This window comes from Bacteroides sp., from assembly GCF_030151085.1.
Taxonomy (GTDB): Bacteria; Bacteroidota; Bacteroidia; order Bacteroidales; family Bacteroidaceae; genus Bacteroides.
Genome location: NZ_JASLER010000008.1, coordinates 1 through 57,671, shown reverse-complemented (window position 1 = coordinate 57,671; position 57,671 = coordinate 1). Strand labels below are relative to the sequence as shown.

Annotated in this window: 40 protein-coding genes and 1 pseudogene (1 of these 41 running past the window's edge); 21 read left to right on the top strand and 20 right to left on the bottom strand. The window is 40.2% G+C overall.

Annotation, left to right across the window (positions count from 1 at the left end):
* Both dxs and Q1W14_RS02330 read right to left on the bottom strand, forming a co-directional pair.
* A protein-coding gene (gene dxs, locus Q1W14_RS02335; protein WP_300698925.1) for a 1-deoxy-D-xylulose-5-phosphate synthase crosses the window boundary here: on the bottom strand, positions 1–213 show its 5' portion. 1,692 nt of this gene lie to the left of the window's left edge; only the first 213 of its 1,905 coding nucleotides appear in the window; the start codon lies at positions 211–213; its stop codon lies beyond the left edge, outside the window.
* Between the two features lie 178 nt (positions 214–391).
* On the bottom strand, positions 392–2,593 hold the full coding sequence (locus tag Q1W14_RS02330; RefSeq protein ID WP_300698923.1) for a DUF4842 domain-containing protein: 2,202 nt from the start codon (positions 2,591–2,593) through the stop codon (positions 392–394).
* Between the two features lie 1,197 nt (positions 2,594–3,790).
* Here Q1W14_RS02330 and Q1W14_RS02325 point away from each other — a divergent pair.
* From Q1W14_RS02325 to Q1W14_RS02305, 5 genes are all read left to right on the top strand, one after another.
* Positions 3,791–4,780, top strand: a complete 990-nt coding sequence (locus tag Q1W14_RS02325) for a GSCFA domain-containing protein (protein WP_300698922.1) — start codon at positions 3,791–3,793, stop codon at positions 4,778–4,780.
* On the top strand, positions 4,756–7,236 hold the full coding sequence (locus tag Q1W14_RS02320; RefSeq protein ID WP_300698920.1) for a bifunctional UDP-N-acetylmuramoyl-tripeptide:D-alanyl-D-alanine ligase/alanine racemase: 2,481 nt from the start codon (positions 4,756–4,758) through the stop codon (positions 7,234–7,236). The genes Q1W14_RS02325 and Q1W14_RS02320 overlap by 25 nt, the downstream gene beginning before the upstream one ends.
* Before the next feature lie 109 nt (positions 7,237–7,345).
* Positions 7,346–7,564, top strand: a complete 219-nt coding sequence (gene tatA, locus Q1W14_RS02315; RefSeq protein ID WP_300698918.1) for a twin-arginine translocase TatA/TatE family subunit — start codon at positions 7,346–7,348, stop codon at positions 7,562–7,564.
* A gap of 48 nt (positions 7,565–7,612) precedes the next feature.
* Entirely contained in the window at positions 7,613–8,431 is an 819-nt protein-coding gene (tatC, locus tag Q1W14_RS02310; RefSeq protein WP_300698916.1) for a twin-arginine translocase subunit TatC, read from the top strand.
* Positions 8,431–11,838: an AAA domain-containing protein gene (locus Q1W14_RS02305; protein WP_300698963.1), complete on the top strand. Its 3,408-nt coding sequence runs from the start codon at positions 8,431–8,433 to the stop codon at positions 11,836–11,838. Before tatC ends, Q1W14_RS02305 begins: the two co-directional genes overlap by 1 nt.
* A gap of 265 nt (positions 11,839–12,103) precedes the next feature.
* On the opposite strand, the gene Q1W14_RS02300 is transcribed toward Q1W14_RS02305, so the two are convergent.
* From Q1W14_RS02300 to Q1W14_RS02290, 3 genes are all read right to left on the bottom strand, one after another.
* Positions 12,104–13,570 carry an MFS transporter gene (locus Q1W14_RS02300; protein WP_300698914.1) on the bottom strand — a complete coding sequence of 489 codons (1,467 nt, stop codon included), beginning with the start codon at positions 13,568–13,570 and terminating at the stop codon, positions 12,104–12,106.
* Between the two features lie 72 nt (positions 13,571–13,642).
* Positions 13,643–14,563 carry a 5-dehydro-4-deoxy-D-glucuronate isomerase gene (gene kduI, locus Q1W14_RS02295; protein WP_300698912.1) on the bottom strand — a complete coding sequence of 307 codons (921 nt, stop codon included), beginning with the start codon at positions 14,561–14,563 and terminating at the stop codon, positions 13,643–13,645.
* Between the two features lie 25 nt (positions 14,564–14,588).
* Positions 14,589–15,992 (bottom strand): PTS transporter subunit IIC, encoded by a 1,404-nt coding sequence (locus Q1W14_RS02290; protein WP_300698910.1) that lies wholly within the window; start codon positions 15,990–15,992, stop codon positions 14,589–14,591.
* 346 nt (positions 15,993–16,338) lie between these two features.
* On the opposite strand from Q1W14_RS02290, the gene Q1W14_RS02285 reads away from it, so the two are divergent.
* Positions 16,339–16,461, top strand: a complete 123-nt coding sequence (locus tag Q1W14_RS02285; RefSeq protein WP_300698908.1) for a hypothetical protein — start codon at positions 16,339–16,341, stop codon at positions 16,459–16,461.
* A 16-nt stretch (positions 16,462–16,477) separates the two neighbouring features.
* Here the strand turns inward: Q1W14_RS02285 and Q1W14_RS02280 are convergent, their stop codons facing one another.
* Complete coding sequence (locus tag Q1W14_RS02280) at positions 16,478–17,131, bottom strand: HAD family hydrolase (RefSeq protein WP_300698906.1); 654 nt, start codon at positions 17,129–17,131, stop codon at positions 16,478–16,480.
* Positions 17,132–17,291: 160 nt separating this feature from the next.
* Here Q1W14_RS02280 and Q1W14_RS02275 point away from each other — a divergent pair, with 160 nt between their 5' ends.
* Complete coding sequence (locus Q1W14_RS02275; protein WP_300698904.1) at positions 17,292–18,149, top strand: enoyl-ACP reductase; 858 nt, start codon at positions 17,292–17,294, stop codon at positions 18,147–18,149.
* A 130-nt stretch (positions 18,150–18,279) separates the two neighbouring features.
* The gene (locus tag Q1W14_RS02270; RefSeq protein ID WP_300698902.1) at positions 18,280–18,984 is read left to right on the top strand and encodes an SAM-dependent methyltransferase; all 705 of its coding nucleotides are present in this window, start codon (positions 18,280–18,282) and stop codon (positions 18,982–18,984) included.
* 105 nt (positions 18,985–19,089) lie between these two features.
* Here Q1W14_RS02270 and Q1W14_RS02265 read toward each other — a convergent pair whose 3' ends face one another.
* From Q1W14_RS02265 to Q1W14_RS02200, 14 genes are all read right to left on the bottom strand, one after another.
* Positions 19,090–22,947 (bottom strand): TIM-barrel domain-containing protein, encoded by a 3,858-nt coding sequence (locus Q1W14_RS02265; RefSeq protein WP_300698900.1) that lies wholly within the window; start codon positions 22,945–22,947, stop codon positions 19,090–19,092.
* A 26-nt stretch (positions 22,948–22,973) separates the two neighbouring features.
* The gene (locus Q1W14_RS02260; RefSeq protein WP_300698898.1) at positions 22,974–23,255 is read right to left on the bottom strand and encodes a hypothetical protein; all 282 of its coding nucleotides are present in this window, start codon (positions 23,253–23,255) and stop codon (positions 22,974–22,976) included.
* Entirely contained in the window at positions 23,234–23,728 is a 495-nt protein-coding gene (locus tag Q1W14_RS02255; RefSeq protein ID WP_300698896.1) for a BACON domain-containing protein, read from the bottom strand. Before Q1W14_RS02255 ends, Q1W14_RS02260 begins: the two co-directional genes overlap by 22 nt.
* A 389-nt stretch (positions 23,729–24,117) precedes the next feature.
* The gene (locus Q1W14_RS02250) at positions 24,118–24,945 is read right to left on the bottom strand and encodes a discoidin domain-containing protein (RefSeq protein ID WP_300698894.1); all 828 of its coding nucleotides are present in this window, start codon (positions 24,943–24,945) and stop codon (positions 24,118–24,120) included.
* A 38-nt stretch (positions 24,946–24,983) separates the two neighbouring features.
* The gene (locus Q1W14_RS02245) at positions 24,984–26,768 is read right to left on the bottom strand and encodes a RagB/SusD family nutrient uptake outer membrane protein (RefSeq protein ID WP_300698893.1); all 1,785 of its coding nucleotides are present in this window, start codon (positions 26,766–26,768) and stop codon (positions 24,984–24,986) included.
* A gap of 24 nt (positions 26,769–26,792) precedes the next feature.
* Complete coding sequence (locus Q1W14_RS02240) at positions 26,793–30,116, bottom strand: TonB-dependent receptor (protein ID WP_300698891.1); 3,324 nt, start codon at positions 30,114–30,116, stop codon at positions 26,793–26,795.
* A gap of 153 nt (positions 30,117–30,269) precedes the next feature.
* Positions 30,270–31,454, bottom strand: a complete 1,185-nt coding sequence (locus Q1W14_RS02235) for a FecR family protein (protein WP_300698889.1) — start codon at positions 31,452–31,454, stop codon at positions 30,270–30,272.
* A 71-nt stretch (positions 31,455–31,525) separates the two neighbouring features.
* Positions 31,526–32,056: an RNA polymerase sigma-70 factor gene (locus tag Q1W14_RS02230; protein WP_300698888.1), complete on the bottom strand. Its 531-nt coding sequence runs from the start codon at positions 32,054–32,056 to the stop codon at positions 31,526–31,528.
* A gap of 164 nt (positions 32,057–32,220) precedes the next feature.
* The gene (locus Q1W14_RS02225; RefSeq protein WP_300698885.1) at positions 32,221–33,339 is read right to left on the bottom strand and encodes a hypothetical protein; all 1,119 of its coding nucleotides are present in this window, start codon (positions 33,337–33,339) and stop codon (positions 32,221–32,223) included.
* A gap of 53 nt (positions 33,340–33,392) precedes the next feature.
* On the bottom strand, positions 33,393–34,265 hold the full coding sequence (gene lipA / locus Q1W14_RS02220) for a lipoyl synthase (protein WP_300698883.1): 873 nt from the start codon (positions 34,263–34,265) through the stop codon (positions 33,393–33,395).
* A gap of 2 nt (positions 34,266–34,267) precedes the next feature.
* The gene (locus tag Q1W14_RS02215; protein WP_300698880.1) at positions 34,268–36,481 is read right to left on the bottom strand and encodes a S9 family peptidase; all 2,214 of its coding nucleotides are present in this window, start codon (positions 36,479–36,481) and stop codon (positions 34,268–34,270) included.
* A 202-nt stretch (positions 36,482–36,683) separates the two neighbouring features.
* Positions 36,684–37,445 carry a sugar isomerase domain-containing protein gene (locus tag Q1W14_RS02210; protein ID WP_300698877.1) on the bottom strand — a complete coding sequence of 254 codons (762 nt, stop codon included), beginning with the start codon at positions 37,443–37,445 and terminating at the stop codon, positions 36,684–36,686.
* Positions 37,446–37,472: 27 nt separating this feature from the next.
* Complete coding sequence (locus tag Q1W14_RS02205; RefSeq protein ID WP_300698874.1) at positions 37,473–38,618, bottom strand: sugar MFS transporter; 1,146 nt, start codon at positions 38,616–38,618, stop codon at positions 37,473–37,475.
* A 2-nt stretch (positions 38,619–38,620) separates the two neighbouring features.
* The gene (locus tag Q1W14_RS02200) at positions 38,621–39,583 is read right to left on the bottom strand and encodes an ROK family protein (RefSeq protein WP_300698872.1); all 963 of its coding nucleotides are present in this window, start codon (positions 39,581–39,583) and stop codon (positions 38,621–38,623) included.
* Between the two features lie 803 nt (positions 39,584–40,386).
* On the opposite strand from Q1W14_RS02200, the gene Q1W14_RS02195 reads away from it, so the two are divergent.
* The 13 genes and pseudogenes from Q1W14_RS02195 (at position 40,387) to Q1W14_RS02135 (ending at position 57,665) form a co-directional block, all read left to right on the top strand.
* Positions 40,387–41,838: a hypothetical protein gene (locus tag Q1W14_RS02195; protein WP_300698869.1), complete on the top strand. Its 1,452-nt coding sequence runs from the start codon at positions 40,387–40,389 to the stop codon at positions 41,836–41,838.
* A gap of 488 nt (positions 41,839–42,326) precedes the next feature.
* Positions 42,327–43,796, top strand: coding sequence for a hypothetical protein (locus Q1W14_RS02190; protein ID WP_300698866.1), 1,470 nt, complete (start codon positions 42,327–42,329; stop codon positions 43,794–43,796).
* Between the two features lie 3 nt (positions 43,797–43,799).
* Positions 43,800–46,844 carry a TonB-dependent receptor gene (locus tag Q1W14_RS02185; RefSeq protein WP_300698863.1) on the top strand — a complete coding sequence of 1,015 codons (3,045 nt, stop codon included), beginning with the start codon at positions 43,800–43,802 and terminating at the stop codon, positions 46,842–46,844.
* A gap of 12 nt (positions 46,845–46,856) precedes the next feature.
* Complete coding sequence (locus tag Q1W14_RS02180) at positions 46,857–48,662, top strand: RagB/SusD family nutrient uptake outer membrane protein (RefSeq protein WP_300698861.1); 1,806 nt, start codon at positions 46,857–46,859, stop codon at positions 48,660–48,662.
* 13 nt (positions 48,663–48,675) lie between these two features.
* The gene (locus Q1W14_RS02175) at positions 48,676–49,035 is read left to right on the top strand and encodes a hypothetical protein (RefSeq protein WP_300698858.1); all 360 of its coding nucleotides are present in this window, start codon (positions 48,676–48,678) and stop codon (positions 49,033–49,035) included.
* 12 nt (positions 49,036–49,047) lie between these two features.
* The gene (locus tag Q1W14_RS02170; protein WP_300698855.1) at positions 49,048–49,920 is read left to right on the top strand and encodes a hypothetical protein; all 873 of its coding nucleotides are present in this window, start codon (positions 49,048–49,050) and stop codon (positions 49,918–49,920) included.
* 426 nt (positions 49,921–50,346) lie between these two features.
* Complete coding sequence (locus tag Q1W14_RS02165; RefSeq protein WP_300698850.1) at positions 50,347–51,273, top strand: TIGR01212 family radical SAM protein; 927 nt, start codon at positions 50,347–50,349, stop codon at positions 51,271–51,273.
* A 60-nt stretch (positions 51,274–51,333) separates the two neighbouring features.
* Positions 51,334–52,542 carry an FprA family A-type flavoprotein gene (locus tag Q1W14_RS02160; RefSeq protein ID WP_300698848.1) on the top strand — a complete coding sequence of 403 codons (1,209 nt, stop codon included), beginning with the start codon at positions 51,334–51,336 and terminating at the stop codon, positions 52,540–52,542.
* A gap of 27 nt (positions 52,543–52,569) precedes the next feature.
* Positions 52,570–53,382, top strand: coding sequence for a glucosamine-6-phosphate deaminase (nagB, locus tag Q1W14_RS02155; protein ID WP_300698845.1), 813 nt, complete (start codon positions 52,570–52,572; stop codon positions 53,380–53,382).
* Positions 53,383–53,513: 131 nt separating this feature from the next.
* Positions 53,514–53,957, top strand: coding sequence for a DUF6078 family protein (locus Q1W14_RS02150; RefSeq protein ID WP_300698843.1), 444 nt, complete (start codon positions 53,514–53,516; stop codon positions 53,955–53,957).
* Positions 53,958–54,349: 392 nt separating this feature from the next.
* A pseudogene (locus Q1W14_RS02145) lies at positions 54,350–54,533 on the top strand (hypothetical protein); the annotation flags it as partial.
* Positions 54,534–54,731: 198 nt separating this feature from the next.
* The gene (locus tag Q1W14_RS02140; RefSeq protein ID WP_300698840.1) at positions 54,732–55,382 is read left to right on the top strand and encodes a hypothetical protein; all 651 of its coding nucleotides are present in this window, start codon (positions 54,732–54,734) and stop codon (positions 55,380–55,382) included.
* Between the two features lie 594 nt (positions 55,383–55,976).
* A complete protein-coding gene (locus Q1W14_RS02135) occupies positions 55,977–57,665 on the top strand; it encodes a hypothetical protein (protein WP_300698837.1) in 1,689 nt (562 codons plus the stop codon).
* Positions 57,666–57,671 lie beyond the last annotated feature (6 nt).

Sequence of the window (57,671 nt, the reverse complement as noted above, 5' to 3'; positions counted from 1 at the left end):
GTAAGGGGTATTGAAGACATAATGCAAAGCAACGGTCAATTCTACTGTGCCAAGACTAGCAGCAAAATGTCCGGGGTTGCACGATACTTCTTTAATAATGTCTTGCCTCAATTCATTACAAACCTCAGGAAGTTGATCTACGCTAAGCTGGCGTAGGTCTTCGGGAGTAGAAATTGAATTTAACAAGTTATATGTTGTTGGTTCTGTTTTCATCTCTGTTCTGAAGATTACAAAATGCAAAAATAGCAAAAGAAAACGGATGGTAGGATGTTTTTAGAGAGAAAAAATGTAGAAGAGGTGTTAAGGTGCATTTTAATGGTGTATGGGCATCAAAAAGTCAGGCTGCAAAACACTTATTTTGCAGCCTGACTTTTATTATGCGGGATATTTGTTATTCTATTCCTATGACTTTATCGCTGTTGAAGTTGTTATACCAATTCGGTGCTTCCATTGCATTCTTTGCCCAATCGGCAAAATCGGGATAAGCTTCTGTTATCAGATTTCTTTCTTTCGGCCATTTCCAACTTGCGTATGCTATGCGAAGGGCGTATGGAGCATCTCCAACTTTAAAACCGGGTGTGAAGTTCGGGATATGTACATCTCTTTTTCCATCAGAAATATAGAGGTCTCCATTGTTTGTAAGATTGAAATTGTCTCCTACTTTGATGGCTACTGTGCTGGGAGTTCCTGTTGTTCCACCTGTGTTTACAATGGTTCCTTCAGCAACTTTTAATGCAGTGTGTACATTTTCAAACAAAGTGGTCGTTGTTGTTCCGTCATTGAATATAACTGCCAGCTTTTTGGTTGCCCCGGCTGCTTTAAGGGTTACATCTATTACCCGCTCGCCGCCTTCATTAATAAAAGGAGCAGTGACATAAAGCACTACATCGTTAAAGTCATAGTCGCCTGCCTCTAACATCATATCCTCAAAGGCGTATGCATACTCTATAACCTTATCATTTTTACCGCCTTCATCCGGAGTTGAGTTATAACCGGGGTTACAAGTAGAAGACGGAATCTTGATGTCGGCATTGTCGGCGCCGGTCATTTGTGCATCATCATCTACGATTATATAAGGCACACCACCTGTTGATCCGTTTTCAAAATGATTTTTACAAGCAATATACAACTTTCCATGATAGCCGATAGAATTAGCATGTCCTATAGCAATTGATGCCTGAACAGCTTTACCTATTTTCAATAATGCAAAATCATTGGTTATGCTATAAAAGCCTCTTGTATTATATTCGTATGTGGCAGTACCCAAAACATTAAAGAAAGATTTTCCTCCCATGTTCACTGTTGCATTATTTAAATACAGGCTTCCGCACTCTACATAAGCTCCTCCATCTACATTAAAGTTATTTTCAGGAGCAGCCTGAGATACGCTTATTTTGAATTCTTCTTCAACATATAATTTGCAGGCATTTAGTAGGTAGGGGCTTGAAGCCTTAATTTCCATATTATTGGTATTGAAGTATCCTTGGTTTTCCCATTTCTGACTGCCACTACTTAAAAAGGTTTTGCCTGAAATTGTAACTTCTCCACTGTTATAGAAAGAACTACTGCCTTTGGTCTCTAATGAAGATGCTTTTATAACCCCCTCGTTCACTAAAAGAGCATTATCATTGGAAGTGTTTATTTCGTTTTCAATATCGAGAGTACCACTGTTATAAATATATCCGGAGCCTGCTATATCTATAGCTTTTGCATTTATTGTACCTAAATTATAAATAGTGGCAATAGAGGCTTGTAAATATTTACTGTTTACATTAAAAGTAGCACCGGAACCTACACTAATAATGGAACCACTTTGTGATAATGAAAATTCTTTATTATCTGTAAGAGTCAAAGTTACTCCGGGAAGTATATATAACTTAGAATTTCCTGCGATATATAAACTGCTCAATGTAGTATTCTCAGTAACATACATTTTGGCGTTACTACCCCAATTATTTATACTCTTTACCGATGAATCTATTCTGTAATTAGCTGCATTTGCAATCTGTCCGTCCGTTTTGGTTAAACTTAATTGCTGAATGGATTCTTTTGTAGGAAATATACTGACGTCATTAACATCGGGTGTTGTAAAATTGACAATAGAAGATACTGCTCTTGTTTTCGCTGCCATAGCAACAGTATTTGCTCCGCCAAAAGAGACATCTATCTTTTTGTCTGTCACAAAAACAGTTTTCGTTGAACTATATCCTTCGCTATTCACCTTCATCACATATACATACTGTAATGCCAAAGGTATATCGAACTTAAAGTTCACAGTCTGCCCGTCTGTTACGCTTGTTTTGGCGAGCAGAAAAGCGTTTCCGTTTGTATTATAGGGATTTTCAGTATAGACTTTAATCGTATATGCTCCTCCTGTCTTTTCATTTACAGAAACAGATGCATTGCAAATAGAACTCATTTCCCAAGTTTGGTTTGGGTCAATGTCTTTTACAGGAAAAGCTTTTTTGGCTTCCTCTTGAATGTGGTTCGGGTTGTAGACATCATTTCCTTTGTCACAACTCGTCAATACGAATACTCCTCCGAGCAAAAATGCCAGGAAGAGATAGCAAAGACTAGTTTTTTTACGGTTCATTACTTTTATGCGTTAATATTGTTTGTTGTTCTAAATGACTACTTTATTTGTTTGTTGGCTAGATAATTCAACAAAGTTAGACACAATATTGTTTCAATCAAAATAATAATATGTATTTTTTGATTAGGAATGGCGTTGTATATCGAACTGTATATTCATTTTTGTGGGTTATGAATTAATTCTGAAAGGAACACAAATTACGCAAATTACACAGATATTGCCTTTCTGCATATCTCACTGTACACAGCGCAGCTATTTATTTGTGTAATTCGCGTAATTTGTGTTCTTAACTTTAGCTCACTATTAAAACCGTTTTGAACTAAATGACAATTTGTATTTGAACACGGAGACACAGAGTTCTTTTTATATTGAGAGAATCATTTTAGTTTTGCATACATATTTGCTCTCATGCCCTCATAGATGCTTTGTATCCCCCTATTTATCGGTGTTTGAGTCATGAGAGCAACTATGAGAGCAAGTATGAGAGTAAGTATTTGCCCTCATAGTGTATCGTCCTGAATATCTATTTATTTGTCTACTAATCAATAGAATACCAAACACAATACAAAGAACGTATTTCGTGTCAACATGATATAAATATCGTGTCAACACGGAGTTAATATCGTGCAAACACATTATTAACTTCCTGCATGCTCAGTGTTGAGCGCCCGAAACTACTGTTGTTGATACGACTTTCCCCTATATTTGTTGTGTAAAAGCTATGTACTTGTGTTGTTTATCTCTATTGTTTGTTATCTGTTTACATTTGTCAGCCTTTCACTTTACATTAGTCAGCTTATCAGTCTACAATTGTAATCTTATAAGCTTACTAATGCTAGCCCCTAATAAATGGCTGTATCTAATCGTTCAAACGTATGTATAGAAGCTAAGAAACCCCTATCTATTCACAAACAAACAAGCGTTTGTACCCTATGAAATGCACGTGCTATCTAATGTGAAGTATATATGTAGCCAGTTTACATTTAGTGGAAGCAAATTTTGCCTCCACCTTTTTAATTTGCTTCCACCACATCTGTAATGCCTATGAATAGCGAGATATAGGAAATGGGTGGAAGCATGGAAGCTGAATGAATATTATTTTCAATACCAAAGTTTCATAAAACATAGCTTTTTCTATCATGGCAATAAAGAATAAGTTCTATTTTTGCATAGAGATAGATATAACTTCGAGCACCTATGAATTTCTTTACTCCCGTTGAATTATCCACTGACATGCCACGACTGACGCATGCAGACCGTTTGATGTGTCTTGGCTCCTGCTTTGCTAGTAATATGGGCATTAAACTGACTGATGCAAAGTTCTGCTGCGATGTCAACCCATACGGAGTTCTTTATAATCCACTCTCAATATCTGCCGCATTGCGTGAAATAAGTATAGGGAAGAAATATAATTCTGGTCAATTGTTTTTCTTTCGTGAGTGTTGGCATAGTCCGATGCATCATGGAGACTTTTCTTCGGCAGATGCTGAAGTGGTTTTGCAGTGCATCAATGAGCGATTGCAGGAAGCACATAATAATTTAGCTAAGGTCGATTATCTTCTACTGACATTTGGTACGGCTTGGGTATACGAGTCTAAAGATACAGGAGAAATAGTTGCTAACTGTCATAAACAACCGGAAGCGAACTTTACTCGTCGTAAGCTTTCAATAGAAGAAATAGTGCTTGATTACCAAACTCTACTTACCGATTTGTTCATGCAAAATCCAAAGCTGAAAGTCTTGTTTACCGTCAGTCCCATCCGTCATGTTCGTGATGGAATGCATGCCAATAACTTGAGTAAAGCTACTTTGCTTTTGGCAATAGAACAATTGCAGGTTGCTTTTCCGGAGCAAGTTTTCTACTTCCCTGCATACGAGTTACTAATAGATGAGTTGCGCGATTACCGCTTTTATGCGGAAGATATGGTTCATCCCTCCGAAGTTGCTGCCCGGTATGTGTGGGAACGATTTGTGCAAACTTGTATCTCTACGGCTGCGTTACAGATTATGGAAGAAAGTGAAAATATACGTAAAGCGCTCTCACATAAACCCTTTCATCCTGAGTCTGACGAGTATAAGCGTTTTTTAGGACAAATTGTGTTAAAAATAGACCGACTTAACGGAAAATACCCGTACTTAGATTTCAAAAAAGAGAAAGATATATGTCGTATTCGATTGAAAGCATAACCGAAACTATTGGTGCCCGGCGTGTAGGGAATGTGCCGGCTACTATTGATTGGCTACTTACTGATAGTCGTTCCCTGAGTTTCCCCGAAGAAACATTATTCTTCGCATTAGCTACCAGACGAAGTGACGGTACTCGTTATATACCTGATTTATACGCTCGTGGTGTACGCAATTTCGTTGTAAGTGAAGATGGTGCGCGACTTGTTACTAACTATCAACTTTCAGCCATCAATTTGTTGGTAGTTACCAATCCTCTGAAAGCTTTACAGAAGTTGGCCGAACAACATCGCGGACAATTCCAGATCCCTGTTATCGGCATCACGGGTAGCAATGGAAAAACGATTGTAAAAGAATGGTTACACCAATTACTGAGTCCTGAGCGTGCCATTGTACGTTCACCCCGCAGTTATAATTCGCAGATTGGCGTTCCTTTGTCGGTATGGCAAATGAACGAGGATTCCGGATTGGCTATCTTCGAAGCTGGTATTTCGGAACCGGGCGAGATGCGCTCTTTGCAGAATATCATCAAGCCTACCATCGGTATATTAACCAATATCGGTGGCGCACACCAGGAGAACTTTTTCTCTTTGCAGGAAAAGTGTATGGAGAAGCTTGCCCTGTTCAAAGGCTGTGATGTGGTAATTTACAATGGCGACGATGAGTTTATCAGTAATTGTGTGGCGAAGTCCATGCTTTCGGCCCGTGAAATAGCGTGGAGCCGGAAAGATATGGAACGCCCTCTATTTATAAGTAAGGTAGAGAAGAAAGACGATTGCACTGTTATTTCCTATCGTTACCTGGATATGGACAATACGTTTACCCTTCCTTTTATAGACGATGCTTCCATTGAGAACTCATTGAATTGTTTGGCAGCCTGCTTATATCTGATGCTCCCCGCCGAAAAGATAACGGAACGCATGACAAAGCTGGAACCGGTAGCCATGCGATTGGAAGTGAAAGAAGGCAAAAATGGTTGCTTATTGGTAAATGACAGTTATAACTCAGATCTTGGCTCACTGGATATAGCACTTAACTTCTTGTACCGCCGCTCGCAGTCCAAAGGCTTGAAGCGCACCTTGATACTTTCTGATATTCTTGAAACCGGGCAAAATACTCCTACTCTCTACCGTCAGGTAGCGCAATTGGTAAACAGTCGTGGTATAGAGAGAATTATCGGTGTAGGTAGCGAAATCACCAGTTGTGCTTCACGTTTTGATATCGACAAGTCATTCTATGTCAATACCGATGCTCTCATTCGTGCCATCGAAAGGGGAGAACTCCGTTTGGAGAACGAGATTATTTTGATAAAAGGTGCCCGCAAATTCGGTTTCGATGCATTGACGGAAGTGTTGGAGAAGAAAGTACACGAAACAATACTTGAAGTCAACCTCGGTGCGATGATAGCCAACCTGAACTACTACCGTAGCAAACTGAAACCCGAAACCAAGATGGTATGTATGGTTAAAGCTTCTGCATACGGCGCAGGTTCGTACGAAATAGCCAAGACTCTGCAAGAGCATCATGTAGACTATCTTGCCGTAGCCGTAGCCGACGAAGGTTCTGAATTGCGCAAAGCCGGAATTACGGCGAGCATTATCATCATGAATCCTGAGATGACCGCATTCAAGACGATGTTCGATTATAAACTGGAACCCGAAGTCTATAGTTTCCATCTGCTGGATGCTCTTATTAAAGAAGCCGAAAAGGAAGGTATCACGAACTTCCCTATCCATATAAAATTAGATACCGGTATGCATCGTTTGGGATTTGCTCCCGAAGATATGCCCCGCCTTATTGAACGTCTGAAATCGCAGAATGCTGTTATTGCCCGTTCGGTATTCTCTCATTTTGTGGGTAGTGATGCGTCGCAGTTCGATGCCTTCACACGTCAACAAATAGAGATGTTCGAAGGAGCGTCTTTGGAATTGCAGGAAGCATTTCCACATAAGATACTTCGCCATATCTGCAATTCTGCGGGTATAGAGCGTTTCCCCGGCGCACAATTCGATATGGTTCGTTTGGGACTGGGACTGTATGGCGTCAGTCCTATAGATAATTCTATTATGAATAATGTCAGTACATTGAAGACTACCATTCTTCAGATACGCGATGTGCCTCAGGAAGATACTGTAGGATATAGCCGTAAAGGACATTTGGTTCGTCCATCCCGTATTGCCGCCTTGCCTATCGGTTATGCCGACGGTTTGAACCGGCATTTGGGTAATGGACATGCTTACTGTCTGGTAAATGGTCAGAAAGCACCATACGTGGGCAATATCTGCATGGATGTTTGTATGATCGATGTTACAGACATTGATTGCAAAGAAGGGGATTCCGTGGAAATATTCGGCGATCATCTACCTATTACCGTTTTATCCGATGTACTCGACACGATACCATACGAGGTATTAACCAGTATTTCTACCCGAGTGAAGCGGGTTTATTATCAAGACTGAAAAATAGTGATTAGTGATTAATAAATAGCACTCTTATAAACAAATCACTAATCATTAATCACTAATCACTATTTTTTCCTATCTTTGTGCGAAATAAATACATTATACTATGACAAATTTACTTTTATTAGGTTTCCTGCCCAGCGGCTCTGAATGGATTATCATAGCCCTTGTTATCTTATTGTTGTTTGGCGGCAAGAAAATTCCCGAGTTAATGCGTGGACTAGGCAAAGGGGTGAAGAGTTTCAAAGACGGTGTCAATGAAGCTAAAGAAGAAATTAATAAGGCTAAGGACGATATTGATACTCCCGCTTCAAAAGATAAATGATAACTTTACGGAGTTATTGGTTTTATCTATAACTCCTTCTCTTATTTTATGGCAGAAAAAGAACTGACTTTCTGGGATCATCTGGATGAATTGCGTCGTGTACTCTTTCGGGTACTTGGTGTGTGGTTTGTATTGGCTGTAGGCTATTTTATTGCTATGCCTTATCTGTTCGACCAAGTTATTTTGGCTCCTTGCCATAATGATTTTATTTTTTATGATCTACTGCGTTACATCGGGCAGGTGTTCAATCTTGATGATGAGTTCTTTACACAGGAATTTGATATTAAGCTGATTAATATTAATCTGGCTGCACCATTCTTCATTCACATATCTACGGCTTTCTGGATGTCCGTGGTTACAGCTGCTCCTTACATATTCTATGAAATCTGGCGGTTTGTCAGTCCGGCACTCTATCCGAATGAACAAACAGGGGTAAAGAAGGCGTTGGGCATTGGCACGGTCATGTTTTTCGTAGGTGTACTGCTGGGGTATTTTATGGTATACCCGTTGACTTTACGTTTCCTTTCCACTTACCAGTTGAGTTCGACCATAGAGAATCAAATTTCATTAAATTCGTATATCGATAACTTCATGATGTTGGTACTCTGCATGGGGCTGGCATTTGAGTTGCCATTGGTGACTTGGTTACTTTCTTTGCTGGGACTGGTCAATAAAACCTTCTTGCGTAAATACCGCCGGCATGCTGTAGTAATTATAGTTATTGCTGCCGCTATTATTACGCCTACTGGCGATCCGTTCACATTGACAGTTGTGGCTGTTCCGCTTTATTTGCTCTATGAGTTGAGTATCCTGATGATAAAGGATAAGAAGACTGATGAAGTGGAAGAAGTGGAGTCGGAAGAATGATGGAGAATGAAGTAAAAGAATACTTTGATATACTTTTAGGAGCCTGTCGCAAAGACGGCATTCCTTTAGATACTGCCTATCGCCAGTTGCGTGAATTGTTAGAGCGTCTGTGCCGTACACAAATGACTGACGGTAGTTTGCAGATGACCGATCTCTCCGCCCGTATTAGTTTTGTTGCTTCCAAAGTCGGTCTGTCTATTGTAGAACAGAATCGACTGCATACTTTTCGTTTAACATCGAATGCTATATTGAACCGTCAGGCTGAACCGTCTTACGAACAACTGCTGCGTGACTCCAAGACTTTGGCTTTTTTTGTAAAGCGATTGACAGGGCAGGATATTCCCGATGTACTCTACCGGTTGCTGCCTCGTGCCGACGCTACATACGTGGTAGCTCCTCCGGCCAAAGAACGAGTGAAGCGCATGCGTGTCTGTTTTCAGTATGCTGATGATACCTATTTATATGTATTGCCTATAGATACGGTGGCAGATGAACTGCTTCGTGTTCGTTACAATGTACCGCAAATCAATGAAGAGTTTGCCGAAACCTGCCGTATTTTGTGGCGCCATGCACAAGTGAACTTTCTCGATGTATCTGTGGATGAGGCAGGCATACTCACTCCCTCTTTTATAATTCTTGAACCGGACTATCTACTGGATATTAGTTCGCTGGCAGAATGTTTCAAGGATTACGGGCACCATCCTGCCAATTATATACTTGCCCGACTACAATCGCCCGATAATACCCGACCCCTTTTACTGGGTAATATCGCCAATCTTTTTTTGGATGAATGGATTCACGCCAAGGAAGCACCCGATTATCTGACGTGTATGCAGAAAGCCTTTCGTACTTATCCTATTGAATTGGCTGCATGTGCCGATCTACGTGACCGGGAGAAGGAAGTGGAATTCTTTGCCGATTGCAAGCGCCACTTTGAGAATATCCGGCAGACGGTAACAGAAACTTTCCGTGCTTCGGGATATGAATTGGATAAGACTGATGCAGTGCTCGAACCTACCTATATATGCGAAGCCTTGGGTTTGCAAGGACGTTTGGACTATATGCAGCGTGATATGACTTCTTTCATCGAAATGAAGTCGGGTAAGGCGGACGAATACTCTATTCGTGGCAAGGTAGAGCCCAAGGAGAATAATAAAGTGCAGATGTTACTTTATCAAGCTGTATTGGAGTTCTCGATGGGTATGGAACATCGAAAGGTAAAGGCCTATCTATTATATACACGTTATCCGTTGCTTTATCCGGCGCGTCCTTCGTGGGCGATGGTACGAAGGGTAATGGATCTCAGAAACCGGATTGTGGCGAATGAATACAGTATTCAGCTAAGGAATAGCCCCCAATATACGGCAGAACGGTTGAAAGATATCAATCCGGATACATTAAATCAACGTTGCCTGGACAATACCTTGTGGAAGCGATTTCTTTATCCTTCCATTGATACGGTGACGCAACGCATCCGTTCATTATCTTCTTTGGAGCAGAGTTATTTCTATACTCTTTATAACTTTATAACCAAAGAACTCTATACTTCTAAATCCGGTGACATTGATTATGAAGGACGGGCAGGTGCTGCGGCTCTTTGGCTCTCTACTTTGGCAGAAAAATGTGAAGCAGGGGAGATATTATATGACTTGGCTATCCGTGAGAATCATGCAGCCGATGCTCATAAGCCTTATTTGCTGTTAGGCATAAAAGAACAAACCTCCTCTGTTCTTCCGAATTTTCGTCAAGGAGATGCTGTAGTCCTCTATGAGCGGAATGTTGATACGGACAACGTCACTAATAAAATGGTATTCAAAGGGAACATCGAACGTATATCTGATGAAAAAATATGTATTCGTCTTCGTGCCGCCCAACAGAATGCAGGAGTACTTCCTGCCAAGAGTTTATATGCAGTGGAGCACGATTATATGGATACCTCTTTCCGAGGTATGTATTTAGGTCTTTCCGCTTTCCTTTCTGCCACGAAAAGCCGTCGTGACTTGTTATTAGGTCAGCGTCCGCCTGCGTTCGACGCTTCTCTGAATGACCGTATCGAATCGGCAACGAATGATTTCACCCGAATCACTCTGAAAGCGAAAGCAGCCCAGGATTATTTCCTTTTAATAGGTCCTCCGGGTACTGGAAAAACCTCTCGTGCATTACGCTCTATGGTAGAAACTTTCTATCAGGAAGGAAAACAGATATTGCTGCTTTCTTATACCAATCGTGCTATAGATGAGATCAGTAAAACGCTCGCTGCTATAACCCCTGAAATAGACTTTATTCGTATCGGCAGCGAATTGTCTTGTGATGAGGTATACCGGTCGCATCTGATAGAAAATGTGCTGGAAACTTGCTCTACTCGTCGTGAGGTGCAGGAACGTATTGCCCGCTGCCGGGTATTTGTGGGCACAGTCGCCACACTCTCCGCAAAAACGGAATTATTCCGTTTAAAAACTTTTGATGTTGCTATTGTGGATGAGGCTACTCAAATTCTTGAACCTCAGCTTCTAGGATTGCTCTGTACCCGGAACCCGGCAGGTACCGATGCTATTGGCAAATTTATATTGATTGGCGATCATAAGCAACTCCCCGCTGTAGTATTACAGTCTTCCGAACAATCTGAAGTATGCGATGAAGCCTTGCGGTCTATTGGTTTGTATAATTTGAAAGACTCCCTATTCGAGCGTCTGTATCGTAACCTCAAGCATACTTTGCCCGCAACGAATCACTTATCACTAACTACTAATCACTATTTCGACATGTTGTGTCGTCAAGGGCGGATGAATGTAGAAGTAGCTTCTTTTCCCAATCATGCTTTTTATGGTGGATTGTTGCAATCGGTTGGTTTGCCGCATCAAAGTGGAACTTTGGAACTCTCTCCGGAACTGGTAGACTGCGAATTTGCCGATTTACTGACACGTCGTGTCGCATTCTTGCCTTCTGTACCCGAGCCGCCAGCGCAATCGGCAAAGATGAATCACTCGGAGGCACAGATTGTGGCTCGTTTATCGGAAGCAGTATATCGCCAATATTCGTCCGGTTCCGGCTTTGATCCTTCATCAACTCTAGGTATCATTACTCCTTATCGTAGCCAGATAGCTTTGATTAAAAAAACGATTTCCCAGTTAGGAATTCCTGCCTTAAACGACATACTGATTGATACAGTGGAGCGTTTCCAAGGTAGTGAACGGGATGTGATTATCTACTCTTTCTCTGTAAATCGTGCCTATCAATTAAGATTTCTAGCTAACTTAACTGAAGAAAACAATATTCAGATTGACCGTAAACTCAATGTTGCTCTCACTCGTGCCCGTAAGCAGATGTTTATGACGGGTGTTCCTGAATTACTTCGTCTCAATCCTATTTATTCCAAATTATTAGGAGCAACTTCTTGTGCACTTTAATACGAATGTGTTAGCATATATTAAATGTTTTCTATCAATTTATATACTTTATTAATAGCAATTTGCCTAATAAACACTTATCTTTGCCGAACGTTTTTTTCATAGAGATTTAGATTTAAGGTTAGAAGAACTGTGGAAGTCGTGAGACTTCCCTTTTTTTCATCTTAAATTGTGTCTTCCTTCACTTAGATCTTTGCTTAGAATGGTGGGAAGACAAAAGAAAGCTTTTTCGTGAGAAAAAGCTTTTTTTATGTCTTATAATGAATTAATCCAATACGATAGGCTTATATTTCGGTACTAATGCCTTTATAATAAACCAGCCAATCAAATAAGATACTGCACATATACAGAAGATAATAAAATACCCTGCCGGTTTGCCTTGGAAGCCCATGAAAGTCATTTGCGTTTCACCTGCATAGGTAAACAGCATGCCGGAACTCTTGTTGATAATGAATGCACCGACACCTCCTGCCATACCTCCAAAACCAATGATAGTAGCCACTGCACTTTTGGGGAACATATCGCCAACTACAGAATAGATATTGGCTGACCAGGATTGGTGAGCTGCTCCGGCGATACCGATAATAATAATAGGGAACCAGTATGAATATGAACCTAACGGTTGTGCGAACAGAGCAAGCAACGGGAAAAGAGCGAAAATGAACATTGCTCGCATACGGGCAGCATACGGATTCAAACCTGTTTTGTTAATGATAATTGTGGGTAATTTACCACCATAGATGGATAGCATAGTGATTGCATAGAGTACAAATATCAATAATTGTGCTGTACCACTATCCGAAGAGAAACCGTAAACGTCTGAGATGTAGGCAGGTGTCCAGAAAAGGAAGAACCACCACACACCGTCAGTTGTAAACTTACCAAGGGCAAATGCCCATGCCTGGCGATACTTTAAACATTGTAGGAAAGAGAGCTTTTTTTCTACTTTGTTCGTAGTCGGTCGCAGTTCTTCTTCGGCTTGTTTATCTTGTTCGATATATGCTAATTCTGCTGCATTGACTTTTATATTGTCGTGTGGCTTTTTATACATGAACAACCACATACCCATCCAGACGAAACCTAATGCACCGATCACGATAAAAGCCATTTCCCAACCATTGCCAATACCCATAGCTTGGAAGTACCGTGCCAACGAAGGAATGGTTACCGGAGCTGCCAAAGCTCCTACAGTAGCACCTGCATTGAAGATAGAAGTAGAGAATGCGCGGTCTTTTTTCGGAAAGTATTCAGCGGTCACTTTAATAGCGGCGGGGAAGTTTCCTGCTTCACCTATACTTAAAATAACGCGGGCGGCAATAAAGAAATAAACACTGGTAATAGTAATAGTAGAAGCCACAGCGCCAGTGGCGGAAATCATTTCGGCAGCATCATGAATACCAACTACGTGCTCGGTAGCCCAGCCGCACAAAGCATGCGCACAAGCCCCCAATGACCATACACCAATTGCCCAAACATAGCCTTTTCGTGTACCCATCCAGTCGATGAAACGTCCGGCAAACAGGTTAGCAATGGCATATACAATAGAAAATATGGCTGTTATATCTCCATAGTCGGCATCTGTCCAGTGAAATTCCGGGGCGATGAAATCTTTCCAGGTAAGGGAAAGGACCTGGCGGTCGAGGTAGTTAACTGTTGTCGCGAAAAATAACATAGCGCATATTGTCCAACGGTAATTGGTCATTTTGCCCATTGTGTTTTTGGATGTACTCATGATAATAGATTTATTGTTTGGTTGTAAAAAAATAGGCACGGAACTAGAATCCATGCCTATTTAATGGGGGGCTTAACGCATTTCTGTGTATTTTAGTTTGTCCATATCTCCATAGTCAAGGTTCTCACCAGCCATACCCCAGATAAACATATAGTTGCTGGTTCCTGCTGCGGCATGAATTGACCATTCGGGTGACATGATAGCTTGTTCGTTTTGCATCCATACGATACGTTCTTCCTGAGGTTCGCCCATGAAGTGGCAGACGGCATTGTCCTGCGGTACATTGAAGTAGAAATAAGCTTCAACGCGACGGCTGTGTGTATGAGCAGGCATTGTATTCCAAACACTACCCGGTTTCAGTTCGGTCAGACCCATTTGCAATTGACAAGGACCTTCTTCCAATACATTGTTTACGATTAGCTGATTGATTACGCGGTCATTACTTTCTTCCATCTTACCGGCAGGGAAAGAGTTAGCTTTCAAAGATCCCTTGCGGCCGTCGATAGTGATCAACTGAGTCTTATATGCTTTATGAGCTGTGGCTGAGTTGATGTAGAATTTAGCAGGTTTCGCTGCATCTTTGCTCTTGAAAGTTACTTTTTTGTTGCCTCTACCTACGTATAAAGCATCTTTAAAGTTCAGTGTGTATTCTTTGCCATCTACGGTAACAATACCTTCACCACCGATATTGATAACGCCTAATTCTCTTCTTTCCAAGAAATAAGAAGCTTTCAGCGGATCGATAGTTTCGAGAACCAATTCTTTGGTTGCAGGTACTGCACCACCAAAGATGAGGCGGTCATACATAGAATAAGTTACATTGATTTCATCCGGAGCCATTACTTTCTCCATCAGGAAACTACTACGCAGACGGTTTGTGTCATACGTTTTAACGTCCTGCGGGTTGCAAGCAACCTGCATCTTGTAATTTACTTGAGCGGAAGCCGATACGGCGGCAACACCCAACATCAGTGCAATTGCGAATTTCTTCATGATGTTTTTTTTATTTGGTTATTTATTAATTGTTTGCTGTTTCTTTGGCTGCTTTCTGCATTTTAATGATGGCACGACGGTTCAAAATCATCAGGAATAGTGTGCAGAGTACCAGTACGGCAGAACCGATATATTTAAAAGAATAAGTCAGGTGGAATATAGCCCAGGCAAATGGGCTGGATGCAAAGTCGAGGGCACCACCTTCAAATCCGGCAGGGATGTTTACGGCAGCATCTTGTGTCTTAGCATACACATCGTGAGCGGCTTTGGTGAAGTACGGGGCCAAATCGGTAACGAAATACAGTCCGATAGTCAATACTACCAGTCCGACGATGAACGTTTTCACAACATTACCTTTTGTGATAGGCAATACTAACGGGAACAAGTAGAACATACCAGCTAATGAAGCCAATGGTAAGAACTGATTTCCCGGCAGAACAACTGCCAATAAGATAGCAACAGGAATCAGTAACAGCGATACCACCAAAGTTGCAGGATGGCCGATAACCAATGCCGGGCTCATACCAATATTCAGTCCCACAGCACCTTTGAACTTCTTGGCTATCATTTCACGGGTTGCATCAGAAATAGGTTTCAAACCTTCAATAAACAAAGCGGTGATACGGGGAATCAATTCCATTACAGCACCCATCTTAATACCCAGTCCTAATATATAAGGTATTTTTTCAGCCAACTCTTGACCGTTCTTGCAAGACAATGCTCCGATGCCGCAACCTACCAGAATACCCAGAAACAAAGGCTCACCCAACAAACCGAATTTCTTCTTCATGCCTTCAGCGTCTATGTTCAACTTATCAAATCCGGGAATTTTATCTAATATCTTATTAATTACAATGGCAAAAGGTACAAAACCTGCACAGAAAGGTTGTGGAATGGAGATACCTTCCATCTTATCATAGAAGCCTTGGAACTTTTCGGCTGTAAAATCTGCCATAACCAAGGTGATAATATAACATATAATAGCAGCAAAAAAGCCCCACCAGATATTATCACTGGCAAAATAAACTACTGCACCGATAAATGCAAAATGCCAGTAATTCCAAAGGTCGATATTTACAGTACGAGTGGTTTTCGTTAATAACATCAAGAGGTTGACACCTAAACATACAGGGATAATGAAAGCACCTACCGAGGTGTTATAGGCTACAGCGGCAGCAGCAGGCCATCCCATATCGAATACTTTCAATTGAAGTCCGTATATTTCAACAACTTGACCTAAGGCAGGACCCAAGCTGCTGGTTAACAATGCAGTGACAACTGATAAACCTACAAAACCGACGCCCACCAGCAGACCGCTTTTTAATGCTTTGCTAAGTTTGATACCGATACATACGCCCAGAATTGTAAAGATTATAGGCATCATCACTGCTGCTCCTAAGCCGATGATATAACTGAAAACTTGTTCCATTCTTTTGTGATTTAATTTGGTAATTGATTATGTTTTACGATAGTATGAATTTTAAATCGGGGTCAAAAATAAGACCTTTTATTAATTAATCAAATTCGAAAAGCATAATATTTAGTAAAACGGACGATTTTAGACAAAATTGGTCGTTATCGTGCACAAAATTGATTGTTCCCGCACACGAAAACTAAATAAAGCACTCTCTATGTTGAAAAATACACATCGGTTTAAATGGAAACTATTACTTTTGTTTCTTAAAATATTGTAGGGGTAATACAAAAGAATGAATGGTTGAACCTAACAGTATTTAGTGTGTTATTAATACATATAAAATAAACTTTAACGAACTATGGAAGTATATTTAATTTTCTTGTTAATAATAGGACTGATGGTAGCCTGGAGTATATATAAAGCTCCATCAGACGTAGAATTATGGGGAAAAGACCTTGATGAAAGTAAGTTCCCGGAGTAAAGGGGAACTTTCAGTCCTATCGGGTGGCAATTGTTGAAATGGAGAGTGCTTCGTCCACAATATAGGTAGGATGAAACGCTTCCAGTTCAGTGCGGGGACGAAATCCCCAAGTCACTCCACAAGCGGTTACTTCGGCATTGGCGGCTGTCTGCATATCTACGCCGGAATCTCCTACATAGAGAACGTCTTCTTTTGCAACTTGGGCTATATCCAGAATATCGTTTACAATGGCGGGATCAGGTTTTACAGGAATGTCTTCACGTTGACCAAATACGGCAATGAAAGAAATGGTGGGGAAGTAGTGAGCAATCAATTTTACAGTAGCCGATTGATATTTGTTGGAAGCTACGGCCAGTTGTATCCCTTTTTCTTGCATTTCTTTGAGAAGTTGGGAAATGCCGGGGTAGGGGCGGCTTTTATCTGCATTGTGCTCATTGTAGTAAGGGATGAATTCCCGTCTTACGCGTAATACATTTTCTTCCGTCTTTTCATTTTCGGGTAGGGCACGTTCAAAAAGCTTGTTGATACCGTTGCCCACCATGAAGTTATAGGCCGACTCTTCATGAGTAGGGTAACCTAGGGTCTGTAATGCATGGTTGGTACTTTGAGCCAAATCGGCAATAGTGTTCAGTAAAGTCCCGTCAAGGTCGAATATTATCAGCTTTTTCATTATTTTTTTAATCTTAAATTGGTGCAAAGATAGGATATTTGAGCCATTTAAGCCTTTTCTTTGCACACTTTCAGGATTTTTATGCAGAAACTTCGTATCTTTGCGGCTTTAAATTTGTTAATAAGGAAACCCCCTTATTAAATCTTAATTAAATATAGGTATGAGTTATAATTTGTTGAAAGGAAAAAGAGGCATTATTTTCGGTGCTCTGAATGAGCAGTCCATTGCCTGGAAAGTAGCAGAAAAAGCAGTAGAAGAAGGTGCAATGATCACCTTGACCAATACTCCGGTGGCAGTCCGCATGGGCGAAGTCTCCGCTTTATCGGAGAAATTGCATTGCGAAGTGATTCCTGCAGATGCTACCAATGTAGAAGACTTGGAGAACGTATTCAAACGCTCTATGGAAGTTTTAGGTGGTCAGATTGACTTTGTACTCCATTCTATTGGAATGTCTCCTAATGTTCGAAAGAAACGTACGTACGATGATTTAGACTATAACATGCTGAATACAACTTTGGATGTTTCAGCCGTTTCTTTCCATAAAATGATTCAGGCTGCCAAGAAGCTGAATGCGATTTCCGAAAACGGTTCTATTTTGGCTTTGAGCTATGTAGCTGCACAGCGTACATTCTATGGATATAATGATATGGCTGATGCTAAAGCACTGTTGGAGTCTATTGCTCGCAGTTTTGGTTACATCTATGGTCGTGAACATGGCGTGCGTATCAATACTATATCTCAGTCACCGACATTCACTACTGCCGGTTCCGGTGTGAAAGGTATGGATAAGTTGTTCGACTTTGCCAACCGTATGTCTCCTCTGGGAAATGCATCTGCCGATGAATGTGCTGATTATTGTATCGTGATGTTCTCTGATCTTACCCGTAAGGTTACTATGCAGAACCTCTACCATGATGGCGGATTCTCTAGTGTAGGTATGAGTCTTCGCGCCATGGCTACTTACGAAAAAGGTCTTGACGAATACAAAGACGAAAACGGAAATATTATCTATGGATAGAAAAATAGTGATTAGTGATAAGTGATTAGTGATTTGTTAGTGATTACGCTGCGCTATTAAGCTGCATAGAAACACAAGCAAATCACTAATCATTAATCACTTATCACTAATTATTATTATTATTATTATTATGGAAACAGCACTTTATCTTATACCTGTCACGTTGGGTGATACTTCTATTGAATCGGTATTGCCTTCTTATAATACGGAAGTGATCCTGGGAATTCGTCATTTTATAGTGGAGGATGTGCGTTCGGCGCGTCGCTTTCTAAAGAAAGTAGATAGAGAAATAGATATTGATGCGTTGACATTCTATCCATTAAACAAACATACATCTCCCGAAGATATCTCCGGTTATTTGAAACCGCTTATTGAAGGTAATTCTATGGGAGTGATTTCAGAAGCGGGTTGTCCGGCAGTGGCAGACCCGGGAGCAGATGTAGTGGCTATAGCACAACAGAAAAATTTGAAAGTAGTTCCATTGGTAGGACCTTCTTCTATTATAATGTCTGTGATGGGATCTGGTTTCAATGGCCAAAGTTTTGCTTTTCATGGGTATCTTCCTATTGAACCGGGAGAACGGGCTAAGAAAATAAAGACTTTGGAACAACGTGTGTATGCCGAACAGCAAACGCAGCTTTTCATTGAGACACCTTATCGTAATAACAAGATGGTGGATGATATTTTGCAAAATTGTCGTCCACAAACCAAACTGTGTATTGCGGCAAACATCACTTGTGAGGGAGAATATATCAAAACAAAAACAGTAAAGGAATGGCGGGGGAAGGTGCCCGAACTTTCGAAGATTCCTTGTATATTTCTATTATACAAATAGGAGTTGCAAAAGTTATCTGAATTCAAACAGTATATATAAAAAAATCATCCTGATAAAGCGTATTCTTTGTCAGGATGATTTTTTTATTATTAGAGTAATGCCTCTTTAGAACTTCTCTACATTCAGTAGTTTATCTACCAGGAACCCGTCAATAGGTTTCAGATTGAAAGTAACGTTCTTACGGGCTTTCAGTTTAAGAACGAACAGGTCACTATCGCCTTCAAGGGATTCTTTCTCTCCAATATTAACGAAGGTAGGATAGAGGGCTTTCACACCATTGGTGTGTAGACGGTCGTTAGTCAAGTTCTCCATTTCCTTCATGCCCATTGGTTGTACGCCTACGAATTCATAATCAGCAGGATTGTAGGGTAGGGCGAAGCTGAGAGCATTTACCTGATGCAGGCCTTTACCTTTTACTAATACTTCTACTACTTCATCTTTGATATAAGTACGTTTTGGGGTACTGATACTGATACTTCCTGCAACCTTCTCGCCTCTAATGCCATCGGCACCACCATCTAGCTGAGTAGCTACTACAGAAATGTCATATGCGTCAATCAAACCGTTACGATTCAAGTCACCATTGCTGACGTAACCTTCAAAGTCAGCATCTCCACTTCTTAATCCGGTGTAGTTGGTGTATGAAGTCAGGTCATTCTCGTCTATGAATTTGTCATTATTGATGTCGCCAGGCAAATAGCTTTCTGTTCCCGGTACTTTGAAGACATATAATTCTGTTCCTGAACCATAATTACCTACAGCTTCGGTAACACTCATCTTGATGTAGCGGGCAGTAGGAGTTTGTGGGAATGAGAATACTTTGGTTTCGTTGTCGCGCTTCCATTCAAAGGCTCCGGCTTCAGTCCAGTTTTCTTTGTCCATACTATAGGAAACAGTTCCCTTTAATATCGTACCGTTACCGGCTTCTCCACGAGGCAGATAGTGGAACTTATCAATTTGGTTGATAGAGTGCAGGTCTACAACTAAGTCGAATGGAACAGCTTTCACATTGTACTTCGTATGCCACAGTTCACCTTCTTCAAAATCGAATAATTTACGGAGTGAGCGACCTTGATTCTCACAGGAAGTCTCGCCACTCAAACCGTGGATAGCAAATTCCAGCGGATCTTTCTTAGTGGTGGCGCTAAAAGCTGACCAATCGGAATATCCGTCTTTATTTACCGCACGTATTTTGAAGTCGTAAGTAGTCTCCACGTTCAGACCATCGAATATGAGTTCAGCATCTTTGATGGTGCTATAGTTCATGCCGTTGAACTCAATTTCGTAGTAATCGGCATTGGTTACTTTGTCCCAAGTAGGTTTCAGTGTATAAGATGCGGTGTTGGTATCGGTAATTTGTGCTTTGGGAGCGGTTAAAGTGCCTGTTGATACCTTATAAGTATCGTTGGGAGCAAATACAAATCCGTCAATCTTCAAAGAAGTTTCGTCTGCTGTGACGTCAGTGGCAGCGAGTTTCACCAAGAGTTGAGGGTTCTTGGTAATGACTACTTTCTCAAATTCGCTGCCTTTGGTGGCAAATTTGTTTAGATTGGGCTGGGCATCATAGAAGTAAACGTTTTCTTTTTGAAGGAACTCGTCCATTGTTGTTGCTTCTGTGAGTTTCAGCTTATTCTTGCCGATGGTTGCCGCTATCTTCTTGGGTTTTTCGGTTACGTTGATTCTGAATTCAGTAGCTTTCTCTTTTACGAAACCTGTGAAATCGCCTTGGGTAGGGTAGATGGTAACTGTAACCTCACCCTTCGCTCCGACACTCGACTCAATGAGAGTGCTTACGCCCTTGCCTGCACGATATTCTTCGGTTGTACCGTCGTCGTCATATTCGGTAAATGTGCTCTGTCCGTATGGATAGAGTTCGTATATACGTAGATTCTTGGCTGTTTCGTTGACGTTGTTGTTGGGGGGCGTCATAGGGATAATGGCTCCGTTCTTCACGAATACGGGTAGCTTCCAAAGAGGAGAAGCATAATTGTTGATGATGCGATCACCTTGATATATCTCACCTGAGAAGTAATCTACCCATTCTCCTGCGGGCAAGTAGATGCCATTGCGGATATCATTACCTTGTTCATCAGCCTTAGTAGCTTGATAAATAGGAGCTACAAGGAAATACGGACCATAGAGGAACTGATATTGCGTAGCCTTTCCTAGTGTATAAGGATTGGGATATTCCAAGAACATTGCCCGAATCATCGGCAATCCGTCTACTGATTCCTTAGCAATGCTATAGGCGTAAGGCATGATTTCCGATTTCATCTTCAGATACCAGCGGTTGATGGAGGTTGCCGGTTCACCCAAAGCATGAGGGTACTTTTCATTCGATCCCCATCCGTCCATATTCAACTGCATAGGTGTGAAGGTTTTCCACTGGAAATCTCTGGTATTGATAGCCAAGTCCTTTCCGCCGAAGATACCGTCCATATCGGAACAGATATTGGGGTTACCCGATAATCCGGAACCGATATAGGTAGGAATGTGGAAACGAATATATTCCCATGTACCACCGGTTTGATCGCCAGACCAGATACCGGCATAACGTTGTGTTCCTGCCCATCCGTCCAGTGAGATGATGAAGGGGCGGGCGTCACTACCATAGTAGGACATGATATGTGCTACATCAGTGATACCGTTTAGTCCGAAGGAATATCCGGCACCTACCCAAGCAACGTCGGTCTTCAGTACACGAACACCTGCATCACGTACTTCTTTTACGATGTCACGTTGCAGTAAGGCGCTGATACCGGCTTTGGGGTGAAGATCGGATTGCGTCCACAAGCCTATTTCAACACCATTCTTGCGGGCGTAGTCAGTCAGGTCTTTTAAATTCTGAATATTTCCGTCGATGGTTTCTGTTTGACCGTAACCGGCTCCATAACCATCGTTAGGCAGTAACCAGCCAAATGGCATATCGTGGTTCTTATAGCGGTCTATAACAGCACGTGCTGAGAATTGGTAGTTGTTCTTTTCACCGTTCAGCGACTCTTTGATACCGCCGTTGTCTTTTTGACTCTCTTTGTAGCGTTTGCCGTCTTCAAAGAGAATACCATTTTCGTCTTCTTTCCAGAAGTCACGGTTGTAGGCATTGAGGTGTCCTTGATAGAAACCGAATTTCGGTATCAGTACCGGATTACCTGTCAACTGATAGAAGTCGTTTAACAAAGGTACGGCACCATCATTTACCATAACGAAAGCATCCAGATAATCAGTTTGATGAAACAATTTTACGATGTTCTTTTCCTCTCTACCGAAGTCGTAAGTACCTCTCTTGAAGGTATGCCACATTATACCGTATCCATTTGTCGACCAGTAGTATGGATTGGGAGATGCTACACCGCCGTCTGTCCAACTGTTCTGGTTTTCAATGGCAATGGTTTTGCCTTTGTGTGAGAAGCGTCCGTTCTGTACACCGCCGCCATAGAAATATTCTTGCGGGTTTTCTTTTAGTTTCAGGGTAACTCTTTCTTTTTCAAAGAGAGTGGGTTCTGCTTGTTCCACTGCCGTGGCTCCTATCTCTAGATTGATGATCTTCATCAAAGCTGTGTTCTTATCAAACTGAACTTTGATCTTTCCTGTAGTGATGGAAACAGTACCTGCATCATCTTTTACATCCACTTGTGATACACTCTTGCGGGGTTGGCTCACCAGAATCTTAGCTTCAGGCTTTGCTTCCGGATCGCGGAGAATACCTCCGTTATTATCTTGAAACATCCGGAAGATATTTTCTCCGTAGAAGTCTAGCGTCATGCGTTGGTGGTTGGAAAACAATACCTCGACGGTAGTCGGGTTGATTTTCATTACACCTATAATCCGGAGACCCTGTTTGGCAGCTACTGCACTACTTTGTTTCGAGGTTGCTGCTTGCGTAGCGTAGGGGGATGCTGCAAGCAGAAATAAAGCAATTGGCATTGCTTTCCATCTCCTGAAGTTACTTAGTAAATTACTCATACTTACGTTTTTTTAATTAATGATGGTTAGAAGTTCTTGTATTCAGAAACATTATCATCTTTTATAGCATAGATATTGCTATCTTTAGGTTTAGGGTAGTTTTGCAAAGCAATTTCATTTTTTACCTGATCAATCTGTTGACTGGTAATAGCGAATTGATACGTACCATAATCGTTCAATATCCGGTTGATTGGTGTGAGGAATCCCCAAGCTTCAAAGAAATCCGTCAGATCCAATTGTGCAGACTCACAAGCTAATTTCACAAAATTCAATTGGTAATAGCCTTCTATGGTTTCATTAGTATCCATATCGGGCGCAACCTTAATTGTTCGCAAATGTACTTATAGAATTTTTTTTTTCCTAATACATCCATTACATAAAGTTTCAATTGCCAAAAAGGAACCAGTTTCATCCACACATCGTCTATTTCATTGTGAGTTTTTTTGCCATCTTGAGTAATTGTAATAGCTACTTTGGCTTGTTTTCCGTTTAGAGTGATATTGCCCGTACGTGATTTATATCCATTGTTGCTTGCTACTGTAATGGTCAGTTGATCATCTGTATATAGTGCACTACACCAATTTGTACCTGATGTTATCTCACATTTAATATCATCAATGTTTGTGCTTACTTTTAAGTTCTGACTTGATGTTAAACGTACGAATTGGATCGAATTGTTATTGATATCAATAAAGGGTAGAGTTTCCGGAACTTCCTCTCCCTCTTTGCAAGATACAAAAAGGGAGAGGAGAAGAACCAGAAGGGAGAAAACGTATTTCATAAAGATTGATGTAAGGTTGAATGATTTAGAGAGAAATAATTTATAAGGTTAAAAGATTAGTGTGAATAATATGTGACTATATACTAAATAATTAATTGCTTAATATTTAGATTAAGGTTTTTATCAATAAAGGAGATATCAAAAAATAAGAGCTGTAATTGGTAAAATCATTAGGGATACTTCGTGTCGTCAATTGTGTAACAGGAATGTTTTTTTCAAAGACTATATTCTTACAACTTGAATCAATGAGACACATATAAACTAAAAAAGCAAAATTACGTATCTTCATGATTTATATAGTTTAAGATTAATATGGAGGATGCCAGAAGTCACTTTCAAGACATCCTCCACTAATAATTTAGTAAATAAGGTTAGCTCAAACTGTGGCTTTATTTCTTTTCGTATGCTTTGAAATAAGATACTTGACAAGCCTTGTTGGATGTATTGGTTGCTGTAATAACAAGTTTTACATAGCGTACCGTTACAGGTTTTTCCAGTTCAACATCCTCAATTCCGGGAATTAATGCGCTATTTCCAGTTACAACTGTTCCATCAGGTGCTGTCCATGGTAAAGCAAATGTAAAACCACCCACCTTGGTAAAATTTTCATTATCAGTACTACCATATATTTCCATTGTTTTCACAGAAGGATAATTGATAGCACCATACGCTCTCCGACCTATTCTAAATTTATAGCAAGTATGTTCTTTTTGCATATCAATGATTATTTCATAAGGAAGAGGGACTGGTTCACTGTAATTACTATGCCAAAATGTCGTGCGCTCTTCTGTAAACAGACTTGGATATCCTCCACCATCATTAGCTTGTACACTATTACCACTAGCAGTCCAATCACTCCAGTCAATTTCATACTGCTGACCTTCATATTGTTGTGTTACAGTAAATGTCTCTTCACGGTAACCGCATCTGAGATAGACAATTGCTTTTCTACTATCAATACCAGTGTTAGCTTGCGTAGCTGTAGCGGTGATTTTATTCCCGGCAATGGATATAGTACACCAATCTGCTCCTTTTTCTACTTCTATGGAGATTGGAGACGAAATGTCAGTGTCTGCAGTAAGGGTAGTTGAGCCTCCGGCTGCAGGTAAAACAGCATCTTCTACTACAATGTATCCCACATATGGTTGTTCTGTTTCAGCACATCCATATGTAATAACCGTTAAAAGAAGCAGCAGTAAATATGATAACTTTTTCATTTTATATATCTATTTTACAGTTATTAATTCAATATAAATCAAGGATTTTGTTCCAAGTCATAAGGATAGGCATCAAGTTGAGCCTTTGGAATAAATTCGCATACTGCCGGAGAATCATAAGGAACCAACAAGAACTTATCACCGGCACTCATCATAGTGTGTCCGCCCGGGTATCTTCTATCTAGTGTCTGACGCTTACGGAATATATCGAAGCGACGATGACCTTCCCATGCCAGTTCCAGCATACGCTCTTCTTCAACAAGCTTCTTAATGTCTTTAGGTTGGCCATTTTCTGCTTTTTTCATATTTTCAAGCGTCCATTCCGGAATATCAGCTCTTCTGCGAAGTTCATTTACGTCGTTCAATGCTAATTGTGTTTCACCACGTTCAGCATTCACCTCAGCACGTATGAGGTACATTTCTGCCAAACGTGAAATAATCGGTGACCACAAGTGCGTAATTTGCTCTTGATAAGAACACTTGTTGATAGGATAAACTAAGAAGTTTTCATTCTTCTTATGTTTTGTATAAGCATCAAAAACCTTTGGTTCAATACGTCCATAATATTTAGTGCCATCGGTGCCCACTACATAATAGCGAGTTCCTAAATTGTAAGGTTCTGACTGAATTATAGCACTCTGATAATTAGCTGCATCCGCAGTACTCAAACGATAACTATTGTTTTCTTGTTGTTCTACAGATAATTGCTTGTATAGATAGTCAATACCTTTTTTGTATCCATAGACAAATGTCCAGTCTTTATACTCCTTGTTTGGATATCCTGAAATGGAAAAGTCTTCTACTCCATCTTCTACATAACGCTTGGCGATAAATTTGCTACGTAAGTCTTTTGGCATGCCTTTATCATTGTGGTACAACTCTAAAAGCTCCAAATATCTGGATGATGCATAAACTTCTTCCCAACCATCTTCATCTATTTTAATGTACAATTGCCCTATGAGACCATCACTAGCCTCATCTTTAAGCTTGGTGCGGCGTACTGCAAAAATAGTTTCTTTATTTTCTTCGGGTACCATTTGTGAATAAGTGGTATAACGATTGCCTTTTTCCAGTTCGAATCTTCCTGATTTGATAACGGCATCTGCCATTTTGTATGCTTCATCATAGTTTCCCATGTAAAGATATACTCTTGCCAACAGTGCTTCTGCTGCTTCTTTGGTAGCATAAATGTTTGCTTTGGGCGACATTCCATCAGGAAGGGTCATATAGGTGATGGCATTCTTTAAGTCGTTCACTACTTGGTCATATATTTCGGCTACCGTAGAACGACTTTGGGGAAGATCATCAGGGTCACTGTTCAGTTTTAAGGGCAATCCTGGGTTTTGCGTTGGATTGTTAGAATATGGTTGGGCAAACTCGTTGACTAACAAGAAATAGCATAATGCACGTAAATAATAGTTTTCACCCATAGTAACCGTATGTTTGTCAGTACGTTCGTTGCCGAGAGCCTCTACCATTTCAATCGTAAGATTACAATTTCCTATCGTGCGGTAGGCAAGTTCCCATGCATATTCTGTTACAGTGCTTGAAGCGCTTCGGGTATAATCGTACATTTTGAACTTATTATCTGTTGAAGTTCCACCCCAGGATAGGTCATCAGCACCATAATTCCAAAAGAAGACACCGCTCTGAATAATTCCATTATCATTTTTCAACAGACGATAACTTCCTTGTGCCACTTCGAAGATGTTACGGTTGCTAATGTCTTCTGCACTTACTCCATCGTACATCTTTACGTCCAGGCTGCATCCTGCTAATGCAAGTGTTAACCCCAAAGTACTTAACGTATATTTTAATTTCATATATCTATCTTTTTTAAGTTATACTTAGAAATTCAGATTTACTCCCAACGTGAAGCGTCTGACAGTTGGGTAAAGCTGTGTTTTACTGCCATCGGTCACTGAAGTGCCTCCTTTGAATCTTGTTGATAACAAGATTTCAGGGTCATCACCTGAGTATTTAGTGATAGTAAATAAGTTCTCGCCACCTACGCTGATACGTGCAGCTTTCAGTCCTACTGTTTTAATCCATCTATCAGGTAAACTGTAGGAAACGGACAGAGATTTCAGTTTAAAGAAATCACCATTTTCCAAATATCGGGTCGATTGCTGACTAGCATCGTTATTTCCACCTTCTATCAGTTGAGGGTGTGTAGCTATATCACCCGGTTTTTCCCATCTACTCCATCCTTTAGCCAGTCTCATAGGTGGCTGTGTAGGACGGGATGCATCACGGTCTAATGAACCTGCACGCATACCGTTGTAAATCTTAGCTCCAGTGCTGAATATAAAATTTGCATTGAGCGAGAAGCCTTTCCAGCTAAGGTTTGTACTGATACCACCTGTGAATTTTGGAGAAGCTGATGCATCCAATAAAACCTCTGTAGCGTCATTCCAGTTGCCAGTAGCAGTTTTTTGCCCGTTCTCATCCACTTTAAACCACAATGGAGTTCCGGTCATAGCATCAACACCTGCCCATTCTTTCATGTACCAGTTGAGTAGAGGATACCCTACTGCTGTAGCTTGCGTTACTAGGTCATCTCCATCCGGCAGGTGAGTCACCTCATTCTTGTTATAGCCTAGGTTGAAACTTACATCCCAATATAGGTCTTTGTTTCTGATGATTTCAGGTGTGACTGTGAATTCAAATCCTGTATTTTTGAGTTTACCATCATTTGCTGTTTGGCGGTTGAATCCGGTAACGGCAGATAAATGTCTGAGGTAAATCAGGTTTTTAACCTTTTTGGAGTAACCATCGAAAGTGATGCCTACTCTATCGAACAATCGGATGTCCAGACCATAGTCTAGTGTAGCAGTTTCCTCCCACGACAAATTAGGATTTCCTGAATAGTTGGACATGAAAGCTATCTGGCTGGCATATTCGTTGGTGATACCAAATTTGGTAGTCCATTCGTAAGCGCTTTGCGGTAAGTTACCGGTGATACCGTAAGAAATACGCGGTTTTAACTCATTGATGAAGCTAAGCCCTTTCATGAATTCTTCTTTGTGCATATTCCATCCACCACCGATAGACCAGAAAGGTGCCCAACGCTTATTGCTACCGAAACGGGAAGAACCGTCTACACGATACATTATTTGGAAGAGGTATTTGCTATCGTAAGCATAATTGACATTGAGAAAATATGCCGCATTTTTTTCTTCCCATCTGGTACCTTTGATTTCAGGAGTTCCAGCACCTGCATTCAGAATTTCTGCACCTGGATAGATATTATTAGCTTTTCCACTTGCATCGTAATAGCGATACTCATCATAATCATAACCCATGAAAGCGTTGAATTCATGTACCTCATTGAATGTTTTCAAAAAGCGTAACATCTGGCTCGTATATATGGAGCGACTATTGACATAACCATCTTTGAAAGAACCATGCAAAGATGCTCCGGACGTACTTTCCGGGTCTATGTATTCATCTGTATAGCTGTTGTTGAATCCGAATTTATTATTTGATTCGAAGGTTAGAAAATCAAATATTTTATAATCGAATCCTAATCCAATATCCATAGCATTGGTACGGTTTTTAGTCCAGTTCATACCGACTTCAGATAAATAATTGTAATTGCCATCGGAGTACCAATAATCACGCGGATCAGCTGTCAATATTTCATCAGATGAAGTAGGAGGGGCTTCCTTGCCTGTCTTCATCTTGCCTTTAGAGGTGTAGGGAGTATCCCAGGGTGAATAGCTGTAATAGCTTAATGAATGTTCTTTATTTTCTGTTTCTTTGTAACTGGTAGATAACTTGGCTTTTAAAGTTAACCTTTTGTTTACAATATAGTCTGTGTTTACTCTTAACGTAAAGCGGTCGTAATCGAATCCTTTGATAGCACCTTCTTCATTGTAATAGTCAGCAGAAATATAGGATCTTACTTTATCGTTACCATATTTGTAAGCAATATTGTAATTCTGCGTAAGTGCATTTTGAGTGGCAATATCCCACCAGTCAGTGTTCATATCTCTAAGATAAGGTTGAAGATAGCTTGGTAAAGCTTTCCCTTTATTTGTGTATGCCTCTACCAGGTAATCATAATATTCGGCACCATTCATCATTTCAAGGTTGCCTTTTTGCAAAGTAGATACTCCAAACTTAACAGAGGCATCAATAGAAGAAGCTCCAGAAGTTCCGCGTTTAGTTGTTACTTGAATAACACCATTAGCTCCACGAGAACCATAAAGGGCTGCTGCTGAACCATCTTTCAGGATAGAAATTGATTCGATGTCATTTGGATTTAGTTCGGCAATAGCATTACCCACCACACCGTCTATTACCCACAATGGGTTTTGATTTCCCATGATAGAGCCAGTACCTCGAATGCGGATACTTGAACCAGAACCAGGCTGTCCGGAAAGAGGTGATACCGATACACCGGCTACTTTACCTTGAAGCATGTTGGCTACACTAGGAGTAGTAACATCTTTCAACTTGTCTGATTTGACTGATGCAATAGAACCGGTAATTGCACTTTTGCGTTGCATACCGTAACCTACTACAACTACTTCGTCCAATGTCTTAGAATCAGGAACTAGCTTTACTATCAGCTTCTCCCCATCCTTTGCAGCATGTTCATAGGTAGTATACCCAATGAATGATACTAACAAAGTCGAACCTTTGGGAATGCTAATTGTGAAGTTACCATCCATATCGGTAACCACACCAATTCCGCTATTGCCTTTAACAGTAACATTAGCTCCCGGAATTGTTTCTCCTAACTCATCGAATACTTGTCCTGTTACTTTGATGTCAGCACTTTGCTGCTTAGCTTCAGGAGCAGGAGCTTTCTTGACTATCATCACTTGACGATCGTTGATTTTGTACCCAAGATTAGTTACATTAGAAAGCTCTTTAAGAATTTCTTCAGCTTTCTTACCGCCGGTACTGATTGAAACTTTTTTCTCTAATTCAGACAAAAGTCCTTTAGAATACAGGATGACGAAATTACTATTCTGCTCAATGTAGCTGAATATTTCTTTCACCGTTTGTGTGTTTTTCACTGCTTGTTCATTGGTGGTTGCGCGACTTTCTGCGGCATGAAGGGGGAACAAGGTACCCTCCGTTAATAAAAAAACACTAATTAATAGATAAAGAGATATAAAATACCCCTTAGTCTGATAAGAAGTCATGTTCTTTTTCATACTTTCGTATTGATTTTTGTTACTAAAATTAGATTTGAACTGAAATCACTCTTGGTCGGGCAATATTGGTAGTATTGTCCGACTGCTTTTTAAAATAATTCTACTTTTTCTATATCTTCATATATTTACATTTTTAAGGTTAACGTATGCTTTTCATTTAATGGTATTGTCAAAATAAATAATATTCTTTTTTAATGCGACTTCTTCCGGTAATGCTTGCCTGATTGACTCGAGTATCTTGTTTAAATCTTCATTGAGGAACAACTTTCCATAGAGAGGTTCAGTTTCAGCAATAGGATCACACAGAATCGTTTGACCGTAATATTCAGATAAATAGCGGAGAACTTCTTTTAATGGTTTTCCATTTAATGTCCATATTCCGTCCACCCATTGGATGTATTCAAGTGCATTTACCTTTTCTTTTTTTGCGATGCCTGCTTCATTCAACTCTACGCGTTCATTAGGCTGCATCCGCATTTGACGTTTTAAGTTGTCTCTCACATTTACAGAGCCTTCAACTAGCACGATGTCTGCTTGGGAATTTCCTTTATATGCCGAAACATTGAACGATGTTCCCAAAACTTCCACTTCGCAGGCAGAAGTACTTACGATAAAAGGTTTCGTTTTGTCATGGGTAACCTTCAGATAAACTTCTCCTTCTACATAAATTTGCCTCTTCTCATTCTTGAAAGAACGGGGATAGATCACTTTACTACCTGAGTTAATCCAAATCTTGCTATTATCAGCAAGCACAATCATAGAACGCCGTCCTTTAGGAACTATTATCTGGTTATACTCTTCTTCTTGTCCTTGGACTTTATCCTCTGTTTTCGGTTCATCCAGTTTGCTGGAATTAACACGAACCTGTCCAGTAGATGTATAAGCTACTTGCGAATTATTGGCTATTTCTATCTGCTTTTTGTCCGAAACAACTAGTGTTACTTCTTTTACATTTTCAGCAGAAGTATTTGCAAGCATATATTGCTCCATCTTCAAAGCTTCATCTACTTCTTCTTTTATATTATTTCGAGAGAAGAAGAAGCCAAGCCCTACCAGAATTACTACTGATGCTGCAGCCCCCCATGCCCATACCGGCATAAACCGTTGATGAGTGCGTTTAGCAATGGTAGAATTGCTGTTCTCAATCTTTTGCATCGTCTTTTTCCATATATCCTCTGTTTCTATTTTTTCAGGATAACATTCATCCCATAGAAACATCAGTTTCCGTAGTTCTTCTTCTTCGGACGGAGTAAGCTTTTTGTCCGGAGTTGTAGAACGATCGTCTAGGAATGATGCTAACGATTCGTATATGTTTTCTTCTCTTTTATTATCTTTCATTAATTGACTTGTATATAATAATAGACGCATTATTAAAAAAAATCTCCTATATAAAAATGATTTTTTTTAAATTATTTTTTTAAACCTTCGGAGATTAACTCTAAAGCTTTGGCTATATGTATGTTAATGGTCTTGACGGAGATGTCTAAAAGATTTGCAATTTCTTTATAAGGTAGCTTTTCTATCTTACCTAATATGAAGACTTGCTTGCATCGGGGAGGGAGATTGTTTATGATATTGTTGATTCGGGACATTTCTTCCCGGCTGATAAGTGCTTCATCAGGTGTTTGTAGTTCGTAGGGTATAGCATATTCGCCTACTTCGTCCCATGTAATGGAAACGTTTGAACTATCTTTTTTTCGTAAATAAGAAATTGCTTTATTGTGAGTGATGGTCAGCAGCCATGCTTTTATGTTTCGTATTTCCTCTATTTGATCTCTGTTCTGCCACACTTCAAAGAATACATCACTCACTATTTCTTCTGCTTCTTCTTTCGATCGGGTAAAGCATCGGACATAGTAAAGCAAATCATTCGAATAGGATTCAATAAAACGTCTAAAAGTACGTTCATCCATTTCGGTTGTATGATTTTGAAGATGCATAAATTAAGTTAGGTTCTCTGTGCTGTTAAGGCATTATTGCTATTTCACAAAATACAAAGTTAGAGAAATATATTATTTGGAGGATGCTTTCTGCCTTTTTTTGTAGAGTAAAGAGTAAAATATTATGGAATAGCTGATTATTACTTACTCTTTACTTGTTTCTGCTATATTTCCTTATATTTCTCTCTTGTATTGATAATGGACTTCAAATGCTCGTATTCGCACTCGAAGCAGTGGCTAAAGAAGTTGCGATTTAAATTATGTTCTATCTGCTGGAAAGTCCATAACTTTCCTCCTTTGAATGCTTCATTGCATAAGATTGAATCATCATCTAAATCTAAAGTAAACAGATAAATTAAACGGTTGGTGGCTTCATTTTCGAAATGGTACATGAAGTTAAAGTACAAATTGCTTAATGGGGCTTTAGGTAATACTTGCCGTAATATTCTGCTTGCGCCTTGCTCCAGATTCTCTCCATACAGCAAATAACCTTCCATTAACAGGTCGATTTTTCCTTTTTCAAGTGTGGTGCATTGAGGGCGGGGTAGAAGAAAAAGCATTCCATGAGCGGCAACCGCAATTCTGATTACGGGATTAATATATTCGTTTTTACGATTGATGGCTTCCGCAGCTATTGCTTTTCCAATAACGTCTCCTTTTTTGTTGACTACCGGTACGAAAACAGTATGTTTCATTACTGCATTGAAGTAATGAATTCCAATCTGATTGAATATAATACTTAGAATAAAAACTGTGGGAGGGGCTAGTCTGAATAGAATAAATCGTGTGATTTCGCCTAAAGGATATTGAATAAGAACTGCAAGTAAAATAATCAGGAAATGCAGAATACTTATAATAAGTACTACACGTGCAGAGACGATAGCAGCTTCAGCCCCTTGTACAAAAAGTTGTTTGCAACTTTGTCCGGACTGTGCAGTGTGGTAATCGAGAAAACGTTTTCGATTCAGGAAAATGATGAGAGGAGGGATGATTGCACTGATTTCCAGAGTAAATGGAAACATAAAACGAGGACAATAATTCGATATAAAGACCGTGGTGAGTGATAATAGCAATAGCATTCCAGTAGTACAAAAAAGCATGATTTGTGGAACATGCATGCCTTTGTACCGCCATGTATAAAGACAAAGTAAAACACCCACACCAGTGCCGATGTAGATAGATATGTCCTGCGTTATGAACTCGCACAGTAAAATGGATATAATAACGGGGATAAATCCCAATGACATATTGAACTTTGATGATAGAACTTTTTGATGACCCATTATCCGCACTATTTTGTCGTTTTCTAAATTAACAACTTGTGAGATAAAATGTTCTACTTTTGAGTCTTTTTTTGTAGATATTGCACTGACTTTTCTGCATGATATGATGAACGCACTAAGGGAGCACTTTCTACTTGGGTAAATCCTTTTTCCAATCCAATTTGCTTGTAAAGGGCGAATTGCGTTGGTGTAATATATTCTGCTACCGGATAGTGCCTGTGAGTAGGTTGTAGATACTGTCCGATAGTTAGGATATGGCAGCCTACTAAACGAAGATCGTCCATTAATTCTTCTACTTCTTCTTGGGTTTCACCCAAACCAACCATAATGCCGGACTTGGTAGTAATAGCACTTTCCGCTATTTGGCGTAAAACCTCAAGGCTGGTGTCATATCGGGCGGCACTGCGTACCAAAGGAGTGATACGTCTTACGGTTTCCATATTATGGGAGATTATCTCCGGTTGGGCTTCTATTACTTGAGTAATGAGTTCTTTTCTTCCTTGAAAATCCGGAATCAGGACTTCAACGGTAGTTTCGGGATTCAAACGCTTGATCTCTTGAATGGTCTGTGCCCAATGAGCCGCTCCAAGATCAGGCAAGTCGTCTCGGTCAACAGAAGTGATGACGGCATGGGAAAGTTTCATCAAAGCAATAGACTCGGCAACATGAGTCGGCTCATTGTCGTCCAAGGGTAAAGGTTTGCCTGTTTGCGTGTTACAGAATTTGCAGCAACGCGTGCAAATATCGCCACCGATCATGAATGTGGCGGTACCTTTTCCCCAGCATTCGCCCATGTTCGGGCAGCGTCCACTGCTGCAAATGGTATGAAGACAATGGGATTCAACAATCCGCTTTGTTTCGGTATAACGCTCATTGGCACCAATACTTATTTTAAGCCATTCTGGCTTGCGTATTCTGTCGCCCATTTTTATTTCAGTTCTTTATTGAAAAAGTTAGTCAACTTAGTATAAAGGTGCAGGCGTGTATTGCCTCCGAAAATACTATGATTACGGTTGGTATAAACCTGCATGTCGAATTGCTTGCCAAGTTGTACCAAGTGTTCGGCATATTCCGCACAATTTTGGAAGTGAACGTTGTCGTCTGCCATTCCATGTACCAGTAGGAGGTTGCCATGCAATTTGTCGGCACGCGTAAAGGCTGATGTAGCTTTGTAGCCTTCGGCATTTTCTTTGGGCGTACGCATGAAGCGTTCACCATAGACGGTATCATAATAATTCCAATCGGTTACCGCGGCTACGGCAGCTCCGGCTTTGAATACAGGAGTTCCTTCACTCATGCTCATAATGGTCATATAGCCTCCGAAACTCCAACCCCAGATGCCGATACGGTTTTTGTCTACAAAAGGCTGGCGTCCCATATAAAGAGCAGTCTCTACCTGATCTTTGGCTTCCTTGACACCTAAATTGAGATAAGTGCATTTCTCGAACTCGGAACCTCGTCCTCCGGTTCCGCGACCATCAACGCATACTACAATGTAACCTTGTGATGCCATGTAAGTCTCCCAACTGATGTTGAAAGAGTCGAGTACTTGCTGTGAGCCGGGACCGCTGTATTGGAACATTAATACCGGATATTTTTTGGATGCTGAAAAATCTGTAGGTTTCATCATCCAGCCGTTCAGGGTAGTGCCGTCTGAGGTTTGGAATGAGAAGAACTCCTTTTGAGGTACATTATAGCCTGCAAGTTTTTGTTTTAGTATATCGTTGGTTACGAGGGTAGACAATGCTTTGCCTGTATTGTCATTTAATGTGATAACCATCGGCGTACTAAGATTAGTGTAACGGTTCATAAAATACTTCATGTCCGTGCTGAACATAGCGTTATTGATGCCTACTTGATTGGAGAGCTTTACTTTCTTTCCTTTGCTATCTATTTTATAAACGGCTTTGCGCATGGGGCTTTCCTCATTGCTGGTATAAAAGAAGCTACCGGTTTCCGGATCATAACCCAAGAAGTCTTTCACTTCATAGTTGCCTGCGGTCAGTTGCTTCAGTAGATTGCCACCCATACTGTACCAGTATAAATGGCTGTGCCCGCTCTTATCACTAACGAAACTGAAATTCTCAGGGTAGAAGATAATGTTGTCGAAGACATTTTCTCTAATATAAGTATCGCTTTCGTCACGCAATGCCAGTTTGCAGACTGTACTACGCGGATCGGCAAAGTAGAGGTCAAAACGGTTTTGATGACGGTTCAATGTCATTATAGCCAGTTTATTGGGATCTTCGGTGAAACGAATGCGTGGAATATATCCGTCAGCATCTACCGGAACATTCAGTTTACGGGTTACTTTAGATTTAATATCGAAGGTATGTACGGAAACTTTGGAATTGGGTTCTCCGGTTTTTGGGTATTTATAGGTGTATTCTCCGGGATATTTCTCGTAGGCGGCAATGTGTGGTGCTTCTCCGGCAAATACGGGGAAGGTGTAAGATGGTACAGCTGTCTCGTCGAAACGGACAAATGCAAGCATTTTGCTATCTGCACTGAATTCCAAAGCTCTATTGTAGGAGAATTCTTCTTCATATACCCAGTCGGGGATGCCGTTCAATACTTCGTTCTGTTTTCCATCCTCTGTTATTTGGCTTTCGCTGTTACCGAATATTAATTTAACAAGGTAGATGTTGTTATCACGTACAAAGGCAACCATAGTGCCGTCCGGTGAAAAAACAGGTACTTGTTGCGGCCCACCATCCGAAAGTTTTTGTACTACGTTATTGATTTTACCATCCAAGTTCCGTTTCAGGCTATAAAGATAGTGCACGGCTGTATAGGAATGGCGGTAAATAGGTGTTTTTTCTGTTGCGATCAGTAGTTGGTTACCGTCCGGTGAGAAACTGTAGCTGTTGAAAGTCTTGAAGGGACATTCGCGTGCAGTGGCGGCATCGAACAACACTTCTACCGGTTTGCCTGTTTTGAAGGAATATTTAATGATCTGCGTACCTTCCGCATTCATCTGTGAATAATGTTCTCCATCGCCCGGAATGGGGATGACTCCATAAATGTTTTCAGGGGAGAATTGTCCTGATACTATTTCTTTTAAGTCGAGTGCTCTGCCACCTTGGGCAAAACTGAATAATGTGCAAAGGCAAAAAAGAAGTGTGATACTTATTTGTTTCATAACTTACATCTATAAATATTCTCTTGGAGTACAAAGGTACGATAAAAAATGAAGAATGAAGAATGAAAAAAGAAGAATTGCCATGAGAAGAAGTGTAATTATAAAAAGCCCTCCCTGCTATCTTGGGGGAAAAAGCAGGGAGGGGGAGTCCGTCACTCATAGATGATGATTAAGAATTAGATGATGATTGGAATATCTTTGTTTAGAGAATCTTTACTTTCTTTTGATATTCGGCAATAGCAGCATCCAGGCGTTCGTGGGCGGTGGTGTCACCCGGTACGTTGTGTGACGGATGGATGTACAGATGTACGCCACGATCGGCAAGGATTTCGGCAACGGTAGTGATAGTCATCCATACCATAGTAACGAAACTCAGGGTAGATAATGGACCGACTTTATCAAAATGATCTTTCAAGGGTACAGATGCATCCACCAATGGTACGCATGAATCAACCACGATGTCTGCTAGTTGGAAAAGGTTCTTTCCACTGGAATGACGACTAGGCTTATCACCCGTTTCGCTTGCCGAACCGTATACGATGACTTTCATACCCCGTTTTTTTGCTTCCAGCGCCATGTCGATATTTACGGCATTGATACCCGTGTGAGAGAAGAGCCACAAACAATCTTTAGTATCGAAGTCATAGTTCTTCATGATGGCTTGTCCGTAACCTTCTGTTCTTTCCAGAAAAAGAAACTGGTGGATACCCATTTGACCGATAATCTGAGTGAAGAACGTCAACGGCAATTCACAAAGCGGATGGAAACCTACAAAACTGCCAATACGGGGATACATCTCTTCAACCGGGATCGTTGCATGGCCACAACCAAATGTATGTACCCAACGATCGGCTTCAATTGTATCTGCCATAGCTGTAGCTGCTTTCTTAATGTTTTCCAACTGGGTAGCTTCCAGCTTTTCCATGATACCATGGGCGTTTTTTAACCATTCAAGTGCTAACATAATGTCTTTTTTTTAAAGGTGAATAATTTATTTGAGTGAACGTTTAAACAAGAAGAGCATGATAATAAGTGATGCAATCATCATATAGGGGTATATTTCGATACCGATGTTTTGTGAAGCTATTCCCATCAGGCTGTTCAGTAATGTCTGGCCAATGAGGGCTATTACTAGTGCCACTCCGAAGGCTGTTCCCGAAAGTGACGCGTAGCGACTCCCGAGAATGCTCAATATTACGGGGAAGGTTGAGGCTAGTCCGGCACCAATCAGAACCATGCCTGAGGCGGCTCGTATAAATCCCGGAGAAAAAGTCAGCAGACCGAAACCGATAGCGGTAAGTATAAGGCTGCAAAGAAGTACTGTCTCCTGCTTTATTTTTTTGAAAAGTATAACCAGTAACATGCGCGCTACTGTCAATCCGGCTACCATACAGGTCAATGCAACTAATGCTTGATTAGCGGGAATATCTGTGGTTTGCCCAAAGTAGAGTGTCGACCAATTGTTACATACTCCTTCGATGCCGCTCTGGAAGAAGAGTATAAAACTGAGTAGCAGCAAGCTACTTTCTTTCAGCAATCCCAATCCTTTTTTCACAGGGAAACCTTGTGCTTGCTTAGGTGCCGGAAAACGTATCGGAATGCAATAGAAAATGCCGGCTAGCATAATGACTCCTATACCTTGCAGAATAGTTTCAAAAGTGTAATGTTTGGATAGTACACCCAGCAAGGTAGGGATGCCCAGTGCACCCAACCCGTAGAACATCCCTAGCAGGCTAAGTCGGGAACCTTTTTCTTCTTCGTTCGAAATGTCGGCTACCAAAGCATTTGTTTCTCCGTTAAGAATGCCTCCTCCAAAACCGATACAGATGATGGAGAGTTGTAGCATCGGAATACTACTAAAGAAAGAAAGCCCCTCCATTCCTAATAGCACAATGATACAGCTGGGGACTAATAAGGCTTTATGTCCGAAGCGGTCGACAATGGGTCCGAAGACCAGTGAACCTACCAACATGCCAAGGGGCAGGAAGGTGACTAATGCAGTGGCTTGCAGATTGTCCAAAGCCAATTTGGTTGTCAGTGCGGGTAGCACCGAACCTAGTGTGATCATGGATATGCCAAAGAAACACATTCCGATGCATGCGGCTGTGAAGACAAGGTTTTTACGATAGTTGTTCATGGTTATTCTTTATAAAGATAATTCTTTATGGCAAGAAACGCTGCTCCTATCAGTCCGGCATTTCCGGATAATTGAGAAGGTACAAATTCTACCTGCTTGATGCTGAGCGGTTGTGCCCATTTGCCGGCTTCTTTGTAGATGTCGTCTATGAAAATGCTGGCCGGACCGAATACCCCTCCGCCCCATATTATCTTTTGCGGATTAAGCAAGCTGACAAAATTGGCGGCAGCCATACCCCACATTTCAACCGCTTTTTGTAAAACGGAAACTGCAATCGGATCTTTTTCATTGAAAGCGCTGAATACGTCGTAGGCAGAAATACGGCAGATTGGTTTTTGGCGTAAACGTCCTTTGTATGCTTTATTAGCACGTACTGCATCCCGCACTCTGGCGCCGATGCCATTGCCCGATGCGTAGTATTCAAAGCATCCGCAGGCATCGTATTCTTCTTTATAAGGAGGTTGCAAAGCCATCCACCCGGTTGCACCTATAATGTCGCTAGCACCGTGGAGTACATGCCCGTCAATGATGATGCCGGCACCTATACCTGTACCTACCGCAATAAATATGGCGCTATGGCAATCTTTGGCGGCACCTTGCCACATTTCTCCATACATATAGCAAGTACGGTCGCTATCAATGTATATATTTATGTTCGCCGGGGTTACTCTACGTAGTTCTTCATATAACGGGTAGTTATCCCATCCGGGGATATTGGGCGCCCACACCCGGTTAGTTTGAGAATAAACGATTCCGGGGATGCAAATACCTACGCCATCGATCTGTATGCGGCTTCTGCGGGCTACCGTAAGTAGTTTGTCCAGTATATCCGCAGCAAGTTTACCTACTTCGTGCCCGGTTCGTCCTTTTAATAGTCGTTTCCGGTTGAATAGCATACTTCCGTCAGGAAGAAAAATAGCGCTGGCTATTTTGGTGCCACCGATGTCCAGTGCAATTGTTGCCATGATAGTATAGTATTAATAGGTTGATTTACTAAGGTTGTATGCAAAGCTATGGATTTATTTCAATCTGCATGTATGTAAATGGAGTAATTTGTGTGTAATATATGTCACTAATCACTAATTAATATTTAATACTGGCAGACGGAGGTGTGTGCTTGGTGTATTAAATGCTTTATAATCAATGTTGGTAACATTTTTTTGTACAGCATAAAATAGTTGTGTTTGTGTTCGTTAACAAATTACGCTAGAAATCATGTGCTTAGCTATTTTTGAGTGATTACCAAACTTTTCTTTTATTTGAAGTAAACTTTCTTGCTACGCTTCCGAAACATTTCTTAGTTACTAGTCAATCTATATTTCAGGGCTTGAAACATATATTTCATTAGCTGAATTCTATATTTCACGGCTTGAAATTTATATTTCAAGTTTTGATATATAGTTTTTCTTGCGATAAAGAAAACTTTTCTTTGTATCAATAAAATGTTTTCTTAGGTAGGTGAAAAAGTATGATAGTGTGCTGCTAAGGATATTGGGGCCTTTGGAAAGGAAAACACATTAATTCAATACATTAACCCTAATTTAATGGAATATTAAGGTTTAAATTAATGCTAGGAGCTTTTCTTTGTAATGTGTTTCGAATACATAGAATTTTTTATTTAAATTATAATCACTATGAATCGATGGTATGTCTCCAATCATTACTATTGGCTCACGAGCGAGGCAACCAAGATGTTGCATAGAGAGATTCTGCTGACTCGAAGCATGGACAAATGACGTTAATCTTAATATACTTAATATATGTAATCATGAAGAAAGTATTTCTTTTTATCCTATTCTGCTGTACTTCTCTGTTTGCTTCTGAGGGAGACAAAGATCGAGTGTTTATGCAATTCGTAATGAATGGGCAGAGTCTTTCGACGGGACATCAAGCCTATCCGGTTATCTCAACGGAACACCTCAAAGGCAATTACATGTTGGGTAACCAAGTGTGGATAAACTATGGAAACACAGGAGAACTTACATTTGAACCCTTGGTGGGAACTGTTTCCGAGGCTTTTGCTCATGAGAAGCATTTCAAGAGTAGGCAAGCAGGTACTATAGCCGAATGTCCATTACTGGGAGCCGTCAACCATCTTCGGTTGAAACAACCCAAGATGCCCAACATTCTAGCTACATCGGTAGGGGTGAGCGGAGCAAGCGTAGAAGAACTCTCCAAAGAGTCGGAAACGCGTACTGCGTATAAAGAGTTTGAAACGTCATTGCAATCGGCAGCCAAGATAGCTGCCCAAGCAAATGCGAAGATCATTTGTCCTGCAATTTTTTGGATGCAAGGAGAGTTCAACTATGATCCGAATCCGAAAAAGGGATTACGTGCTAACGTACCCAATACGACTGATAAACGAGAGTATAAGAAACTGCTTGTGAATATAAAGAATAATATGCAAAATGACATACAGCAACAGTATGATCAGACTGATAAACCGGTGTTTATTACCTATCAGACGGGGGCACAATATATGCGTGATACACTTGCCATCTCGATGGCTCAACTGGAAGCGGCTAACGAAAACGATGATATTATTTGTGCCGGTCCCATTTATCCCATGACCGACCGGGGTGGTCATCTTGATAGCAATGGTTATCGTTGGTTTGGTGAGATGCTAGGAAAAGTGTACTATCAATCTCAAGTACAAGGCAAGGCATTTCAACCTTTGCAACCTACGGCAATTGCGAGAGAAAAACTTCCCACCCAAATACGTATCAAGTATCATGTGCCGGTTCATCCATTGGTGTTTGATGTTAATTTGATACCTAAGATCCGGGACTATGGCTTTGAGGTATATTTACATGATTATCGTCAGGAAAACAAACAAACTATCAAACAGGTAGAGATAGACGGCGATGATGTGGTATTGACCTGTGAGCAGCTCTTAGTAGGAGATGTCATTGTAGTATATGCCGGTACTCGTTCATTTATAGAAGACCGTCCGAAGGGAAAAGATGGATTGCAAGGGCATGGAAATCTGCGTGATAGCGATCCGTATAAGGCTTTCTTTAAATATGAAGATTTAGATGAGATGCAGAACGGTACTTTTGTGCATCCACGCGATAGTTTTGAGACAACACTTCGCCCTGATTATGAGCCGAAAGACCGAAAAGGAAGTATTATTTATGGAAAGAAATATCCGCTATATAACTTTAGTGTAGGCTTTTATTATAAATTGCCTGCAGAGAATGATCAAATAAATATATTCTAAAAAAATAACGAATAGTTTATCATTATCTAATATATAAAGACTCTTTTATCCCCGTATTCCCGTTTATTGAAGCTATGTCATTCAATATATGGGAATACGGGGATAAATACAAAAGCATTTTCTCGGGATAAAGAGTCGAGAAACAGAATACTTATCAATGGCTTCCTAATGCAATTCCTTTGAATATTCGCACTTTTACAATTCAATGCTATCATATCAGTGGCATCATAAACTTTTAAACAAATCACTTTTTGGTAATTTTATAAATTGGCTGCTTTTTACTGAGGTGATTTATTCTAAATTCACTAGAATTGCCTAAATTAATATAAAATTAATATAATATTAAATTGGCTTTATGTGAATTTTATGTGATTTGTTATGTGATTATTATGTGATTTATTAAGAACTCAACTTTAATTTTGCTCTTGCTTTTATTATAATAAAATAGTAAAAAGAGTTTGTTAATTACAATTAATGAAAAGTGTATTATGAAAAAACACCTTTTAGAAAACAAAAGCGAAAAAGAACGAGTTCGGAGTTTTCCGTATGTTCAAGAGCTACAGCGCCGCTACCGGATAGTTGTGCCGCTGGTATGTCTTGGTTTCGCCCTCTATGCCTGTGACGAATACAAGTTTCCGGTAACAGATGTGCCAGGGCAGTATGAATTTATTCCGCCCAGTGATGTAGACAAGTTGGCTGTCGAGGGAGCTGACGGACAGATCAAATTGACATGGAATGTAGCCTTGACAGATTCGTTGAAAGCAATCCATGTGACTAACCAGAACACTGGTCAAGAACAAGTAGTAGGAGGTACTGATACGGAAGTTGTCTTTACCGGCTTGACTAACTACGAGAAGTACACGTTTATGGTTAAAACAGAAAACAAGAATGGTCAACTTGCTTATGGCGTTACCATCAGTGCCAAACCATGGGTGCACGATAATGTAAGTCCCGGTACAGTGATTGATCTGACCGGTTACAAAATGGGAGACGAAACAGCTTTCGCTGTATGGAAAAGTCCTGCAGATATTGATGTGAAGGAATTTAGGATTGAATTGGGGGCTTCGTCCATGACTGTAGATGCAGAAACTCATGCTGCTTCCATCATGGGTGACATCACTCAACCATTGAAGGTATACGCCATCGATTATTCCGGTAATTCTTCTGCAGCAGAAGAAACACTGGCCAATGCACCTATAGTAACTATTGACGGATATGACGATGGAGCCGACTTTGTAGGATTAAATCCAGCTATCAATAGCAATGATATCTCAGGTAAGACTACCGAATATATCCGGATTCACAAAGATCCGATTATTACGGGTATCGATGGTTATGTACTTTATTACGATGGAGCTAAATTGGCCGAAACTACCAGTGAGATACCGGCGGCAATAGAAATGTTGACGATGCCTATGCAACAAAATAAACGTCTTTGGGTAAATAATGATGCTAAAACAGACGGTTATTGGCTTGTACCTGTGCAAATTGGAATCATTTCCGGCGGTAAAGAAATCTCTAGATATGATTATCTGACTTACAACAATATCCCTGGAACGTTACAGTTGACAGCTGCAGACTTTATCAATAACGAAAACCGTGGTAGTGGTGGAGCCATTAAGCGTAACAATGATGGCAACCTCTATACCAGCGTACTCGGTAACAACGATGGTCCCGATGTGTGGTGTACGTATACCATCAATGTACTTGAAGATGGTGATTATGACGCATTCATGTTCTATTCTAACGAAGGAAATAAACCCTTCTGGCTTTCGCTGGACGGAGGTGAGAAAATAGAAGGTAAATCCGGAATAGGCGGAGTAGGTACCGGTAACTGGGACTTCTATGCGCCCGCAGACCCTGTCACTCTCTCTCTCACAAAGGGACGACATGAATTACGTGTGGATATCACTCCCGGTGGTTGGAATTGCCAGAAAATTATTTTTAAGAAGAAATAAGCTATGAGAACACTAACAAATATAAAAAGAACAATTGGGCAGCTTGTATGCATAAGCGCATTGCTGCTTATAGCTGGTGTTGCTCATGCACAGCAGACGAAATCAATCCAAGGTTTGGTGTTGGATGAAACCAGTCAGCCCTTGATTGGTGCCACAATTCGAGTAACAACCAGTACGATTGGTGGAATCACCGATATGGATGGAGTGTTTAAGTTGGATCATATCCGAACGGGAGATACATTGCGAGTATCTTATATAGGCTATCAAGATTACCTGCAGGTAGTTAAAGCAAGCGATAATTTCTTCCGAATTTCTCTGTCTCCGGATCAGACACAACTGGATGAGGTTGTAGTAGTAGGATATGGACAACAAAAGAAAGCTTCTGTGGTGGGTGCTATCGCAACCGTTTCTGTAAAGGAACTTAAACAAAGTCCGGTGTCCAATGTATCCAATGCCTTAGCCGGACGATTACCGGGTTTGATTACCGTACAGCGTTCCGGTGAACCGGGTGCGGATCAGGCTACCTTGTATATTCGTGGTATCAGTACATTCGGTTCCGGACAAGATCCGCTTATCTTGATTGATGGTATTGACCGTGGTAAAGAGGGACTTGCTATGATGGAATCTTCGGAAATAGAGAATATCAGTATCTTGAAAGATGCTTCGGCTACAGCTGTATATGGTGTGCGTGGTGCGAATGGTGTGGTACTTGTTACCACCAGACGCGGTACAGTGGGTAAACCCGTCATCTCCTTCTCGGCCGATTTTGGTCTACAATCACCCTCTTCCATGCCTGAATTGGTAGGTGCGTATGATATGGCCGTGTTGACAAATGAAGCTTTGGTGAACAATGGTCAATCTCCTAAATATTCACAGGATCAATTGAACATATATAAGAATGGAGGAGGAAATCCTTTCTTGTATCCTGATATCAATTGGTATGATGAAGTACTGAAGAAAAATGCTTATATGCAACAGTACAATGCCAGCATCACCGGTGGATCGGAGAAAATGCAATATTTTGTGGCTGCTAATGTGTTGAGGCAGGAAGGTATATTCCGCCGGGGGGCTTATAATGATAATTATAGTACCAATGTGAGCTATACCAAGTATAACTTCAGAAGCAACCTTGACTTCCGGTTGAATAATGTTATGTCCGCCAAATTGACCTTGGCAGGTGTAATTGGCGACAAGCGTCGTCCATCGTCTGGCGTGAATGCCATCTTTGAACGTGTGCGTGTAGCCAGTCCCAATGTGACACCTATTCGTAATCCTGATGGAACGTGGGGAGCTCCTCCTACGACTAATCACAATGTGCTTGCCCATTTGGTGTCTCATGGGTATTCAAAAGAAGCAGACTCGGCTATTACTGCTACATTAGGTGCCGCTGCCGATTTGTCGGAATGGGTAAAGGGACTAAGCGTTAATGTTGATTTCTCTTTCGACTTTGACAATTTGTATATATATAATCACAATAAGAATGACGATATGTATACTTTCGGTCCTAATGTAGAAACCTATCCTCATATGGTAATCGGCAATCCGTTAGGATTTGGAGGAGATATTAATACCTACAATACCCGATACGTAATTGAGCCTTCTATACGCTATAGTAATGCGTTTGGAAGTGACAAACAGCATGCCGTTTCCGGTTTGGTTTTGATGAATATGCAGGAGAATACTATACGCGATCAAGAAGTTGCTTATCGCCGCTTAGGAATAGTTGGTCGTGTGACTTATGGTTACAGAGACAAATATTTGGCTGAGGTGAACGCTGGTTACAACGGTTCTGAGAACTTTGCTCCAGGCAATAGATTCGGTTTCTTTCCTTCTGCTTCTGTTGGATGGGTCTTTACGGAAGAAGATTGGTTCAAAGCAAATAAAGTGCTGGATTACATGAAACTGAGAGCAAGTTATGGTTTGGTAGGTAATGACAATATTGGTGGCGAACGTTTCTTCTACGAAAGTCGTTGGGGTGGCGGTGGAGATGCTAAATTCGGTACCAACAAAGGTGGAACAGGAAACGGCGGTGGACTGAAAGAATCTCGTAATGGAAATCCTGACTTGACGTGGGAAACCGCTCACAAGTTCAATTTCGGTTTCGACTCCCGTTGGTTTAATAACCGTTTCGAGTGGACTACCGATGTATTCTATGAAAAAAGAACCAATATCCTTACAAATATAGATATTGTTCCGGCTACTTATGGAGGACCTGCGATTACAGCCAATGCAGGGGCGGTAGAAAATAAAGGTATCGAGTTGGACGGAACATGGCATGAAAGATTAAACAAGAACTTTGATTACTTCGTAGGCGGCATGTTCTCTTTTGCCCGTAATAAAATACTTGAAAGACCGGAAACTCCGAGAGCTTATCCATACTTGCAGCAGGTAGGCTACCGTGTAGGTCAAGCAAGAGGGTTTATCGCTGAAGGATTGTTCCAATCAGAAGAAGAGATATTGAGAAGTCCTGCTCAGTTCGGTCCTCTTTACCCGGGAAATATCAAGTATGCAGATATAAATGGTGATGGTGTCATAGACGATAATGACCAGCATCCGATAGGATTTACCAATGTTCCCGAAATAATGTACAGTGTGAAAATGGGTTTCAAATACAAGAACTTCGACTTTAGCTGTCTGTTTCAGGGAGCAGCCAATGTGAACTACGATTTCAGAACTGGTGCCAACATGCCGTTCAACAACGAAAACAGTACACCTATCGTTGAGTGGTTAGACCGCTGGACACCGGAGAATCGCGATGCAAGCCTGCCTCGTCTTATCCCCGCAATAGGATCGACAGGTAACGATGGGAACAGAAGCAGTACCTTCTGGTTAAAAAACGGTAACTATATCCGTTTGAAGAATATAGAGATTGGTTACGCACTTCCTGAAAGTTGGATGAAAGCCATCAGAGGAACTGATGCTCGTTTCTATGTCAATGGAATAAACCTGGTGACTTGGGATAAAGTTCCGGTATATGACCCCGAAAACACAAACGCCAGCTATCCTTTGATGAAAGTAATCAATGTAGGAGTTAAAGTATCATTCTAAAAAAGTGATGAAATGAAAAAGAAAAATTATTTATTGTTAGGGCTTACACTGCTCTTATGCTCATGTCAGGACTATTTGGATAAACCTGCAAGTAATGATATGGATATCGATAAAGCTTTTGCGACAGTGATAGAGGCAAAAAAAGTAATGAATGACATATACTCTGAGATGTATGGTAACGCCTATAATGTGACCGCTCGCGGAGTGATATATGACTGTGCTGCAGATGATGGAATCGGTGGCTATGCCCCATTGTGGACAGACAAAGTCCAGTTTGGAATGTGGACGCCTGATGACGGCGGTGGCGATGGTGAGGAAAGTTCTATTCCTACTATTGGTTACTGGAAAAACACTTATAAAAGAATTCGCAAGGCCAATTTGTTCTTGGAAAATGTAGATAGAGCGCAAGGAGCTGAATCGGATAAAGTTCTCATGAAAGCGCAAGTCAGATTTTTACGTGCATTCTTCTATGAGGAACTTATCAGACGTTTTGGAGGGGTTATCATCTTAGACCATTCTGTGAATCCTAACGACTATGCAGAGCTGATCAATCAGCGACGTAATACGTTTGAAGAGTCGGTAGAGTGGGTATGTAGCGAATTGGAAGAAGCAGCTAGAAATCTTCCTTCTAATGTTGTTGCCACGCCCAATCAGGTGGGTATGGCTACCAGTGCAGCTTGTTATGCTTGCATAGCTCGTTTACGTCTTCAGGCTGCCAGTCCATTATTTAATACAGATACTCCCGTATCGTCTGAGTATACCGATATCCAGTGTTATATGAATTATGATAAATCAAGATGGGCAAAGGTTGTTGAGGCTTGTAAAATGGTTATGAACGATCCCACCTATTCTTTGGATTCTCCGCTAGCTGAACCAGATGATACAAAGTTGGAACTAGGGACTTGGGAATACTATTATCGCAAATTTGTTGATAGACAGTTTAAATATACACCGGAAATTATTTGGCTTTCTCACCCTACTATTGACAATCGTTGGGAAGGTATTAATGCACAGTGGAGAAATCGTACGGAAAATGGTTTCCACTGGATGAACGGCAGCTATCAGTTGGCTATGGAATTTGAGATGTACCCTAGTGGATTGATGCCTTCGCATCCCGAAAGTGGATATGACTTGACTAATGCTAAACAGGGAAAAGATCGTGATCCTCGCTTCAAGGCTACCCTTGCATTTCCGGGTGCAGTGTATGATAAATATACTTATCAACCATGGGCAGGCGGTTCGGATTCAAATAATCACGGTTGGGCAGAAGCTGTTCTCACTGGATTTTGTTTACAGAAGTACATCGATCCTATGTTTTCGGACTCAGATCCTAACAATGGTGGTCGCGGCAACTGTCGTAGAAACTTCACCCGTATTTTCGGCTTAAGTGAATTGATGTTGAATTTTGCTGAAGCACAGAATGAACTTGACGCTACTCCTTCCCAAGCGGTTTACGATGCAGTCAACAAGATTCGCAACCGTGTAGGTATGCCCGATCTACCTACTGATCTGACTCAAGATCAGATGCGCAAGAAGATTTGGCATGAGCGTCGTATAGAGTTGGCTTTTGAAGATTTCCGATTCTTCGACATCCGTCGCTGGAGAATAGCCGAGGAAGTGATGAACGGCAAATACATCCAAGGATACGATGTACCCAAACCGCACGACGGAGGTTTTTACAATATTGTGAATGTAAAAAGACCAATGATCTTCTTAAAGAAGGATTATCTATTCCCACTTGGCACATCAGAAATATTGATGAACCCTGCGCTTCAACAAAATCCGAACTGGCCTAAATTATCAACAGCAACTAATTAATTGAATGAGAAATATGAAAAAATATATCTATCTGTTTATTATGCTTGTATGCATAATGAGCAGTTGCACAAGACCGGAAGACGGATTGGTGATTCCACCAAGCGTAAATGCTAACTTGACCCGCTTTCGAGTTTATCAGAATCAGAATATTTATTTTGATGCAACCATTGATCAGGAAGCCCGCACAGTGTCACTTACCATTCCGAAAGGAATTGATAAAACAACTATTCGCCCCGAGATCGTTGTGTCTGAAAGAGCAGTAGTAACGCCTGCATCGGGCGAAGTGCAGGATTTTACCAATCCGGTAGAATATACGGTAGTGTCTCCAAACGGTGAGACAAATAATGTCTATACAGTTACAGTAAATTATTAAAGAGCAAGCAATATGAAAAAATATTTTATAGCACTATTCATTTTGCCGTTGTTATTGATTGCATGTGAGGAAGAAGGTCCGCTTCCAGCAATGCCTCCATACATTTTTTTCAATAATGATGTAAACACATATGTGATAGATCCGAATGATTTCTCTCTGACCGATGATCCGGAAGCGAAGGTAGATACCATTATTGGTAGAATATATGCTCAGCAAAAGTTCTATTCGTTTGTCATGGGAGAATCCACACTGACATCCGATATCTTAGGAGATAGCATATCTCGGATATTTAAGCTAGCAGTACCGCTCGAAGGCAAGAAGGAGGATTTTGATATTTCTTTTATGGTGACCGACCAAGTAGGTAATACGGTATCTACTCCATTCCACTATCTTATGGCTAAACCTGTTGACACCTATACTGTGACTATGGGTGCGCAATATAATCCTTACTTGGGCTTTTTCTTCTCATTCGAGGACAAACAAGTGTATACTGTGTCTGAGATGAAGTCGATGAAAAATCCCCAAGGATTCTGTTTCGGTTACAACATAGGTAAAAAAGAAATTCTATTTGTTTCTCCGTCAGACTTGATTCTGCAGAATATTTTGCCCGATTACAAAGCAGGCTACATTACCAGCTTTGTGAGTGTATCGGCTGTGAAAGGAAAAGCCATTACTAAGAGTGTGTTCGATAATATGACGAATGACGCATTGATGCGCAATCTCAATATGATTGAATACGGTACCTTCAGTACGGCTACGGTGAATGAGGGCATGGCCTACCTGTTTAAGAATGAAGATGATTCCGTTCGAGGTATGATGTTTGTCGAGTCGTTGACGTCGGGTGTGGGTGGTAAAGTTACACTGACCATTAAAATGATGAAATAAAAAGCAGCAGAGCATAAGTCTCTAATGAGTTACCCTGCCATAAGCCCGACTAACCCTCGGCTTGTGGCAGGGTTTATTTATTAATATAAAAACTGCTTGCTGTTAAATGAAAACTTATTTTGCATAATAGCAAAAGTTGCTTTACCTATAATATAAACTTTAATCAAAAGCTTTGATCTTATAATCAGAACCTTTGGTTATATAATCAAAGGCTTCGGTTTTATAATCAAAAGTTTTAATTATAGTTTTCTTTAAAGGTAAGAAGATTTTTGCCTTTATGCAAAGGAGGTTTTTAATAAGGCTTGAAGACGTTTTAAGTTAAATGGTAGGCAGTGCATTTTAGTTCACGGAGCAAAAAAGAATTCCTTTGTACAACTGAATTCTTTTTAAAATCTTATTTTTGCCAGTAATATAGAATAGTACCTTATGAGTGATATGTCTCTTTACAATGAGTTTCCCTCTTTCCTGAAACGCTATTTTTTCTGTAAAGTGCAGAAAATATCGTTGAATGCCGGCTTTACTTGTCCCAATAGGGATGGGAGCAAAGGCTATGGCGGTTGTACTTACTGCAATAATCAGACTTTCAATCCTGATTACTGTCGTACGGAGAAGCCCATAACCCAACAATTGGAAGAAGGAAAACTATTCTTTGCTCGTAAATATCCGGAAATGAAGTATCTTGCCTATTTTCAGGCGTATACTAATACGTATGGTGAACTGGAAAGCCTGAAACGGAAATACGAAGAAGCATTGACGGTAGATGGAGTGGTGGGGTTGGTCATCGGAACCCGTCCCGACTGCATGCCTGACGAGCTGCTTCGGTACTTGGAAGAGGTGAACAAGCATACATTTCTTTTAGTAGAATATGGAATAGAAAGTACCAATGACGCGACACTGAAACGCATTAACCGTGGACATACCTTTCAGACAACTATGGATGCTGTAGCTCGTACGGTGTCTTGTGGAATTCTGACAGGTGGGCATGTTATTCTAGGATTGCCGGGCGAAACCCACGAGAATATCGTGGCGCAGGCAGAAGTTTTATCCCGTTTGCCGCTGACTACCTTGAAAATGCATCAGTTGCAACTGATTCGAGGTACCAGTATGGCATTGGAGTATGAGCAACATCCGGAAGATTTCCATTTATTTGATGTGGACGAATATATTGAACTTGTCATAGATTACGTTGAACATCTGCGTCCCGATCTTGTGTTGGAACGTTTTGTGTCGCAGTCGCCCAAAGAGTTACTTATTGCTCCCGACTGGGGGTTAAAAAATTATGAATTTAATCATCGGGTTCAAAAAAGAATGAAAGAACTGGGTGCTTATCAAGGCAAGAAGTATGAAATGTGAGAAAAAAGCATTAATTTTGCCGCTGTTAGAATATGGAATCAATCTAAATTAGAGTAAACAATGAACCCTAAAACTTTGATAAAAGGAAAAATCCACTACGTGGGAGTGAATGACCGCAACAAGCATTTGTTTGAAGGAATGTGGCCGTTACCTAACGGAGTGTCTTACAACTCTTATCTGATAGATGATGAAACAGTAGCGTTGATAGATACGGTAGATATCTGCTATTTTGAGGTATATCTTCGCAAGATAAAATGTATTATCGGTGATCGTCCCATTCAATATCTTATCATCAATCACATGGAACCGGACCATTCCGGCTCTATTCGTCTTATTAAACAGCATTATCCCGATATTGTTATCGTGGGCAACAAGCAGACTTTCGGTATGATAGAAGGTTTTTATGGTGTTACGGGCGAGCAGTATATGGTAAAGGATGATGATTTCCTTGCTTTAGGACATCATACTCTTCGTTTTTACATGACTCCTATGGTGCACTGGCCCGAGACGATGATGACTTTCGACGAAACGGATGGTGTTCTCTTCTCCGGAGACGGATTTGGCTGCTTCGGCACGTTGGACGGCGGTTTCCTCGATACACGTATTAATCTCGATAAGTATTGGGATGAGATGGTGCGTTATTATTCTAATATTGTCGGAAAATATGGATCTCCGGTACAAAAAGCATTGGCGAAGTTGGGCGGTCTGCCCATTTCTACCATCTGCTCTACTCACGGACCGGTGTGGACGGACAATATAGCCAAAGTTATCGGCATCTATGATAAATTGAGCCGGTATGCCACCGACGAAGGTGTGGTTATTGCATACGGCTCTATGTACGGCAATACCGAACAGATGGCTGAGGCTATCGCTGCCGAACTTTCGGCACAAGGCATCAAGAATATTGTGATGCATAATGTAAGTAAAAGTAATCCTTCCTATATACTGATGGATATCTTTAAATATCGTGGTTTGATAATTGGTAGCCCTACTTACAGCAATCAGATTTATCCGGAAGTAGAATCTTTGCTTTCTAAAATATTGGTGCGTGAGGTGAAAGGACGTTATCTCGGCTATTTCGGTTCATTCTGCTGGTCGGGTGCTGCCGTGAAACGTATGGGCGAGTTTGCAGAAAAGAGCAAGTTCGAAATCGTAGGCGACCCGGTGGAAATGAAGCAGGCCATGAAAGATATCACCTACGAACAATGTGAAAATCTGGCACGTGCCATGGCGGATCGTTTAAAGAAAGACAGAAACAGTGATCAATAATATATTAACCTCTTAAAGATAATAACAATGAGACTAATCATTCAGCCGGATTATCAATCCGTATCACAGTGGGCGGCACATTATGTAGCTGCAAAAATCAAAGCGGCTAATCCTACGCCTGAGAAACCATTTGTATTGGGATGTCCTACCGGATCTTCTCCTTTGGGCATGTACAAAGGTTTGATAGACTTGAACAAGAAAGGGATCGTGTCTTTTCAGAACGTGGTTACTTTTAATATGGATGAATATGTAGGTTTACCTCAAGATCATCCTGAAAGCTACTTCTCTTTTATGTGGAATAACTTCTTCAGTCACATCGACATCAAACCGGAAAACACTAATCTTCTGAATGGTAATGCTGCCGACTTAGATGCTGAGTGTGCACGTTATGAAGAGGCAATCGAGTCTTACGGTGGTATCGACCTGTTTATGGGTGGTATCGGTCCCGACGGACACATTGCTTTCAATGAACCGGGTTCTTCTTTGTCTTCACGTACTCGTCAGAAAACGCTGACTACCGATACTATCATTGCTAACTCTCGTTTCTTTGACAACGATGTAAATAAGGTGCCCAAGACTGCGCTAACTGTTGGCGTAGGTACTGTGTTGAGCGCTAAAGAAGTGATGATTATTGTAAATGGTCACAACAAGGCTCGTGCACTCTATCATGCGGTAGAGGGTCCTGTAATGCAAATGTGGACTATCAGTGCTTTGCAAATGCACGAAAAGGGTATCATTGTTTGCGATGATGACGCTACTTTCGAATTGAAAGTGGGTACTTACCGTTACTTCAAGGATATTGAGGCAGATCATTTGGATGCAGAAAGTTTGCTAAAATAAGCAGATAACGATCTATCAATTAGCGCAATCCGTTTATAATAAGCAAACGGATTGCGCTTTTTTGTAAAATGAGTGCTAGTTTGCTACTAGTTTTATAACTAACAACTGGTGCTATCTAATTTAAATATATAATGGAAGAACAACCGTTTGATTATTCAGAAGTTCCCGGGCGCTTCGGTATGTGCGCTGCCCAGAATTGTCCCAAAAGTGCAACTTGTTTGCGTCAGATAGCTTATAATCATGCTCCTGCTGATGTTCCTTTTTTGCCCACGCTAAACCCGCGGACTATTGCAACAATGATGCCGGACAAATGTGAATATTATTGCTCCAATAAGAAAGTTCGTTATGCAAAAGGCTTTTTGTCTACCACAGAATCGCTTCCGGTACGTGTGTCAGCTACATTCCGCTACAGACTGATTGGCAGTTGGGGCTTCAGAAGGTACTACCAGAAGCGGAAAGGCGAAACACTACTGTCGCCCGCCGAACAAAAACAGATTATTGCACTTGCCAAAGAGTTAGGACTGAATCAGCAGGAGTACTTTGATACCTACAAAGAAACGTATTGCTGGGGATAGGAATAGGCAGATGTATTTTCAACATTAGATTAATACATTCTTTACATAAGAGGAAGACATCCTTTACCTCACAGCATCACGCTCTTTACACTATGGAGTAAAGGTGTTTACACTACAAGGTAACGACCGTTACACTATTAGGTAAGGGTTGTTACATCCTTGAGTAAAAGTATTTACATTTATGTGAAATAGATATGTAAACAGAAAGTGTTGGTAATTAAGTATATCCATAACATACAATGACTACTACTTTGCCCTGTGCTTTCTTTTGTCTGTCGCTATCCTTAATCTTTTAGAGCTAAATTATACATAAAAGTAGTCGTATCTATTTGTAATGCTACTGGATAGTATCTTGCATTTTTGTTCATTTTGCAGAATGATAAACAACTGCATTTCTTACTTTCTATTGGTTCAAGCTAAACTTCAGCCAAGGAGGTTTTGCGTCGTTTATTTTGATACGTGGTATTCTTCCTAACGGTAGTTTCTACAATTTTTGGATTCATTTCTTTTATGATTGGTATAGACAAAGAAGCCTTTTGGTTTCCATTGGCAGCAGGGAACATCGGTGGGCTGTGAGGTCTGTTATCAGCATCGCCAGTATTTGTGCTGAAACGACGTGATTTGCGACCCTACAATGTCCACTTCAGAGGATAGAATCTGTTCTTAATGAATTTATAATTAGGTTGTTCGTAAAATAATTCTTTGTCCACAGTTGCTTTTGTCTGTTTTATGGGCTTTACCTACCTTTGTTTACTTCAGAGATTTACTTATTATATGGAATCAGAATATTCTTTTGATGAGTTATTGTGTCAATCTCTTCAGTTATTCCATCAATATCGCTTGTATGGTGATGAGCCGGAATGTGAAGGTAAAGCTTCTTTGATGTTAAAGGAGGCAGAGAATCTTGTAAGTGATTCTAAAGATTATATCCGTATGGCAAAATGGGGGTGCGTAATAGAATGTTTAGCCCAAAAGTTTTATATTAATGATGAAACGGATACGGTATTAGGAAATATGGATGTTTCACTGATTTATTTTTGGAAAAAAGCAGCACGTTCTGAAATAGCAGTGTTTCCTTTTTATTTGTGGATAGGATATTACTTTTTGTTACGTTGTAGAAATAGCCATTCTACTTTTCGTAGTCGAAGTAAGAGGGAAATATCTGAAATAGTATCTTTTTTAGCGGAGATATTTCGTAAATTTAAGAACAAAGCTATTCCTGTTGAAACCTTATCTTTTTTTCCGGCTGATCTATGGGGAGAAACTGTATGTTGGGCAGAACTGGTACATGATACTCGTGTTTGTGAAAAGCAATCTGCATACCTTTTGGCGCAACTTTATAATTTGAAAAAAACAGGTATTTCGCAAGGGGAATCAGAGGAAAACGTGCTATTACAGCTGATTTTGAAGTTCTATTGCTTTTAATACTATAAGTAAGATAAATTTTTGTCCACTACTTTTTAGGACGTTATGATATGCATTTGATTTGTAGTCAGTGTTTTATCAAAGTGTGTTCTTTGCTCTTTTTTGTCCACTTCTCTTTTGATGAAATTTTTATGATGTTTGCTATATTTGAATAAGTAAAAGTAGCATAGTTGCAATCGTGACATTGTTTTTTTATTATCGAAATAATTGGTTATTAAATAGTAGTTTTCTTGTTTATTAGAATTGGTCGATTTTAAAGGTAAAGTTTAAAGGTTTGTTTGTAGGAAATAGTTAATATTGTATTTGCAGAGGCATCTCTGCAAATATGATATTAATTTTTTTGTATAGTACTGAATGTTATATTTTCCTCCATTTAGTGTGCTTTTTGAAACAGATATTTGTATCTTTGGTCAGTTAACTGTTAAATCATTACTTTGGTAATGCTAAATGAGTTAATTTTATATTTGTAAGATCTATAAAAGATTTGAAATGCAACTTATGGTACGATATCTACAAATTATTATTTTCTGCGGGCTATTATGCTCATGCGCACAGAATGAAACAACTGAAATTCTAAGTAAAGTAGAAGGATGTATGGAAGTATATCCTGATAGTGCTTTATTATTATTAAATCAAATTCCTCATCCGGAGAGACTGTATGGAAAACAATGTGCTGATTATGCACTGCTCTTAACCCAAGCTCGTGATAAAAATTATTTGGATAGCTTACAATCTGATTCATTGATAAAACTTGCGGTAGATTATTATCAAGATAACGATGATAATGTGAAGGCGGGAAAAGCACTCATATATTATGGTAAAGTGTTGGATTTGCAAGATAATGATACAATAGCCATGCAAGCTTATTTGAATGCCCAAACTAAATTGGAAAAAACAAAAGAGTATAAAATGCTGGCTATGTTGCAGGAATATATAGGTCGTGTGAATGATGATCGAGCTATGTATGATGAGGCTTCTGATAATTATCGAAGATCTGTTTATTACTTTCAAAAAATGGCTGATACATTAGGGATAATATATAACTATCGTAATATGGCATGGATATATGACATTAAGCAAGAAAGTGATAGTGCAATGTGGTATTTAAATCAAGGAATTTTACTTTTAAATGGCGATAGTACTGCATCTATTTTACCTTCATTGCTTCAAATGTTGGGAATTGTAGAAAAAAAGGAAGGGAAGTTTAATAATGCTATTGATCACTTTTTAGCGGCTATTAAATATGAAAAGAATCCTCATACTATTAAGCACTATTATTTATCTTTGGGGGATGTATATAGGCAAATAGGAAAATTGGATAAAGCAAAAAAGTGTTTTGAACAGGGCTTGACATCTAAAGATGTGTTCACGCAGTCTGGTGCATATAATTATCTTTATTTATTAGAGAAACAAAATGCAGATTATGCTTTAGCTCTTTATTATAAAGAAAAGTCTGATTCATTATGGAGATTAGATCAAGATGCAAATTTAAGCAATCAAATACTTACTCTCCAACGTAAATATGAAACAGGGAAGTTAAAGATGGAAAAGAATTTGCTCGAACAGAAAAATCAAAAACAATTTTACTTTTGGATTTCCATTTTTTCTTTACTGATAATTATCAGCATCTCTTTATATTTTTGGATAAAAAAACAATATAGAAGAATTCTAAGAAAACGTTTGAAGGTGCATTTTGAGAAAGTGACTGAAGCTATAAATAAGAATGAACAGATAATAGGACAATATATTTGCCAGATTGATGATTTGAAACGTAAGGAAGAAACAATTGCAAAGAATGCTGAATTGCAAATGGAAAGTTTAAATCAGAGGATTAATGATCTGGAGAATAAAAATGATGAATCGGTTAAAGAACAAATTGTAAAATTGAATCAAAGAATTCAAATATTGGTAAGTGAGAATAAAGCAATAAAAGAAGATTCTTGTGCAGGTGGTATCTATGTTTTAGAACAATTGAAGAAAGGTCTTCTCATTGTTGAGAATATGACTCAAAAAGAAAAATCTCAGGTATTTGAATATATTGATTTGATGTTTGGAGGTTTTGTGAGTAAATTGAAAAAGGAATATAGCCTAAATGATAATAATCTCATGTTGGCTATATTTGTTAAGCTTGACTTTACTGCAGCTGGATTAATGATTGTATTTCAATGTGAGAAGAATTCAATTTTCAAGAAAAAACAAAGGTTGAGAGATAAATTAAAATTGAAAAGTGATGATGAATTAGATAAGTTTTTAACTTTTTATCCTTTAAATATGTCCACTTGATTAAAA

Coding starts and splice junctions, on each gene's coding strand:
- Q1W14_RS02255 (WP_300698896.1), bottom strand. CDS start 23,728: ATGAAATACGTTTTCTCCCTTCTGGTTCTTCTCCTCTCCCTTTTTGTA.
- Q1W14_RS02170 (WP_300698855.1), top strand. CDS start 49,048: ATGAAAAAATATTTTATAGCACTATTCATTTTGCCGTTGTTATTGATT.
- Q1W14_RS02290 (WP_300698910.1), bottom strand. CDS start 15,992: ATGGAACAAGTTTTCAGTTATATCATCGGCTTAGGAGCAGCAGTGATG.
- Q1W14_RS02135 (WP_300698837.1), top strand. CDS start 55,977: ATGGAAGTATATCCTGATAGTGCTTTATTATTATTAAATCAAATTCCT.
- Q1W14_RS02325 (WP_300698922.1), top strand. CDS start 3,791: ATGAATTTCTTTACTCCCGTTGAATTATCCACTGACATGCCACGACTG.
- Q1W14_RS02300 (WP_300698914.1), bottom strand. CDS start 13,570: ATGAGTACATCCAAAAACACAATGGGCAAAATGACCAATTACCGTTGG.
- kduI (WP_300698912.1), bottom strand. CDS start 14,563: ATGAAGAAATTCGCAATTGCACTGATGTTGGGTGTTGCCGCCGTATCG.
- Q1W14_RS02275 (WP_300698904.1), top strand. CDS start 17,292: ATGAGTTATAATTTGTTGAAAGGAAAAAGAGGCATTATTTTCGGTGCT.
- Q1W14_RS02320 (WP_300698920.1), top strand. CDS start 4,756: ATGTCGTATTCGATTGAAAGCATAACCGAAACTATTGGTGCCCGGCGT.
- Q1W14_RS02230 (WP_300698888.1), bottom strand. CDS start 32,056: ATGCATCTTCAAAATCATACAACCGAAATGGATGAACGTACTTTTAGA.
- Q1W14_RS02210 (WP_300698877.1), bottom strand. CDS start 37,445: ATGTTAGCACTTGAATGGTTAAAAAACGCCCATGGTATCATGGAAAAG.
- Q1W14_RS02185 (WP_300698863.1), top strand. CDS start 43,800: ATGAGAACACTAACAAATATAAAAAGAACAATTGGGCAGCTTGTATGC.
- Q1W14_RS02215 (WP_300698880.1), bottom strand. CDS start 36,481: ATGAAACAAATAAGTATCACACTTCTTTTTTGCCTTTGCACATTATTC.
- Q1W14_RS02190 (WP_300698866.1), top strand. CDS start 42,327: ATGAAAAAACACCTTTTAGAAAACAAAAGCGAAAAAGAACGAGTTCGG.
- Q1W14_RS02250 (WP_300698894.1), bottom strand. CDS start 24,945: ATGAAAAAGTTATCATATTTACTGCTGCTTCTTTTAACGGTTATTACA.
- Q1W14_RS02270 (WP_300698902.1), top strand. CDS start 18,280: ATGGAAACAGCACTTTATCTTATACCTGTCACGTTGGGTGATACTTCT.
- Q1W14_RS02205 (WP_300698874.1), bottom strand. CDS start 38,618: ATGAACAACTATCGTAAAAACCTTGTCTTCACAGCCGCATGCATCGGA.
- Q1W14_RS02225 (WP_300698885.1), bottom strand. CDS start 33,339: ATGGGTCATCAAAAAGTTCTATCATCAAAGTTCAATATGTCATTGGGA.
- tatA (WP_300698918.1), top strand. CDS start 7,346: ATGACAAATTTACTTTTATTAGGTTTCCTGCCCAGCGGCTCTGAATGG.
- Q1W14_RS02280 (WP_300698906.1), bottom strand. CDS start 17,131: ATGAAAAAGCTGATAATATTCGACCTTGACGGGACTTTACTGAACACT.
- Q1W14_RS02180 (WP_300698861.1), top strand. CDS start 46,857: ATGAAAAAGAAAAATTATTTATTGTTAGGGCTTACACTGCTCTTATGC.
- Q1W14_RS02200 (WP_300698872.1), bottom strand. CDS start 39,583: ATGGCAACAATTGCACTGGACATCGGTGGCACCAAAATAGCCAGCGCT.
- lipA (WP_300698883.1), bottom strand. CDS start 34,265: ATGGGCGACAGAATACGCAAGCCAGAATGGCTTAAAATAAGTATTGGT.
- Q1W14_RS02165 (WP_300698850.1), top strand. CDS start 50,347: ATGAGTGATATGTCTCTTTACAATGAGTTTCCCTCTTTCCTGAAACGC.
- Q1W14_RS02150 (WP_300698843.1), top strand. CDS start 53,514: ATGGAAGAACAACCGTTTGATTATTCAGAAGTTCCCGGGCGCTTCGGT.
- tatC (WP_300698916.1), top strand. CDS start 7,613: ATGGCAGAAAAAGAACTGACTTTCTGGGATCATCTGGATGAATTGCGT.
- nagB (WP_300698845.1), top strand. CDS start 52,570: ATGAGACTAATCATTCAGCCGGATTATCAATCCGTATCACAGTGGGCG.
- Q1W14_RS02265 (WP_300698900.1), bottom strand. CDS start 22,947: ATGAGTAATTTACTAAGTAACTTCAGGAGATGGAAAGCAATGCCAATT.
- Q1W14_RS02305 (WP_300698963.1), top strand. CDS start 8,431: ATGGAGAATGAAGTAAAAGAATACTTTGATATACTTTTAGGAGCCTGT.
- Q1W14_RS02175 (WP_300698858.1), top strand. CDS start 48,676: ATGAAAAAATATATCTATCTGTTTATTATGCTTGTATGCATAATGAGC.
- Q1W14_RS02235 (WP_300698889.1), bottom strand. CDS start 31,454: ATGAAAGATAATAAAAGAGAAGAAAACATATACGAATCGTTAGCATCA.
- Q1W14_RS02195 (WP_300698869.1), top strand. CDS start 40,387: ATGAAGAAAGTATTTCTTTTTATCCTATTCTGCTGTACTTCTCTGTTT.
- Q1W14_RS02260 (WP_300698898.1), bottom strand. CDS start 23,255: ATGGATACTAATGAAACCATAGAAGGCTATTACCAATTGAATTTTGTG.
- Q1W14_RS02330 (WP_300698923.1), bottom strand. CDS start 2,593: ATGAACCGTAAAAAAACTAGTCTTTGCTATCTCTTCCTGGCATTTTTG.
- Q1W14_RS02240 (WP_300698891.1), bottom strand. CDS start 30,116: ATGAAAAAGAACATGACTTCTTATCAGACTAAGGGGTATTTTATATCT.
- Q1W14_RS02140 (WP_300698840.1), top strand. CDS start 54,732: ATGGAATCAGAATATTCTTTTGATGAGTTATTGTGTCAATCTCTTCAG.
- Q1W14_RS02160 (WP_300698848.1), top strand. CDS start 51,334: ATGAACCCTAAAACTTTGATAAAAGGAAAAATCCACTACGTGGGAGTG.
- Q1W14_RS02285 (WP_300698908.1), top strand. CDS start 16,339: ATGGAAGTATATTTAATTTTCTTGTTAATAATAGGACTGATGGTAGCC.
- Q1W14_RS02245 (WP_300698893.1), bottom strand. CDS start 26,768: ATGAAATTAAAATATACGTTAAGTACTTTGGGGTTAACACTTGCATTA.